The organism is Thioclava sp. SK-1, from assembly GCF_001705665.1.
Lineage (GTDB): Bacteria > Pseudomonadota > Alphaproteobacteria > Rhodobacterales > Rhodobacteraceae > Thioclava.
Window position 1 is genome coordinate 1 of the sequence record NZ_MDHA01000079.1, and the last position, 56,440, is coordinate 56,440.

The window sequence follows — 56,440 nt, forward strand, 5'->3', positions numbered from 1 at the left end:
CGCTGTCACAAGTGACGATGCGGACGGTGAGATGGTAATTTCGCAAGAAGAATCCTTGCCCGCCACTTCTGAGGCTGCTGAGGCTGCTGAGGCTGCTGAGGCTGCTGAGGCTGCTGAGGCTGCTGAGGCTGCTGAGGCTGCTGAGGCTGCTGAGGCTGCTGAGGCTGCTGAGGCTGCTGAGGCTGCTGAGGCTGCTGAGGCTGCTGAGGCTGCTGAGGCTGCTGAGGCTGCTGAGGCTGCTCCTAATGAAACCGCAACGCCCGTCAACAAAGAAACCGTAGAAACCGACGCTGATATTGCGCCTCAAGGCAGCCATCCTCTCGGCTTGGACCCTGACGAAGAAGCCGTCCTGCGCGCCCTTGCAGAACGCCGCGCCACGCGCCGCGAAGCCCGACGCACCGCGCGACTAGCACGGCTGGAAGAAGCCCGCATACGCCTGCATTCCGCCGAAACTGAGACACCAGACCAAGACCAAGACCAAGACCAAGACGCATCCACCGCAGCACAGGCAGTTGCACAAGAAAGCGAAGCGCAGCTAGAGGCCGAGGGCGTGGCCCCCCACGCCCCAACACCCGAAACCGAAGCCGCGGAAGACAGCGCACTGTTTGACTCGATTTCAGCCGCCCTCCAAGACGCGCCGACACCCGCAGACCCAAGCGAAGAGAATGACGCACTGACTGCGACAGAGACCGCGCAGGACGATGCGCCATCCCAAGCCGAGTCGCAGCCCGCCGCCGACCCCGCACAGGAACTGCCTGCTGCCCGCCCACGCATTCGCGCGCGCGTAATCAAAGTGCGCCGCGCGGAACCGCCAGTTTTGCCAGAAGCGACAGCAACCGCAGCCGCCGCCGCGATTTTACAACCCGCAGAAACTCAACATCAAACTTCAAAGACGTTGCTCAGCGATGAGGATGAGGCCGATTTGATGGCCGAACTCGCCTTGCTTAACGACGATGGTGCAACGCTCGCTGAAGCAAATCCCGATGTTTCGGATATTGCGGAAACATCGGCGCCGGCTGATCAGACGGTCGAAGATGATTTTGATATCGACCTGTCCGGCCTCGATTTAGACAGCGACGAAGAGGCCCCTTCCGCCGTTCAACAAGATCTTACCGCCGCTGCGCAAGGTGATGAGTTTGATCTATCGAATCTGGATCTGGAGGATGTCCCTGAAGCACCCGAAGAAGACACCGCGTCCGAAAGCGAGGCACAAGACGCCGCAGCATTGACACCGCCCCCAGCACCGGCATCGGCATCACGCCAGCAGGCCGAGGCCAACACCGACATCTCGCGGTTGATGCGCCAGGCGGATGAAAAGCTTGCCGGTCAGGACAACAAGCGCCGTCTTTCTGCGATCGCACATCTGAAGGCCGCCGTTGCTGCAACCGTCGCAGATCGCCGCGCCAAAGGCGGTGCGGGCGAATCTAAGGATGACACAAAGCCCTATCGGGAAGATTTGACCAATGTGGTCCGCCCGCGGCGCCCGGCCGGCGCCCAAACCCGCGCGATCCGGTCAGAGGAACCAGAAGAAGCCGCGAAAGCGGGCCGGCCGGCCCCGTTGGTATTGGTATCCGAACAGCGTGTCGCCACCACTGAAGACGAGGCCCCGGCAGCACCGCTCGCCGTTGCAATCCGCCCACGTCGGATCACCACCGCACAGATCGCACAAACCGAGGCCGAGGCCGAAGCCGCGGCGCCACCGCTGTCTGCCGAAGAAGCCACAAGCTTTAGCGAATTCGCAGATGCGCTTGGCACACAAGGCCTGTCAGAACTGTTGGAGGCGGCTGCGGCTTATACCTCGCAGGTTGAAGGTCGCCCGCATTTCTCACCTCCTCAGATCATGAAAAAGGTGGCGGCGATGGATGACGGCACTGCATTTTCACGCGAAGACCGGATGCGCAGCTTTGGCAAATTGCTACGCCAGGGCAAGATCACCAAGATCAAGCGTGGCCAATATGCGATCACCGAACAGTCGCGGTTCTACGGATCCAAAAGCGCCTGATCGCAGCCGAACGTCAGATCATACCGCCGTGCCCCTTGGGTGCGGCGGTTTTTTCATGCGACCTCTTGCCGATTGACCCCGTCTGTTTGCAAAGATAATTTCACATTTGCAAACATGGGGCGACGGGATGGCAACACAAAAACTCTATGCCGGGATGAAACTGCGTGAAACCAGAACGCGCCTTGGCCTGACGCAAAAACGGTTTGCCGACCGCCTTGGCGTGTCCTTGCCCTATCTCAATCAAATGGAAAACAATCACCGTCCCGTTTCGGCACAGGTTGTTTTGGCCCTCGCCTCGGAATTCGGGCTGGATGTGACCGAACTGTCGGCGGGGGATGCCGAACGTATCGTGTCCGACATGCGCGAGGCTTTGGCCGATCCGGTGTTTTCAGACACCACACCCCCTTTGGCCGATTTACGGCTGGCGGCCTCCAATGCGCCTGCGCTGGCCCGGGCATTTTTGGAATTGCACAGCGCTTATCGCCAATCACATGAACGTCTTGCATCGCTGGATGAGGCATTGGGCCGCGAGGGGGCACAAGCCGCCGTCAGCCCCTGGGATGAGGTTCGGGATTTCTTCCATTACTGCGACAATTACATTGATGCGGTGGACCGAGCAGCAGAACGGTTTTCCTGCCCGGATGGCATTCGCCTGGACCCGGTCAGCCATGCGACGCAGGCGCTGACCGCGCGCGGCATCCAGGTGGCGATTACCAACACGGACACCCTGCGCCAGCGCATTGGGGACACGATCACCTTATCCGCACATGCCAGTAAATCCACGCAGGCGTTTCAACTGATGCATCAGGTCGCGCTGATTGCGCATAATGAATTACTGGAGGCCACTTTGGATCTGGCCCGGTTTCAATCCGATACCGCCCGCAAGATCGCCAAAATCGGATTGGCCAATTATTTCGCTGGCGCCGCGGTTATGCCCTATCGCGCATTTTTAGAGGCTGCGCAGACAACCCGCCATGATCTGGAGCGCCTGGCAGAGCAATTCGGCGCGTCGATTGAACAGATCGGACATCGGCTATCGACGCTGCAGCGCCCTGGCGCAAAGGGTATTCCGTTTTTCTTTGTGCGGGTTGATCAGGCCGGCACGATCACCAAACGCCACTCTGCCACCCGGTTGCAATTTGCCCGGTTTGGCGGTGCCTGTCCGCTGTGGAACGTGCATCAGGCTTTTGAAACGCCGACGCGATTTTTGCGGCAATTGGCCGAAACGCCAGATGGGGCGCGTTATCTGTGCATCGCGCGTGACGTGTCCAAGCCCGGCGGCAGTTTTACCGCCCCGGTGCGCAGATATGCGGTCTGTCTGGGCTGCGAGGTCAGCCATGCCAAGGGGCTGATCTATGCGGATGGGATGGATCTGAACACACCACGCGCCTATCAACCGATTGGAATTTCATGCCGGATTTGTGAACGCAAAGACTGCCATCAACGCTCGGTTCCGCCGTTGGAGCGGCGCTTGAAAATCGATCCCGATCGACGCGGGCTATTGCCCTATGACATTGCATGATCAGTTACGTACACGCCAACCGGCAGCACGGGCCTGTGCCTCAGTGCAAAACCAGCGCTCTCCTTTATCTGGCGAGATTTTAGTGACACCGTAAGACCGCGTGCCGGGCATGTGGTAGATTTTTCCCTTGCCCGAGATATTGCCCTTGATCACGCAACCGCTGGCCTGGGCTGCCGCAGGCACCGCACCTGTGCGCCGCCAATCCGCCGGGTTTTGCACATCGCCTGCCCAAATCCCACGGCCCGCCACCAATGCCTGTTTTTCCTGTGCGACATAATCCAACGCATAAGCCCGATAAGCAAAGGCAAACCCATCGCTGACCATTTGCGCCCCCAGATCGGTTTGACCGCGAAAACATTTCGCAACCAACCGGCCATAGCGGTCATGCTGATCCCCGTTGCAGCGGATATCACCCGCTGTTAGGCGGCGTAAATGGGCGGTGGCGGCGTGCCCGCAATCCCATTGCGCCCCTGCCGCAGTCCGGCAAGTCTGCGTGGTTTCGGGCGCATCAATCCCGTGCAACCGCACCATCTGACCGCGCAGTTCCAACGTATCGCCATCGACAATACGCGCCCGCCCCTGCACCACCTGCGCCCCCGCAGAAGACGCCAGCAGCACGAACATTAAGAAAAAAGAACGGAAAGTAAACATACCCCACATATCGTGGGGCATGCGCGATTGGTCAAGATATATTGCGGTTAACCGCGATTATCTTTGCTGCGCCTGCCACTGCGGGTGGATCCAAGGCTGTGCGTTTTCCGCCGGCAGGCTGCGGCCCAGAATGTGATCGGCAATTTTTTCACCGACCATGATCGACGGGCCATTGAGGTTGCCATTGGTCACACGCGGGAAAATCGAGCTATCAGCAACCCGAAGCCCATTAACGCCGATCACACGTCCATCAGGATCAACCACCGCATCGGGATCATCCGCACGCCCCATCCGCGCGGTGCCGCATGGGTGATAGGCGCTTTCGGCATGTTCGCGCACAAAGGCATCAATCTGCGCATCCGATTGACACGCCGCGCCGGGCTGAATTTCATGTTTCACATGGGCATCCATCGCAGGCTGCGCAAAGACCTCACGCGTCAGGCGGATCACTTTGCGCCATTCGGTCCAATCATCGGGGTGGTTCATGTAATTGAAAAAGATCTTGGGCTTGTCCATCGGGTCGGCGCTGTTCAGGCTGACACGTCCGCGAGATTTGGATCGCATCGGCCCACAATGCACCTGAAAACCATGCCCTTCAGCCGAGGCCTTGCCATCATAACGCACCGCAATCGGCAAGAAATGATACTGAATATCAGGGTATTCGATCCCTTTATCAGAACGAATAAACCCGCAGGCCTCAAATTGGTTCGACCCGCCCAAGCCTGATTTCGTTAACAGCCACTGCGCGCCGATCATCCCCTTCCCCAGAAGGTTCCAGTGCTTGTACAACGTGATCGGCTCTTTGGCTGCGAATTGCAGATAGACCTCTAGGTGATCTTGCAAATTGCCACCCACGCCAGGGCGATCCGCCAAGATATCAATGCCATGTTGGGCCAAATGATCCGCCGGGCCAATTCCCGAAAGCATCAATAATTTCGGTGTGTTGATAGAGCTGGCGGCCAGGACAACTTCGGATGAGGCACGAAGAACCTCGATCTTTCCGCCGCGCGAAACCTCCACGCCCACCGCGCGGCCATCTTCAAACACCACCTTACGGGCCATTGCGCGAATAACCTCAATCCGGTCCGGCCAGGCTTTCAACGCAGGCCGCAAATAGGCATTGGCCACAGACCAGCGCCGTCCCTTATAGATCGTCGCCTCCATCGGGCCGAAACCCTCTTGGCGTTCGCCGTTGTAATCTGCGGTATAGCCATAGCCCGCCTGTTGACCGGCCTGAATGAACGCATCAAACAGCGGATTCTTGCGCGGGCCCCGGCTGATATGCAGCGGGCCATCATGTCCACGCCAATCGGCGTCACCGCCGTCGGCGCCACCGTGCCAATGCTCCGCCCGTTTGAAATAGGGCAGCACATCGGCATAGGACCAGCCGTCCGCGCCCTGATCGGCCCAATGATCATAGTCACAGGCGTGACCACGCACATAGACCATCCCGTTAATCGAGGACGATCCGCCAATCACCTTGCCGCGCGGCGTCGCAAGGGACCGCCCGTTCAGGCCCGGCTCTGGCTCGGATGCAAATCCCCAATCATACATTGGCATATTCATCGGGTAGCTCAGCGCGGCAGGCATCTGTATGAACGGCCCAATATCAGAGCCACCAAATTCAATGACCTGAACGCGCTTGCCCGCCTGTGCCAGACGATAGGCCAGTGCTGCACCACCAGATCCGGCGCCGACCACAATATATTCCGCTTTCATACTCATTTTGATACTGGCTCCAAATCATTCGCACAGGCTGTATTACCTGCGGACAGGGGCACGGCCGCGCCCCTGCCTTCGCCTTCGCTTAGTAAGGGCTGTCGACCGGCTGCATGCCGACATAAACCGACTTCATCTGCGTGTAATGCTCCACAGCGTGGCGCGAGTTTTCTCGCCCAAAACCAGAGGCTTTGACCGCGCCGAACGGCATTTCGACCGGCGTCAGATTATAGGCGTTGATCCATGTGGTCCCGGCCTGCAACGCTGCCACAACCCGGTGCGCGCGGGTCAAATCGGCCGTAAACACACCAGCAGCCAAACCAAATTGCGTATCATTCGCACGGGTCAATGCCTCGTCTTCGGCATCAAAGGGCAGAACCGACATCACCGGGCCAAAGATTTCTTCGCGCGCAATGGTCATGTCATCGGTCACATCGGCAAAGACTGTCGGCGCCACAAACAGCCCCTTACCGCTGCCGCCGCAGATCAGTCTTGCACCTTCGTCCTTCGCGGTTTGGACATAGCCCATGACCTTATCGAACTGCGCCTTCGAGATCAGCGGACCAAATTGTGTCTCCTCCGCCAGTGGATCGCCGGAGATAATTGCCCCCGTGCGTTCGGCCAGACGGGTCAAGAATGCCTCATAGATCCCACGCTGCACGAAAACACGCGTTCCGTTTGAGCAGATCTGACCGGAAGAGTAGAAATTCCCCAGCATCGCCGCTCCGATCGCATCCTCAAGCGACGCGTCATCAAACACGATCAGCGGAGATTTCCCGCCCAACTCCATCGTAACATGTTTCATCGACGGCGCGGCGGCCGCATTCACCTTCGATCCGGTCGGAACCGAACCTGTCAAAGACACTTTGGCAATTCGCGGATCAATCGACAGCGCGGCGCCCACAGGGCCATATCCCTGCACCACGTTGAAAATTCCCGGCGGCATTCCTGCTTCGATGAAGATCTCTGCCAGTTTCAGCGCGCCAAGCGGCGTGACCTCAGACGGTTTGAACACCATTGCATTACCGGTCGACAGCGCAGGCGCAGATTTCCAGCAGGCGATCTGGCTTGGATAGTTCCACGCACCGATCCCCGCGCATACGCCCAAAGGTTCGCGAAGCGTATAGGCAAAATCCCCCCCAAGCGGCATGGTTTCACCGGTCAATGTCGGCGCCAGCCCGGCAAAATATTCCAGCGCATCCGCCCCCGAAGGCCAATCAGCGGCACGAGTTTCCTGAATCGGCTTGCCGGTGTCCAATGTCTCAAGCTGCGCGAGCTCTTCTGCGCGCTCGCGGATGATGGCAACAGCGCGGGTCAATATGCGTGCGCGTTCAATCGGCGCCATCGCAGCCCATGATTTTTGCGCCGCAACCGCCGAAGAAATTGCCGTATCAATCACCGCATCCGTGGCCGCATGAAGCATCGCGATCACCTCTCCCGTTCCGGGATAGGTCACTTCGATCACATCACCTGCGGTGTCTTCCAGATAGGCGCCATTGACGAAATGGCTTGCTTTTGGCTGTGCCTTCATGCTGTGCCCCTTAGCTCTCTGTTCAGATATTCCATAACAATTTCAGTAGCATATTTCGCATCCGCCGGACCATCTGTCAGGGCGGCGCGAATATAGACACCGTCGATTATCGCGCCCAAACCTTCGGCCACGGCCAGCGCCCGCGACCCAACCAAGGGGCGTAATTCATACAGCAGGTTTGACCGCAGCCGGCGCTGATACACCGATAGCAAGCGCCGCGCAGGCGCGCTTTTCTGCGCCAAAACATAAAAGTTCAGCCATGCCGATATCGCTTCGCGTTTGAAACTGGCAGGGGCGAAATTGGCAATGGTGATCGCGCGCAGCCGCGCCTCTGGCCCATCCGTAGCAACCTGCGCCAAAGCCACGCGCACCTCTGCACCATATTGACTAAGGATCGCGCGCATCGCGGCCAGGAAGATCTGCTCTTTGGACCCGAAATAATGATGCGCCAAGGCCGAAGACATCCCCGCCCGACGTGCGATTTGCGCCACCGTCACCTCAAGGGTTCCGGCCTCACCAATGGTTTCGATCGTCGCCTTTACCAAAGCTGCCCGCCGAATAGGCTCTGCCCCAATTTTTGGCATGACTTGCCCCTTTTCTTGGGAAACTGCTTGCATTCTTGGGCTATACTGTTTTTTATTGACTCGTCAATCAAGAAAAAACGCGCCTTGCTGGAGACGAAATTGCCATATCCTTCCTTCGGGATGACATATGCTGGCCCAAGCGCCGGACGGACCCATTGGTCTGCCGCCTTCGGCACCGTTTTCGCACCTGCGCCGTTAAGAAATCACTGCATGCGTGCGAAACCTTGCACGGTGCATAAGACCACATGCCCAAACGGAACGTCGGACTGATCTGCCGCGATCGGACCGGCCCTCCTATACATACGAGGGAACTGTACGAATGGAATGGCTTACCGCCTATAAACTACCCATCGGCGACAGCGCTGAAGCAATCGTCGACTGGCTGAAAACCAATGGCGCCGGCTTTTTCGATTCGCTCGCCAGCGCATTGGATACGCTGATTGATGCTGTCCTTTGGTTGCTGCAATCGCCGCCCCCCATTGTGCTGATCGTAATTTTCGTTGCGCTGACATGGGCGCTGCAAAAAAGTTGGAAGAAATGCCTGATCGTAGCGTTGGGAATGCTGTTCATCCTGAATCAGGATTATTGGGAAGATACGACCGAAACGCTATCGTTGATATTGGTTTCTTGTATCGTCTGCATGGGCATTGGCGTGCCGCTGGGAATCTTGGCCGCCCGCAAACGCTGGGTTTATTCCGGGCTGGAACCGGTGTTGGATCTGATGCAGACCTTACCGACATTTGTCTATCTGATCCCCGCTGTGATCTTCTTTGGTCTGGGTGCTGTGCCGGGCCTGATTGCAACGGTGATTTTCGCACTGCCAGCATCGATCCGCCTGACCTATCTGGGGATTGCCTCCACCCCGACCGCACTGTCAGAGGCGGCAACCGCCTTCGGCGCAACCCCGATGCAGCGGTTGTGGAAGGTTGAATTGCCGTCGGCCTTTCCGCAAATCATGGTCGGGCTGAACCAAACGATCATGCTGTCGCTGTCTATGGTGGTCATCGCAACATTGGTCGGCGCCGGCGGTCTGGGCACCCCGGTTTTGAATGGGTTGAACCGCATGAAACCGGATCTGGGCTTTGAATCCGGGTTTGTGATTGTAGCATTGGCGACTGTGCTGCGCGTCATGCTTGAAGTGCGCAAGGAGTCAACACAATGAGCCAGCCAGCGATTGAATTTGAAAACGTCTCGATTGTGTTCGGGGATGACCCTACATCGGCCCTGCCGATCATGGATCAGGGTCAGTCACGCGCGCAGGTAAAGGCCCAAACAGATCAGGTCTTGGGCGTTCACGACTGTTCTTTGTCCGTTGATGAGGGCGAAATCCTGGTGCTGATGGGCCTGTCCGGCTCTGGCAAATCTACGCTTTTGCGCGGTGTGAATGCGTTGAACCCGGTGTGCCGCGGTGCCGTGTGGGTGAATACGCCCGAGGGCCGCGTCGATGTTACCCATGCTTCAAAGGCGGATCTTTTGCGGGTGCGTCGTCATCATATCGCGATGGTGTTTCAGCAATTTGGCCTGCTGCCTTGGCGCACCGTGCGTGAAAACGTCGGGCTTGGGCTGGAATTGGCTGGAATGTCGAAGCAAGAGCGCCGCGAAAAGGTCGAAGAACAGCTTGCTCTGGTCAGCCTGTCGCAATGGGCCGATGTCCGCGTCGGAGAGCTGTCCGGCGGGATGCAACAGCGCGTTGGTCTGGCCCGCGCCTTTGCCACCGAAGCCCCGATCCTGCTGATGGATGAACCATTTTCAGCGCTTGACCCGCTGATCCGCGCCAAGCTGCAAGATGAGCTTCTGGAACTTCAGCAAAAGCTGAAACGGACGATTATCTTCGTAAGCCACGACCTGGACGAGGCCTTCAAGCTGGGCAACCGTATTGCGCTGATGGAAGGCGGGCGGATCATTCAGGTCGGCAGTGCGCGCGATATTATCGCCAATCCGGTAAATGATTATGTGGCCGATTTCGTCGCGCATATGAACCCGCTGGGCGTGCTGACCGCAACCGATCTGGCCGAACCGGGCAGCGCCGACGGCACGCCACTGCCGCCTAACACACCCGTGCGCGCCGTGATGGAGCAGCTTAAACATGTCCCGGCGGTTGCTCTGACAGACGGGCGCAAGATCACCCGCGAAGGGGTGATTGCCAAGCTGATCGACCCGCGCGGCGAAGCCTGAGACAGATGGCCCACAGCCTTTGAAATACAGGGGCTGTGGGCCATCTTCGGCTTACAGGCCGCCGAAGTGGAACGCTTTGGTTTCCAGATATTCTTCAATACCTTCTTGGGCGCCTTCGCGCCCAAGACCGGAAGATTTCACACCGCCAAACGGGGCCTCGGCATGGCTGACCGCACCGGTGTTCAGCCCGACCAGACCGACCTCCAGTGCCTCGCCAAAGCGGAACGCCCGCGCCATATCCGTGGTGAAGAAATAGGCCGCCAATCCGAACGGTGTGCCATTGGCAATCGACAGCGCCTGTGCCTCGGTTTCAAATTTGAAAATTGGTGCAACCGGGCCAAAGGTTTCCTCGGATGCCAGACGCATCTGCGGCGTCGCCCCGGTTAATACGACCGGATCAGCATAACCATCGGGAAGGTCACGCGGTGCCGTTGCCCTGACGGCGCCTTTGGCCAATGCGTCCTCAACATGCGCGGTAATCTTGGCGATCGCCGCTGCGTTGATCATCGGCCCGATCGCAGCATTTGGATCCAGCCCTGGACCAACATGCAGCGCGTTCACCCTATCCGCCAGCGCAGCAACAAAGGCATCATGAATGCCCGATTGCACCAAAATCCGATTGGCACAGACACATGTCTGCCCGCCATTGCGAAATTTTGACGCCATCGCCCCTTCGACCGCCGCATCCAGATCGGCATCATCAAAGACAATAAACGGGGCATTGCCGCCCAATTCCAACGACATCTTCTTCAACGTCGGCGCGCATTGCTCTGCCAAAAGCGCACCCACACGCGTAGAGCCGGTAAAGGACAGTTTGCGCACCACCGGGCTGGAGGTCAGCGCAGACCCAATCTTTTCTGGGCGCCCGGTCAATATGTTCAACACCCCTTTGGGAATACCCGCGCGTTCGGCCAGAACACCCAGCGCCAAGGCAGAATAGGGCGTAAAATCCGAGGGTTTGATAACCATCGTGCAGCCCGCTGCCAAACCCGGCGCGACCTTTCGCGTGATCATCGCATTGGGAAAATTCCACGGCGTGATAATCGCGCAAACGCCCACCGGCTCTTTCATTGCAAAGATCTTTTTGCCCGGCACCGGGCTTGGAATGATCGCGCCATTAACCCGGCGGGCCTCTTCTGCGAACCAGCGCACGAAAGAGGCACCATATAGGATCTCGCCGCGCGCTTCGGCCAGCGGCTTGCCTTGCTCGGCGGTCAAAATCAGAGCCAGATCGTCCGCGTGATCAAGCATCAGCTGATACCACACCAACAAAATATCCGCCCGCTGCGCATGGGTCAGCGCCTTCCATTCAACCATTGCAACAGCGGCAGCGGTGATCGCGGCCTGCGCCTCATCTGCCGTGCAGTCTGGCATATGGCCCAATGGCGCATTGGTGGCCGGGTTAATTACGGCCATATCGGCGCGCGTAACCCATGTGCCATCGATCAGCGCAGCTTCGCGGAACAGATCGGGATCTTGCAACCGGGTGCGGATATCACCCGGGAATGTGATGTGTTCTGTCATGTCAGGCCTCCAATGCCGCAAGAATGGCTGCAGTAATCTGTGATGTGGAATGGCTGCCCGGGCGGCATCCGATCCCCTGCGCCGTTACACCCTCAATCGCGGTAAGGATGCGCGCCGCGGTCTCGCGTTCGCCCAGATGATCCAACATCATCGCCCCCGACCAAATCGCGGCAATCGGATTGGCCAGCCCCTGGCCCGCAATATCGGGCGCAGATCCGTGCACAGGTTCAAACATCGACGGACCAGAGCAGTCGGGGCAGATATTGGCCGAAGCCGCAAAGCCAAGCCCACCTTGGATGGCCGCGCCAAGGTCGGTCAAAATGTCCCCGAACAAATTAGATGCCACGATCACATCCAGATCCTGCGGTGCCATCACCATCTTTGCGGCCATCGCATCAATATGCATGTGGCTGACCGTCACATCGGGATAGTCCTGTGCGACCAGATCGGTAATCTCATCCCAAAACACCATAGAGTATTTCTGCGCATTGGATTTGGTAACCGAGGTCAGATGCCTACGCCGCGCGCGGGCTTGATCAAAGGCAAAGCGCAAGATCCGCTCAACGCCTTTGCGGGTGAAAATGGCGGTTTCGGTGGCGACCTCATTGTCCTGACCCTGATGCACGCGCCCGCCCGCGCCGGAATATTCGCCCTCGGTATTCTCACGGATACAAAGGATGTCAAAGGCGCCCGCCCGCAGGGGCCCCTCCACCCCCGGCAACAATCGGTGCGGGCGGATATTGGCATATTGGGTAAAGGCCTTGCGGATCGGCAATAACAATCCGTGCAAGGACACGGAATCGGGCACAGTGTTGGGCCAACCCACCGCACCCAGATAAATCGCATCAAAGCCGCGCAACGTTTCGATCCCATCCTGGGGCATCATTGCGCCGTGTTTCAGGTAATAGGCGCAAGACCACGGGAAGGTCGTCGCTTCTAATGAAAACACCCCTTTGGCGGCGGCAGTCAGAACCTCCATTGTGGCGTCGGTCACATCAACGCCAATTCCATCGCCCGGGATCAAGGCAAGCTTATAACAGGTCATCGGTCTCTCCTTGGCGATGCAGCGCCAAAATGATGGGTGAATTACAGGTCGATCAGAACGGATTTCATCCGACGGTTGGCAAGATAGGCTTCACGGCCCAGATCCTTACCCAGACCAGAGGCTTTCCACCCTCCGGTTGGCAAAATATGATCACGCGAACGGCCATAGCGGTTGACCCAAACGGTGCCCGCCTGCAGCCGCTGTGTCAGCCTAAGCGCACGCGACAGATCGCGGGTGAACAACCCGGCCGCCAGCCCATATGTCGCGTGATCGGCAAGCGCCATCGCCTCCTCTTCGGTATCGAAGCTTTGGAAAGTAGCAACGGGTCCAAAGATTTCTTCCGTTACGGCTGGGTTGCCCTGATCCACATCGCCAATCAACGTGGGTCGGTAAAAACTTCCAGGATGGTCAAAGGCTTGCCCGCCACAAAGGATCTGCCCCCCCGCCTTCACACTGGCCTGCACAATGGCATCAATCCGCCCCATCTGCCCCGTCGAAATAATCGGAGAAAACCCAGCCTGCGCCGCCAGCGTATCTGCCGGTTGATAGGTGGCAAATCGCTGCATCAGCTTCTGACACAGCGGTTGTGCAATCTCTTTGGCGACCAAAATCCGCGAACCGGCAACACAAAACTGTCCGGCATTTGGCATAATGCCACGCTCCAGACACTGTGCTGCCAGATCCAGATCCGCATCTGCAAACACGATCATCGGGCTTTTGCCGCCCAATTCCAGCGTCATCGGCTTGATCCCGGTTGCGGCGATATTTTGCATGATGGCAGCCCCGGCCCGGGTAGAACCGGTAAAGGACAGTTTGTCGATGCCCGGATGTCCCGTGATCGCCGTTCCTGTCACAGGGCCGTCCCCAAGCACGACATTGATCAACCCGGCGGGCACGCCGGCCTGCACCGACAATTCTGCCAGATACAGCGTGGACCACGGCGTCATCTCTGACGGTTTCAGCACCACGGCATTTCCTGCAGCCAAGGCCGGGCCCAGCTTCCACCCCGCCATTGAAATTGGAAAATTCCATGGGGTAATCGCCCCCACAACCCCATAGGGTGCATCTGCGATATAGCCAAATTGCTGATCCGCCACCGGGATCAGCGCACCGCCTTCTTTATCCGCGAATTCTGCAAAAAAACGGATCTGCTCCGCGGTGACCATAACATCCCCGGTCAATGCGTGCGACACCGGGCGCGACGAACACACCGCCTCTAATGCAGCAAGGGCCGGGGCCTGCTGTTCGATCAGGTCGGCCCATTTGTGAAGCGCCTTTAGCCGCTCTCGCGGGGCCAACCCGCCCCAGTTTGATGTAGCCAATGCCTTGCGCGCTGCCTGAACCGCCTGGTCCACGATCTGCGCATCTGCCCGCGGAATCGCCCCAATCCGCTGTCCGGTTGACGGTGAGATCACATCGATCGCCGCCGTATCCGTGACATAGCGCCCACCAATAAAATGCCCTTCGGGCAGGGCGGGACATATCGTCGTCATATCAGACATTCACAGGGCCTTTCATTCATGGGGCCTTTCACTCACGGCGTTCGGTTTCGCGGGCGCATGCGCCTCTTGCACAAGCCTAATGCAGATCGCCAAAGCAATCCGCCTTATCCGCTTGGGGCCACAGCACAATCGACTGAGTGCACCCCAAACCCGGCGCAGAAGATTGCGTGCAGCCAATGCGCGTTGCACAACCAGGATCAGAATTTCGATACTTTGCCCCATTGGCTGTCCTTGAACCGCGACAACCGGTATTGCTCGGCAGAGGTGATCGGCGGACGCCCTAAAACAAAATCTGCCATCAGATGCCCAACACCGGGGCCAATCCCAAACCCATGCCCAGACAAGCCCGCCGCCAGGGCCAATCCCGGAAGACCAATATCCGCATCAATCACCGGCACACCATCGGGTGTGCTGTCAATATATCCCGCCCATTGCGCCTGAACCGGGCGATCACGCAAACCGGGCAAAAGGGCACGCGCACGCTCCAGCGTCTGCGCAATCAGCTTGGCACTGGGCCGTGGGTCCAACACGCGCATGCGCTCCATAGGTGTGATCTGATCCAAGGCCCAATGACCGCGGCTGTCAAAGCCCGCACGCCAGGCTTGCGCCCCCCCGACCGATAGCGCCCGCCAGCGTTTCAAAAACATCGGCAGGAATTTCCCAGCCCCGTGCAACATTCCCGGCGTAAGATCCACATGAGAGCGCCCCGAAATCGCCAAAGTATAGGACCCGTCCAACCTGCGCGTGACCGAGACATCCTTGGTATGCAGCGCCGCCGGCACCTGCTCGGCGCCCGGCGCGACCGACAAGATGGAACTGCGCACGCTGGATTGCGGGAAGGAAATTCCAAGCTGATGAAGGAAACTGGCCGCCCATGCCCCACCTGACAGCACAACCTGCCGCGTGCGGATCACACCCGCCTCGGTGACAACGGCACTGACCGTCCCTGCCTCGGTTTCAATGCCCCGCGCGGCGCAATGCTGCACCACGGTGCCACCATGTTTGACAACACCGCGCGCGATCAAAGGCGCGGCCCGCGATGGATCGGCAGTGCCGTCGCTGGGCGACCACACACCGCCGCGCCATGATTGCCCCGTGGCCGAACCGCGTATCGCGGCCTCTTGCGCGGTCAACATGCGGGTATCGACGCCCTCCCCCCGTGCATACCGTCCCCATGTGGCCCAGCCCTCAATCTCTGCTTCGGAATTGGAAAGATATAACAAACCGCAACGACGAAACCCCATATCCGCACCGATATCGCGTGTCATCTCCTCCCACAGGGACAAGCTGCGGGTGGACAGAGGCAATTCTCGTGCATCGCGATTTTGCTGCCGGCACCAGCCCCAGTTTCGGCTGGATTGCTCAGCCCCAACCACGCCTTTTTCCAACAGCACCACGTTCATCCCGGCCCTCGCCAGCCAATAGGCCGCACTGACCCCAACAATCCCCGCCCCGATGATAACGCAATCCGCAGATTGCGGCGGTGTTTTCGCAAATTCAAATTTCAGTAGCGGGGCGGTCATGGCACTCTCCAGTCGTTTCGATCACGCTACCGCCAGCGCGGCAGCCACATCTGCCAAATCACCGCCCATCGCAGCATATCGTGTCGAATGCGGTTGACTTGTCAGCCACGCTGCCTTTGACAGAAGACACCACCCGCGATGGACCCAAAGGACCGCGTCATGACTGCCCGCTATAAGCTCGACCGGATCGACATCAAAATTCTTGTTGAATTGCAACGCAATGGGCGGATCACCAATGTCGAACTGGCTGATCTGGTTGCGCTTTCGCCCTCACCGTGCCTGATGCGGGTAAAAAAGCTACAGCAAGCAGGGTATATCACCGGATATACCGCGCAAATTGATGTCGCGAAACTGGGCGAGACATTGACCGTCTTCACGGAATTCACCCTAAAAAACCATCGCCAGATCGATTTTGCGCGCTTCCAAGAGGCCTTGGAAAAAATTGACAGCTGTGTGGAATGTCATTTGGTGTCGGGCGGCTATGATTATCTGGTCAAATTCGTGACCGCCTCCATCGCCGATTATCAAAACATCCTTGAGGCTTTAATTGACCGAGACGACGTCGGCATCGACAAATATTTCAGCTTTGTCGTAATGAAAACACCCTTCATGAAGACCCAAGTCCCCCTGACACGCTTATTCGCGGATCGGGTCTAGGCACGAACGGGGCAGGCGCAGCCGAACAAAAACAACAAAGCCCCGGGGCAACCCGGGGCTTTTCCGTTAGATCACTTCGTCTTACCGATTGGCAAACCGGGCCACCAATTCGGGATCTTGTTCCAACCCGCTTAACCAGCCGGTATCCAGTTTCGGCACCGAAGACACCAGCAACCGGGAATAGGGATGCGTCGCATCACGGCTCATTTGATGCGCTGGCAGGGCTTCGACCACTTCGCCTTTATACATCACCAAGACATCGTCACAGATGGCTTCTACGGTCGATAAATCATGGCTGATGAACAGATAGCTCAGCTGCAATTCACGCTGTAATTCTTTAAGCAGGTCAATAATCGCGGCCGCCACCACCGTATCCAAAGCTGAAGTGATTTCATCGCATAAAATCAGCACCGGGTCGGCAGCCAGCGCCCGGGCCAGGTTGATCCGCTGTTTTTGCCCCCCTGACAGCTCTGAAGGCAAGCGATGTCGAATCGCCGCTGGCAGACGCACCATATCCAGCAGCTCAATCACCCGTGCCTCACGCGCCCGTCCGGTCATCCCGTGGTAAAATGTCAGAGGCCTCCCAAGGATCGCACCGACCGATTGCGCCGGGTTCAGCGCGGTATCTGCCAACTGAAACACAATCTGCGCCCGTCGCAGCTGCTCCTTTGTACGCTGCGCCAAGGCACCGGGCTGCTCATACCCATCGACCATTACATGGCCCCGATAGGGCGGCAAAATCCCAGAGATCGCGCGTGCCAGTGTCGATTTTCCCGACCCAGACTCCCCGATCACCCCAAGGTTTTTCCCACGCTCCAATGTAAAATTCACATTTTTCAGAATTTTCGCTGCGGGCGCGCTATTCTTCACCGGCCCATAGCCCGCGCATAGATCACTGACCTGCAAAATCGGCGGGAACCGTTCAGATTTGGCAAAGCTGACCGGGACATGCGGGACCGGATCAAACGCCTGCAGCAATTGTTGCGTATAGGGATGACTGGGAGATTTCAGGATCTGTTCTGCCGTGCCGACCTCTTGGATTTCTCCACCTTTCAGCACTACGATCCGGTCAGCAATCTGCGCCACAACAGCCAAATCATGGCTGACATAAACGCCCGCAATCGCACCTTTTTGCATGACCGAGCGAAAGGCGCGCAGAACCTCAATTTGTGTCGTCACATCCAATGCCGTCGTAGGTTCGTCAAAGATAACCAATTTTGGATCCCCAATCAGCGCCATCGCCGCCGAAAGCCGTTGCAGCTGTCCGCCCGACACCTGATGCGGGTAGCGCGATCCAATCGTCTGTGCATCAGGTAGGGCCAGAGCGCGGAACAGCTCAATGGCTTTGTCTTCGGCCTGCGCACGCGGCATCAATTGGTGAATCGCCGCAATCTCAATCACCTGATCCATAATTTTTTGGCTGGGATTGAACGCGGCAGCAGCCGATTGCGGCACATAAGAGACTTCGGTGCCGCGGATTTGCGCACGCTGCCCCTCGGACATCGCGGTCACATCATGATCGCCCAGACGGATCGTGCCGCCATTGATCGCACAGCCTGTCCGCGTGTGCCCCATCAGGGACAGCGCAATCGTGGTTTTTCCCGACCCGCTTTCACCAATCAGGGCCACGATCTCTCCGGGCGCGATATCAAAGCTGACGCCTTTGATGATCTCAATTTTACGACCCGCATCCGAGACAGCGCCGATCTTCAGATCACACACCGATACCAATGGCTTTGTCATAGCTCAGCTCCTGTCACGGATTTTGGTTGGAAGATTGTCGATGAACATATTCACCGAAATTGTCAGCGATGCGATAGCCAGCGATGGAAATACAACCGCAGGCGCACCCAGGCTTAGCCCTTCGATATTCTCACGCACCAGGGCGCCCCAATCGGCATAGGGCGGCTGCACGCCCAACCCCAGAAAGGACAGGCCAGACAATACCAACACGATGAAAACAAACCGCAATCCCAGATCGGCCAAAACCGGCCCAAGGATATTCGGAAAGATTTCACGGGCAATCAGATAGGGCGTGCCCTCGCCGCGTGCGCGGGCCACGGTAACGAAATCCATCGTGTTCACATTCACGGCAAGCGCACGCGCAAACCGATAAGACCCCGGCAGGTAAATCGCAGCCAATGTCATGATCAACACCGGGATAGAGGACCCGATCGCGGCCACGACAACCAAACCAAACAGTAATGAAGGAATACCGTTAAACGCATCCAACAGGCGCGACAAAATCGTATCGAACCATCCGCCGATCACGGCGGCAACCATCCCCAAGATCACACCGGCCGCACAGGCCAAGAACACCGACGCCAGCGCGATGCCCAGTGTATAGCGCGCGCCCATCAAGATCCGCGATAAGATGTCACGCCCCAGATAATCCGTTCCCAGCCAGAATTGATCCGACATCGGCCCGAAATAATCCCAGTCAACGATTTCACCTGGCGGATAGGGCTGCAATGCCGGCCCAAAGATTGCCAAACCCGCCCAAAGCAAGATCACGCCAAGACCAATCCGACCGACCCAGCTAAAACGATACCCGTAGGTTTTTGGCGACACGATCCGCAGCGGGAATGAGAGCGTTTTCAACATCAGCGCAACCTCGGGTTTGATAGAATGGCGACCAGATCCGCCAAGGTGATCAACAACAGATAGCTGACACAGAAAATCATTGCACAAGATTGGATCAATGGCAGATCGCGTGTGGACACGGCATCCAACATCAACTTGGCCACGCCGGGATAATTGAAGATCGTCTCGACGATGATCACGCCGCCCACCAGATAGGACAACGACAAGGCCACCGCATTGGCAATCGGTCCCAGCGCATTGGGCAATGCATGGCGCAGTACCATACGCGACCGCGATGCGCCCTTTAACAAAGCCATCTCCACATAGGGGGTGTTGATCGTTTCGATCACAGCAGCGCGGGTCATGCGGATCATCTGCGCCGACACAACAAAGCCCAAAGTGATCACTGGCATCGCATAGGCGCGTAAAATTGCGGACCAAGAGTCCACATTCACCCCAAAGCTCAGCGCGGGCAACCAATCCAGCCACACGGCAAAAATCAGCACGGATAGGGTGGCCACCATGAATTCTGGCACGGAAATCACCGAAATGGTCAGCATCGATATGATCCGGTCGAAAATGGAATTGCGCCACATCGCGGCACTGATCCCAAGCGTCAGCGCGACCGGCACTGCCAATAGCGTCGTCAACCCCGCAAGCTTTAACGAATTGACCAAACGCCCGCCTATCAGCTCTGCCACAGGCATATTATTGACATACGAGGTGCCAAAATCGCCGCCCAGCAACCCTATCAGCCAGCCGATAAACCGACTAAGCGCGGGTTGATCCAACCCCATCGCATCGCGTAACCCCGCCACCGCCTCGGGTGTGGCCGCCTGACCCAACAGGATTTCGGCAACGTCACCGGGCAGCAATTCGGTCGCGAAAAATACTGCGAAGGACACAACAATCAGCGTAAGCAGGGCAATGCCCAGACGCTGCGCGATAAGGAACCATGGCATGCGCGATAGGATCAATGAACACCTCTGACAGGGTTAGAAAACAGGACTGTGGGCGGGTCCGAACGACCCGCCCAAACCGATATATCAGGCGTTCAACCAGACATATTCTGCAAAGGCATAGCCCATCATGCCGCCCAATGGGTTTGGCCGCAGCCCGCCCAATTTGGCACTGACCGCATCAACATTCGAAATATAGGCCGGGATAATCGTGCCCGCCTCATTCGCGATCATCTCTTGCATATCCCAATACATTGCTGTGCGCTTGTCTTCGTCCAGCGCACCACGGGCTTCGAGCATCATCTTGTCGAACTTGTCGGATTTATAGTGGCTTTCATTCCACGGCGCATCGGAAGAATACAGCAATGAGAACAAGATATCGGGCGTTGGTCGTGGGTTGATATTACCGAAATGCACCGGCGCTTTCAGCCAGTAATTCGACCAATAACCGTCCGATGGCACACGATCCACTGACAGGTTCATCCCAATGTCACGGCCCGCCTGTTGCATCACCGTTGCCATATCAATCGAACTGCCGGCTGCATCCGATGCCACCATCGGGATCTCAGCCCCCAACAGCCCTGCCTTTTCAAAATGGTATTTCGCTTTCTCAGGATCAAAGGCACGTGGCGCAAGGTTTGGGTTGTGATAGCGGTTGGCCGAAGACACCGGTTGATCATTCCCAATTTCAGCAAACCCACGCAGAACGGATTTCTGGATCATCTCACGGTTGATCAGTGATTTCATCCCCTCGACAAAATCAAATTTCGCGCCCGGCTCCATATCCAAACGGATGTTTAAATTGGTGTAATTACCGGAGGTGGAAACCGAGGTGCGCACATGGTCTTGGCCGTCCAACATCCGAACCGAGCGCGGGTTGACCGCCGCCGCCAATTGAATGTCATTGGACAAAAGTGCGTTCACACGGGCATTGTTATCGGTGATAGCGATGAATTCAAAACTGTCCAGATAGGCGCCTTGATCTTTGAAATAGTTCGGATTTTTCACCGCGATTGACCGCACACCGGGTTCAAACACTTCGCAGATGAACGCACCGGTGCCATTGGCCTTGGAGAAATCTGTCGTGCCATCAACAAGGATCATAAAATGATGCAGCGCCAAGATGGTTGGCAAATCCGCATTCGGTGTCTCCAAAACGATTTTCACCGTCAGATCGTCCAGCTTGGAAATCTCGGTCATTTGTTTGGCGATGGAATTGGCCTTTGACCCGACAGACTCATCCAGGTGGCGCTTAAGCGAATAAACAACATCATCTGCATTCAGCGTATGACCGTCATGGAACAGCACGCCCGGCTTCAACGCCACTTCCCACGTCTGCGCATCATCCGAGCTGACACTTTGCGCCAGCTCCATCTGCACCTGCCCATGTTCATCCAGGAATGTCAGGCGGTTATAGAATGCACAGCAGCGGACGTAGTCGGTTGACAGTGATGCCTTGGCCGGGTCCAGCGTATCTGCGGTGGACGAAGACCACCCTGCCGCACGCAGGCTGCCGCCGCTGACCGGCGTGGCTGCCACAGCCGCACCCGCGCGCATAAAGACAGAGCCCCCCGCCACCGCACCCACGCCAGAGGCCATCAGCATTTTCAAAAGATCCCGGCGCGATGCACCGCCGCGGATCATGGTCTCGACCATCGCGTCATCGCGACCTGTCCAATTATTCGGTGTTTTGGTCATTGTCTGTCTCCCGTGTTGGTGAAAAATGCGCCTGGCGGTCTTAAGCCGCCTAAGCGCATGGCATTATTTGGTAAATTCAGCGTCGGCGGCCTCTGCCAGCTCAATCAACGCGTGGAAATGATAGTCGGGCTGGGTGAATTCCTTCGGGGCAATCGTGCCACCGTAACCCGCCTGAGCATGGCGGCGTTGGATCCAGGCATTGGTCATACCCAGGGCGCGCGAAATCCCGATGTCGTGATATTGGCTTTGGGCGGTGTGCAATATATCCGCCTTCGTACCGCCATTGGCCTCGACATAGGCAAAGACCTGTTGGAAATAGTCCGGATTAGGCTTTTCGCATTTCGTATCATCTGTGGTGAACCCCGCCCAAAACGGATTGCCCAGCTTGGCGGCGAATTTGTCGAAGGCCCAGCGCTGCGCATTGGTCATTGCGATCAGCTTGTAATGGGTTTTCAGGCGCGCCATTGCCTCCACACTGTCGGGGAATGGCTTGGCCTCGCCCACGGTTGTGATCATGAACTGCCGATTGTCTTCGGTGTCAGGCAAGCCCAACGCCGCCGCAATGCGCCCATAACAGCGCCCCAAATCATCGGGAAACAGCCCGGCGTCAGGTTCATACCGCGCGTCACGATACACGGCCAATGCGGCCTCACCATCCAGTGCCACCCCGGCTTGGGCTGCAATCGTGGCCAGCCCCTCTTTGATTGCACCTTCAAAATCAATCAACGTGCCGACCACATCAAAACTGACATAGGTAAATGCGGTCAGGGGTTTCACAGCAGTCTTCGTCGCCATTGCGACCGTCCTTTCATCCGGGCCACACCCATGTGCAGCGAAATATTTGGCGGTACTTGGGACCTTGGGGATTGCTCCCTTAGCGCGCCATATCGCCCTTATGTCTGTCAGCTTGACGCCAAAAACGGCTTGCGAAACGCCAAATCTGGCACTGCTACGGCAGATTATTCTTAATTTCAGCCGGCTTTGCGGCATATCTAACCGTGCCCAAAACCCGCCGCGTTTCAGTAGCCGCGCTGTTGGTCGACTTCGCCAGGGATTGGCAGGCCAGATCGGCTTGCAGCCAATACAGCAAGGGCGTGGCGTGCCCCTTCCTCATGATCGGTGGAGGATCCGACATGCGGCGTAATCACCACGCGCGGGTCTGACCACGCCCAATGATCGTTGGGCAAAGGCTCTGGTTCGGTCACATCCAGCATCGCCGCGCCGATCTGCCCGGCATCTAATGCTGTGCGCAATGCCGCCATATCCAGCTGCTTACCCCGGCCCGCGTGGACCAAAAGCGCGCCTTGCGGCAATTGCGCAAAAAATGCCGCATCCATCATCCCCTCGGTTTGGGGGGTCAGTGGCAGCAGGCACACCAGAAGATCGCTTTGGGCCAGAAAGTCGCCAAGTTGATCGGCGCCAAAAACGTTCAACCCATCCACCGGCGTCCCAGAGCGGCTGTATCCCACAACATTGAAACCCATTGCCGACAGGCTGGCTGCCGCCAAACGCCCGATCCGGCCCATACCCATGATCCCAACCCGGCGTTTGCGTGCCAAGGTCACGCCCTTGGCCGACCATTCGCCGCGCCCGGCCTGTTCCAGATATTGCGGCATATCGCGGTGCAACATCAGGCTGGCCATCACGACCCAATCACGCACCATTTCCTCAATTCCTGGTGCGATGGTGCGCGACAGGGTAACACCGGGTGGCATGGCGGGCATCTGATCGACCCCCGCGCCGACGCTGATCACCGCCTGCAAATTCGGATAGACCGTCAGATCGGCCGGTGGCTGCCAACAGGCCAGATGTGTCACCTCGGCAGGATCAGTCACGGCGTCCTCGCCCAGAATGAAACGTTCATTGGCCTGTTCAAAAACACGCGCCCAAACCGCGCCGCGTTCCGCCAAAGACATGAATAATAACGCCATTATGCCAACACCTTGCGCACATCCGCATCTTCCAATGTTAGGTCCAGCACCTTGCGCGTGCGCGCGACGATCTGGTCAATCTCGGCCTGCGTGCAACACAGTGGCGGTGCATAGCCAAAGATCCCCTGCGCAAAGGATCGGATGATCAACCCCTGCTCCCAGGCGCGGTCAAACAGCCGCGTCGCCGGCTGAACCGAGGCCGGAAGCGGGGTCTTTTTCTCCTTATCCGTCACCAATTCAACCGCAGCCAACATACCACGCCCGCGCACATCACCCACCAACGGATGATCGCGCAGTTCATTCAGCCCGTCCATCAACCGCTTGCCCGCCTTCACGCCGTTTTCAAACAATCCGCCCTCATATAGCGACAGCACCTCTATCGCGACGGCCGCCGAAACCGGATGCGCCGAATAGGTAAACCCATGACCCACCGCCTTGGCCCCTGCCCCTTCGGCAATGGTTTCATAGACATGGTCGCGCATGAACACCGCCCCCATCGGCACATAGCCCGAGGTCAGGCCCTTCGCCGTAGTCATCAGGTCAGGCACGATCCCTTCGTCTTCGCAGGCGAAGATCGGGCCCGTGCGGCCAAACCCGGTGATCACCTCATCGGCCACAAATAGGATGTCAAATTCCGCGCAAGTGTCACGCATCGCTTTGATCCAGCCTTTCGGCGGCACCAATACGCCGCCTGAGCCCTGGATCGGCTCCACATAGAAGGCGGCAACACGGTCCTCGCCAATTTGGGCGATCTTGGCGCGCAGCTCAGCGACCGAGGCATCAATGATCGCCTGATCTCCCTGCACGGGGTTGCGATAGGTATAATGCGACGAAATTTTATGCTGCCAATCATAGGGCACGCCGAAACCTTCGTGAAAGCCCGGTAATGCGGTCAGCCCCGCGCCCATTGTGGTCGAGCCATGATACCCCTGCGCGACCGAGATGAACTGATCCCGACCCGGCTGCCCTTTGGAATGCCAATAGTAGCGGATAAAACGGATCGTGCTGTCGACCGCATCCGACCCCCCTAATGAGAAATAGATATGGTTCAGATCCCCCGGCGACCGCTCTGCCAGCGCGGCAGCCAGCTTGATCGGCGCTTCTGCGCCCAGATCGAAATAGCCCGTGGCATAGGGAAGGGTCCGCATTTGCGCGGCCGCGGCTTGCACCACGCTTTCATGACCATATCCGGCATTCACACACCAAAGCCCGGCAAAACCATCCAACAGCTGGCGACCTTCGGCATCTGTCACCGTCGCGCCCTTGGCCGAGGTCAAAACCCGCACGCCGCGCGCCTCGTGCCCTTGGAACGAGGATACCGGATGAATTAAGTGCTGGCGATCCAGCTCAATAAGGGAATTTTGCATCGTCTTCTCCGTCATTCAGCCCAACGCCTGCGCGGCAATGGCATAGGTTGTAAAGGCGCTGACCGGGCGCGGCCTGGCCGAATGGACCATCGTTGTGCCACCGCCCACATAGTCCAGACCCAGCCCCACGGCCTGTTGTTCCATTGCGGCATTGGGTGCCATATCCACGCGCAAAAACTGCCCCGCGCACAGCGTGCCGGCCTGCGCCAACAGCGACAGCGCCACAGTGCAATCGGACGCGACGATTGGCCCGACCACATAGCCCCGGCCAAAGGGGCGCACCAAAGCGAACCCGTTCTGGGCCAGCAAGATCCGGGCATCTTGCGCGATTTGCATCAACAGCCCGTGGCGGTCCATACCGTTGCTGTCGTGATCCATCTGGGCCAGTTTTGCGATATCCGCAGCGGTACCAAGTTCTATGCGATGCGCGGGCGTGCCCGCCTTGGCTATGCCTTGAAACTGCATAACCGTCCCTGTCTTAACGAAGCCAAGCTTTTGATATAACGGCAGCCCGTCGGTGGTTGCACATAGCCGCATCTCACGCGATTGCGCCAAAGCAATCACCTCAGTCATCAGGCGCCGCCCCAAACCGCGCCCGCGCATCTGCTCATCGACAATGATCATGTTCAACGCCGCCACATCCCCAAACAGAGAACAAAGGGCGGTGCCCACCACCTGACCCCGCGATAAGGCGACCACCCCGACAGAGGTGCCCAGCAACAGCTCCCAATCCTGCGGACGGTGCGGCCAGCCCGCAGCCTGGCTCAGCCTGTGCGCCCCCGAAATATGATCAGCGGTAAACGCCACCAGTGACAGCGTCTCGGGGGAGGTCTGTGTGGACGGGGACGGAGGGCGGGAAACATCAGCAGTCATTATTATATCCATTCCGGTTGTGCCCCACGTTAGGCATGACAGCACAGCAGGATCATTTTGTTCGCCTCACCGCGCAGCAGTTTGCGTTGCATCTACGGCAGGTCGAAGCAGGATCTGCCGCGTTAATTCTGCAAATGCGCGCCCAGCGCCAATACCATTTGCGCGGCAGCCTCCAGCTCGGCTAGGGTCAGATATTCCTCGGGCCGATGGGCACGGGCAATATCCCCGGGGCCGCAGATGATCGCAGGCACGCCCGCCTGCTGGAACAACCCCGCCTCGGTGCCATAGCTGACCGCCCCCAAAGGCGCGTTGCACGACAATCGCGCGGTCAGATCAGCCAAAGGATGCGTCGGATCCAGCGCCAGGGCCGGATAGGTCGACAGCCACTGCGCCTGCACTGTCACGCCACATGCCCCCAAAATCGGTGCCATCAGGTCGCGCGGATCCACGCCTGCAATCGCGCGGGCTTCCAGCTGCGCGCAGACCCGGTCGGGGATAATATTGACCGCCTGTCCCCCGCTGACCGTTCCAATCTGCACCGAGGACCATGGCGGCGCAAAACGGTCATCATTTGGCCCGGACATCAGGTCTTGCGCCTGTGCCGCCGCCGCCGACAGGGCCGGCAAAAGCGCATGAATCGCATTCGCCCCCAGATCAGGTCGAGAGCTGTGGCCGGACTGACCGCGCGCCACCAATTGCAGCGCAGCTTTGCCCTTATGCGCCAAGACCGGGACCATGCCCGAGGGCTCTCCGATAATGGCCCCCAATGGCGGGGCGCATAGATCAGGCAGGGCCGATAGCAGATGCGGCACGCCGATACATCCGGCCTCTTCGTCATACGACAGCGCAATATGGATCGGGGCGCGCAGATCCAATGCCGCAAGCCGGGGCGCCATCGCCAGAACTGCGGCCACGAATCCTTTCATATCACATGCGCCGCGCCCGATCAGCCGATCACCGGACTGGCGCAGCACGAACGGATCGGCCTGCCATTCGGGCTCGCCCGCCGGGACCACATCCAAATGGCCGGACAGCACATATCCCGAACGCGCCCCATCCCCAATCGTTGCAAATAGATTAGATCGGTCACCCTCAGGACCTGCAATCACATGACAGGTTATGTCATGACCGGTCAGATATTCGCGGATGAAGTCGACGATATGGCCATTAGGCTGGCCGACCACACTGGCAAACCCTACCAGACGATCTAACATTTGCGCTGCTGTATATGTCTGGGTCATGATCCCCCCCTTTCAGGACGCGATGACAAAGATTTTGCGCAAGGTCTGCAGCGTTTTCCATTGTCCGACAAAGCCCGGCTTCATCACAAAACTATCGCCTGAGACAAAACGATGGGTGGCGCCGCCCTCTTCCGATATCTCGCAAACACCGGACAAGATATGGCAAAATTCAAAGGTATCGCCTTTGATTGACCGTGTGGTGCCTGGTGTTGCCTCCCATATCCCGGTACGAATTTTGCCCCATTGCGCGGCCTGTGCAAGCGCTGTGTCCAGCTCCCATGTTTGAAATTCAGGCGCGCCCGCAATCAGGCGATCTGGCGCGGCAACCGCCGTCACAGGGGGAAAACTGGGCGCGGTATCAACAGGTTTCAGGCAGGTCATCAGGGCGGTTCCTTTGCAATCAAATGATCTGCACCAATCCTTCCCCACCCGGCGCAGTCATCGGCACCGAAGATACTGCCACCACGGCATGCCCTGCTGCCCACCGCGCAGCTTTCGCAATTTCCTGCGCCAAAATCCCCAGATGCGGCAAGCTGTGTCGCCGCTTCGGCGCGACGATGTCCCTGTAACAGACCCACCGGAGACGCAGATGACATTCCGTCCGAAATTTATCACCTTTGACTGCCATGGCACGATGATCCTATTTGATATGGCGGGCGCCGCGCGTCACCATTACGCCGGCCAACTGTCGCCCGCTCAAATGGATAGCTTTATCAAGGATTTTTCGGCCTATCGCCTGGATGAGGTCCTTGGTGCGTGGAAACCCTATGCGCAGATCGTCCATAATGCGCTGGAACGCACCTGCAAACGCAACGGCGTGGCCTTCGATCCTGATGTTGCCATGGATATTTACAACCGTGTCCCAACATGGGGACCACATGCCGATGTGCCAGCCGGTTTGGCCAAGGTCGCGTCTGACATTCCACTGGTCGCCCTGACCAATTCGATGAATGACCAGATCAAACATAATATCGCCAAACTCGGCGCGCCAATCGCCCATGTGCTAACAGCAGAAAGTGCTGGCGCCTACAAACCCCAGATGCGCGCATTTGAGTATATGTTTGATACGCTGGGCTGCGGCCCTGAAGACGTTCTGCATGTCTCATCAAGCTTCCGCTATGACCTGATGACGGCGCATGATCTGGGAATCAAAAATAAGGTCTGGGTCAACCGCGGTCATGAACCTGCCAACCCCTATTACGGCTATACCGAAATTGCCGATATATCTGGTTTGGCAGGCGTGGTCGGGCTGTAACGAACGGAAACTGCGATGCAATATCTTTCCTACTGGCATGACACCGCCCCCGTATTCGACCTTGCGCAAACGCAGCCTGTGTCGGGCACATTTGATGTGGTTGTCATTGGCGCGGGGTTCACCGGTCTGAACGCTGCGCGTAAACTGGCCCGTGACGGCGTGCGCGTCGCAGTCCTAGAGGCGGCGCATATCGGCGCGGGCGGATCGGGGCGCAATGGCGGGCATCTGAACAATGGGATCGCGCATGGCTATGCCGATGCCAAAGCCCATCTGGGCGCCCAGCGCGCATATCAGCTGTATAAAGCCTATGACCGATCAATCGATATGATCGAAGATGTCATCGCCGAAGAAGGGATTGCATGCGATTTCCGCCGCTCTGGCAAGCTCAAGCTGGCGATGAAGCCCGGCCATGTTGCCGGGCTTCGCGCCAATTTTGAACTCATCCACGCAGAGGTTGACTCCGATACGCAGTTCCTAAAGGCCGATGAACTGTCAGGCGAAATCGGGTCCGATACGTTCTACGGCGGCATGTTGTATCGCAAATCCGCGATGATGCATATGGGCCGATATGTGCATGGGCTGGCCTGCGCTGCGGTGCGCCACGGCGCGACCATTTGGGAACAAGCGCCTGTAACGGGGCGCAGCCGCAATGGTATGGGTTGGCGCATCGACACCCCCCGTGGCACCGTGCAAGCGGACCGCGTTATCGTGGCTACCGGCGCCTATTCCTCACAGGTGAAATCGGCCCCCTTGGGGTATTTTCGCCGCCGCATCATCTCGGTCGGGTCATTTATCATTGCCACCCGCCCGTTGACCGATGCCGAAATCGCGGCCGCGGTGCCGGGCAATCGCACCTATGTCACCTCAATGAATATCGGGAATTATTTCCGGCTGTCGCCAGATCGGCGGTTGATTTTCGGCGGGCGGGCGCGGTTTTCTGCAACATCTGATCAACGCTCGGATGCGAAATCCGGTGAGATCCTACGCGCCTCTTTGATACAGATGTTCCCACATCTGGCGAAGGTAGAAATCGACTATTGCTGGGGCGGATTGGTAGGGATGACCAAAGACCGTTTCCCCCGCGCGGGCGAGGCAGATGGCATGATCCATGGCATGGGCTATTCCGGCCATGGGGCACAAATGTCGACCTTGATCGGGCAGGTGCTTGCCGATCTGGCGATGGGTCGCACGGATACAAACCCACTTGCCGATATGGACTGGCCCGCCGTGCCCTTATTCAGCGGCAAGCCCTGGTTCTTGCCGATGGTGGGTCTGTGGTTCGGGCTAAAGGATCGGATTTCCTGACGCAGACGCGAAAAAGATACCAATACCCAAGCCGATGACAGGGGGGATAAACCCCTGTCATCCAACGGCCCATCCCGGCAACCACCTATCCCAAGGATTGTGACGCCAAACCATAAGTTTGCGCCCCCGACATGGCGCGGCGCAACCGGCCAAAGCGCATTTCCGTGACGGTGTCATAGCTGCCCAAACCCGCTGCTGCGAGAAAGGCTGCGAAACGCTCGCTTTGCACCGCAAGGTCAAAGCGCACAAAGCGCCCCTCGCTTTGCTGCAAGAACGGCGCGCACAGCTGCATCGCCAAAGCGTCATCATCGGCCACCAGCGGCCCGATCACCTGCCCTTTGCCAAATTGCCGCAGCATTGCAAAGCCACAGATCACCCCGTCACGTTCGGCCACCACACATTCAGAAAGCGCGATCAACCGGTCCAGCAGACCCGTGCGTGCGGCACCATAGGCCCCCAGATCCAACCCATGTATCGCAGCGCGATCTGCCGCTTGCATGGGGCGCACGACCACATTTTCAGCCGCGGTTGGCGGGCGTATCGGTCGCACAAGTCCCTGATGCTGCCACACCCGGCCAACCGGCACGAAACCCGCGCTTTCATACAGACGATAGCCAGAGCGCGTCGCGCTCAGCCGCATGTCTTTGCCCAGATTGTCTTGCATCACGCGGCGCAGCAACCGGCTACCCGAGCCATAGCTTTGCAATCGCGGCGTCGTGACCATCATTCCCAGCATGGCAAAATCATCACCATGGGGGAATTGCATCACGGAACTCAGCGGGCGATTAATCTCATCCAGCGCCACAAACCCTCGTCCCTGTTCGACGATCAGCTCCAGATCATGCACCCGATGCGGCCAGAACACGCTGACGGTCAGCTCGTGCAACAAGGCGACCTTGGACGCGTCGACCGGTTCGATCCGCGCCTTGTAGCTATCCACCTGCAACCAATCGCTATGGGTGGCAGGGGCTTCGCGGTTCATAAAGGCATCGTGGCGGGCCAGCGCCTCTGACGGCATCGTCTGTTCATAATGGCTTGCGCCGCCCGCGCTGCTGTGCGCCTTACCGCCCTGCATATTCGACATCATTTCATTGCCTTTGTCATCCGTCACCGCAGGTCGCACCTGGGCCTTGCCTGCCCCCACTATGCATCACCGGCCAAGGTTATTTCTACCGTATCTGCCCCTGATGCAGTGGTTTGTGCCGTTCCCAGTCCCCGGGCTATAGCACTAAAGTCCCCCAATACGCGACCAAGCGCCGCAATTTTTGATGCAATCTTGGCTTGCCCCACATAAGGCGCGCCCCTAAACGGGAAGAGAATTCCAAAGGGGGACCTATGGCCCGCAGACCGCAATCGCAGTTGGAAGACCGACCCACGACGAAAAAAATCGGGGCGCTACGAGGGTTGGCGCCTTTTGTGGCCCCCTATAAAGGGCTGGCCATTGCCGCGATCATGGCGCTTGTGCTGACCGCGTCCATCTCATTGATCTTGCCGCTGGCAGTGCGCCGTGTGGTCGATGGGTTCCAACAAGGGGCCGAATTGCTGGACCAATATTTTGGCGCAGCTTTGGTGATTACCGCGCTTTTGGCGGTTGGAACGGGCGCGCGCTATGCGCTGGTGACACGCTTCGGAGAACGTGTGGTGGCCGATATCCGCAAGGCAGTTTTTGACCGTGTCATCGCGATGTCCCCTGCCTTTTACGAGAAAATCCTGACCGGCGAAATCATCTCACGCATCACCACGGACACAACCTTGATCCTATCGGTGATCGGGTCATCCGTATCGGTGGCACTGCGCAATATGCTGATCTTCCTAGGCGGATTGGCGATGTTGCTGTTCACCTCTGCCAAATTGACGGGGCTGGTGCTACTGATCGTGCCTGCGGTTATCGTCCCGATTGTTGTTTTGGGGCGGCGCTTGCGGGGGCTGTCGCGCGAAAACCAGGATTGGATTGCCTCTTCCTCTGGCTCTGCCTCCGAAGCATTGCTTTCGGCGCAGACCATTCAGGCCTTCACCCATGAACACCCCACACAGGCGCGCTTCTCTGACGTGACCGAGAAAAGCTTTGACGCGGCGCGCCGCCGGATCACAACCCGCGCGATCATGACCGTGATCGTGATCTTTTTGATCTTTTCTGGTGTGGTTGGCGTGTTGTGGGTAGGCGCGCGCGATGTTCGCATGGGTATGATGTCCGTCGGAGAGCTGGTGCAATTCGTCATCTACGCGGTAATGGTTGCGGGCTCTGTCGGGGCGCTGTCAGAAATCTGGGGGGAACTGCAACGGGCCGCAGGCGCCACCGAACGTCTGGTGGAACTTCTACAAACCGAAGATACGGTGACAGACCCCGCGCATCCGATGCCACTGCCAAATCCTGCCCTTGGCGCGATCACATTTGAGGATGTGACATTCCACTATCCGTCGCGGCCGCAGACCTCGGCATTGAACCATGTGTCATTGGATATTGCCGCCGGCGAAACCGTGGCGATTGTTGGCCCGTCAGGCTCTGGCAAAACCACGATCATCCAGATGATTCAGCGGTTTTGGGATCCTGAAACCGGCCGCGTGTTGATTGACGGTCTGGATCTGAAGGCAATGGCCCGTGCCGATTTCCGCAAGGCCGTCGCGTTGGTGCCACAAGATCCGGTGATTTTCGCAGCCTCAGCCCGCGACAACATCCGCTTTGGCCGTCCCGGCGCCACAGATGCCGACGTCGAGGCCGCGGCCCGCGCCGCCCATGCGTGGGATTTCTTGAATGCCCTGCCCGATGGTATGGACAGCTATGTCGGGGAACGCGGTGTGATGTTATCTGGCGGGCAAAAGCAACGTGTGGCAATCGCGCGCGCGATTTTGCGCGACGCTCCGATCCTGTTGCTGGATGAGGCGACCTCGGCGCTTGATGCGGCCTCGGAACAGGCGGTGCAGGCGGCGGTAGATCAACTGTCGCGCAACCGCACAACGATCATCGTCGCGCATCGTCTGGCAACGGTGAAAAAAGCAGACCGGATCATTGTATTAGAAGATGGGCGCATTGCCGCACAGGGCAGCCATGACCAATTGGTGGCCCAAGGCGGACTTTATGCCGAATTGGCCAAGCTGCAATTCACCGATGGCAGCATTTGATATCTGATCTGGGCTGTCACCTGCCATAGCGGGTGACAGCCTGTTTCATCGTCCAAGCCTTCCTTCCGGACCACCGCGACGTTACAATGAGATCCGATATAGGGCGAACCCGTCTTCGGCATCACCTGCATCGCTGATCTGCACCCCCGCAACATCGCCGATAAAATCCCGCCCCGCCGGGCCAGACGCAAATGTGACGCTGGTATCTGGCAATGGCCGGAACCGCCAATTGCCATCTGCCGATGGGTTGATCGTGCCTTGATCTTGGATAAATCGCACGATGATGTCGCGATTGGTGTCAGGTCCTTCAAAGACAATCTTGGAACTGTCGATACCGGGGAAGTGACCACCGCCCCCCGCCCGGTAATTATTTGATGCCACGATGAACTCCTGATCGGGGTTAATCGGTTTGCCCTGATACATCAAATCCACGATCCGGGCGCCGTCGCTGATGATCTGGCCGTCATTATCATATTTCGCGCTCTGGCTAAGATCGATCTGATAGGTCACGCCATCAATCACATCAAAATTATACGATGGAAAATCCGGATTTAGTAGCGGCGCATCCTGTGCGCCTGGCGTGATCTGATTGAACGCCCCTGCCGAGCGCTCCAACCATTCACGCACCGTCGCCCCGGTAACTTTTACCGCGCGGAATGTATTTGGGTACAGATACAGATCCGCGACGTTTTTGATGGCAACCGGGCCGGTGTCCACATTGGTGTAATAGTCCGGACCACCGCGGCCACCGCATTTAAAAGGTGCGGCAGCCGACAGGATTGGCAGATCTGCAAAGGCGGTTTCCTTCAACATCTGAGCGGCATACCACGATTGCGCCTGTGACACGATTTGCACCGAAGGATCATCCGCAACCAATGCGAAATAGCTGTAAAGTGGGGCCGAAGTTTCGCCCACCGCCTCGCGCACATAGGCCAAGGTTGCGGCGTGATCGGCGGCAATCGCATCCACCACGGCAGCTGTGCTATCGACGATAGGAACTGCCTTACGGTCAATGCGGTCATAAATCGGGCGCGCTTCGCTGGTGTGGCGCGTAATTGTCCAGCCCTGAGCGCGCTTTTCCAGCATCAGGTCGATCAACCCCATATGCGACCCCCAGAACCCGGCCATAACGGCAGGCTTACCCATCAGCGTGCCGGCCTTGGCGTCCACGCCTTCGATATCAGCATAGTCGGGGCCGGGCAGAACCCGGTGATGATGCCCGGTCAGCACCACGTCGATCCCGTCAACCCCGGCGACATGCAGCGCCGCGTTCTCCATGCCCGGTGTATATTCAGCGCCATCAATCCCGGTATGGGCCAGGGCAATGATCAGATCCGCCCCTTCGGATTTCATCTTCGGAACATAGGCCTGCGCGGCTTCCACGATGTCGCGGGTGACGACCTTACCGGCCAGATGCGCCTCGTCCCATTGCACAATCTGCGGCGGCACAAAGCCAATATAGCCGATCTTGAGCAAATGCTCTGTGCCAGCGCCATCCAGCAGCGTCTTTTCCACAATCAAATAGGGCGCGATCAACGTGTCATCGTCCAACGGATCCGCGCCCAGCGCGTTGCCTTTCACCACATTGGCATTGACGAATGGGAAATTCGCCCCTTTCAACGAGGCCTGAAGAAAGTCCAAACCATAGTTGAATTCGTGATTGCCCAATGTCGCGCAATCATAGCCTAACAGGTTCATCGCCCGAAACATCGGATGCGCGTCGCTTTCAACACCCTTTTGCAGCGCGATGTAATCGCCCAGCGGATTGCCCTGTAGCAGGTCACCATTGTCCAACAGGATGGCGTTTCCAGCTTGGGCGCGAATATCTGCGATCAAGGTCGCCGTGCGCGCAAGGCCTTGCGTGTCATCCGGGCGGTCGCCGTAATAATCATAGGGATCAATCGCAACATGCAGATCCGTGGTTTCAATCAGTCGCAGATGAATCTGCCCGGCGCTGGCATGCGCTTTGAACGGATGTGCCGCCACCAACCCGACAGCCGCCGACGCATTCAAAAAGAAACGCCGTGACATTTTCATGCCCTGATCTGATCGCCCCATCATATTTTCTTCCTTTGCTCTTGATGCCTGATGCATCGCCTGTCACGCCATAGCCCGTCACGCATGGAACTGTTTCGCACAATGGCGACAGCCGCATGGCGCAGCGCAAGGCAACGCGGCGTCAGCGCCATCACGAAACCGCGACCTGCCATTTTACCGGGCAGTCAGATTTTCTGCGCCACCTGAAAACCAACACCCCACACCATGCCAGTTTGTTGATTTCTCGTGCAGACACAGATCCCCACTGCCAAGACGCCCAAAATACAGGCAATCAAACATTCCAGATAGAATTCGGTGATTAATCGTTTAATTCGTCATTGACGGCATAAAAATGCGCAGGTTAATCGTTTCACCATCAAGGAGTGTCACATGGCCAGTTTGCAAAAAATCGCCAATGACATGGGTGTGTCCATTGCCACCGTGTCAAATGCGCTGACGGGAAAGGGCCGCGTCTCGCAAGAGCTGGTGACACGTATCCGCGCGCATGCGGCTGCCCTTGGCTACCGTCCCAGCACGGCCGCGCGTGCCTTGAAATCCGGTCAAAGCGGTATTTTGGGGTTGGTAATGCCTGATCTGACCAATCCGCTGTTTCCGCGCATCGCGCAAAACCTGTCCATCGCCGCCGAGGCAAGGGGCTTGGGCATTTTGATCGGGGATTCTCGCGGGGATGCCGATAGGCAAGATGAAGCGATCTCTCGTTTGGTGGATCGCGGTGTGGATGGCGTGATGATCGTGCCGCAAAAAGGCACATCCCCGGCTGCGCCAAGCATACCAACCATTATTATCAACACCGCCTCTGACCCGCGCACCACGGTTTCGGCCGATCATATCGGCGGCGGGCGCCAGCTGGGCGCGCATATCGCAGCCCTTGGCCACCGTCAGGCGATTTTGCTGGGCGGGGATGCCGTATCAGATGTGCAGCGTGATCGTATTCGTGGCATGATTGATGGGCTGGGCAATACGATCTGTCCACATATCGCATGGGGCGAGGCAGGCATCGCCACCCTGCCCGCGCTTGTGGCCAAAGGCGCGACGGCTGTTTTGGCCACCTCTGATCTTCTCGCGCTGAGCGCGCATTCGTGCCTGACACGCGCGGGGCTGTCTGTGCCGGGCGATGTCAGCCTATCTGGTTTTGACGATTTGCCCCTGGGCCTGGCGATGTATCCGGCACTGACCACCGTCGCCCAAGATGTCGCAACCATTGCCGAACATGCGCTGAATGTGCTGACCAAGATGATCGCCCAACACGAGCTGCCGCCGCATGGTCTCTCTGTGCCCATGCAATTGATCGAGCGCCAGTCCACGGCGCCTCCGGGCAATTCACTCTTACGCTGACTGATAAAAAACGACCCAACAAGGAGCTGAACGATGAAATCCACCCTTTCCATTCTGGCCGTAAGCTGCGCTATGGGCTCTGCCGCGATGGCAGCGGATAGAACGCTGACCATCTCGGTTTATTCCTTTGCACAAGATGAATATAAAGAAGCGCTGTATGACCCGTTTGAGGCAATCTGCGGCTGCGATGTCGTCGTTGAAACCGGCAATAGCGTTGAAAGAATGGCAAAGATTGAAGCCAATGCCGCTGATCCGGTGATCGACATGGCCGTGATTTCAACGCAAGACGCGCTGACATTGGCCCGTAAGGATCTGATCGCGCCGTTGGACCCGGCCAAGCTGACAAATTTTGACAAGCTGTATGACACAGCCAAAGACCCGATCGGCGATCACATGGCGGTTGGCTACACCTATTACGCGAGCTCGATCGTCTATCGCTCCGACTTGGTGGAAATTGACAGCTGGGGCGATCTGCTGGGTGAGGAACTGGCTGGTCAGGTTGCGCTGCCCAATATCACCGGGACCCAAGGCCCGCTGACCGTGATGATGCTGGGCAAAGCCCTCGACGCGGGCACCGATCTTGCCCCCGTCATCACCGAAATCGGCGCACATGCCGATGATATCGTTACATTCTACTCTCGCTCATCCGAGCTGGTGCAGCTGATGAACCAAGAAGAAGTCATCGCCGCACCCGTTGGCCGGTTCGCTTGGGGCAGTTTTGAAAAATCATCGCTGCCCTTCGCATGGGCCACCCCCAAAGAGGGCCAGGCCGGCGGTATGAATGTCATGGTGATGACCAAGAACAACGGCAATGAAGATCTGGCCTATCAGTTCATGGATTACTGGCTGTCCACCGAGGTTCAGACCAAGGTTGCACAGATGCTGGTCGACAGCCCCGCCAATAAGGACGTGGTTGTCAGCGATGAGATTGCAAAAAACCTGACATACGGCGCCGATGTCATCAACGCGCTCAATATCATGCCCGCAGCCGAGATTGTCGATAACCGCGCCGCATGGGTCGAACAATGGAACACCGAGGTGATCCAGTAACAGCGACAACCTTTGGCGCGTTCGGGGGCTGGTGTCCCGCCCCCCCAGAACGCGCCAGATGTGCCTTTTATCCGATCCCAAACGGGGGCTTTCACTATGTTCCGCAATAGGCGCGAAGGGCTAGCGCTGGCGCTGCCCGCTGCGATTTTCTCAACGCTTTTGTTCCTTGTCCCTGTCGCAATCCTACTGTCAGAAGCCTTCCGCTCTGACACCGGGTTTTCGCTGCAAGGCTATGTTGATTTCTTCGCCTCTCCGCTCAATCGCAGTGTCTTTTTGCGCACGTTGAAACTGGGCGTCCTGGTTGCAGGCTCGGCCGCGATCATTGGCTATGCAGCTGCTTTTTGCATTGTGAACCTGCCAGGAAAAGCACGCGGCACGGTGTTTGGTATGGTGGTCTTACCATTGATGATTTCACCCGTGGCGCGCACCTATGCGTGGATCGTAATTCTGGGCCGCACTGGGATCGTCAATGATGCCATCGTGGGGCTTGGGCTATCTGCCTCTCCGATCCGGTTGCTTTTCACCGAAACCGCCGTGTTCCTTGGTCTGTTGCAACTGTTTCTGCCGTTGATGATCATCAGCCTTGTCTCTGCGATGGAAAACATCCCCCGCGATGTCATCCCTGCGGCGCGGGTTTTGGGCGCAAGCTGGCTGAACGTGTTTTTCAAAGTGATCTTACCGCTGACCAAAGAGGGGCTGGTGATTGGCGGCACCCTTGTCTTCACAGGCGCGTTGACCGCCTATATCACCCCGGCGATCCTTGGCGGGTCCAAAGTGCTGATGCTGGAAACCTTGCTGTATCAGAAGGTAAATGTTTCCAATGATTTCGTCTCGGCCAGTGTCATCGCTATGATCCTGATCGCAATGTCATTCGCCGCCAATCTGGTGTTGAAACGCATCGCCACGGCCCGGAGCTAACATCATGCGACATTTTGCAAATTGGGGCATCCTGGGCCTGACCTTGATCTTCTTGATCGGCCCGTTTGTCATCATCATTCTGGCCGGGGCCTCTGCCGGGCCGAACCTGGCCTTCCCGCCCGAAGGCCTGTCGTTGAAATGGTATGCCAAGGTCTTCACCATCGAAAGCTTCCGCGCCAGTTTTGTGCTGTCGATGGCGCTGGCGGTCTTTGGCACAATCACCGCGCTGGTGTTGGGTATTCCCGCCGCCTATGCACTTAATCGGTATGACCTGCCCGGGGCAGAAACGATCCGCACCATCGTGGCCGCCCCGATCATCGTGCCCGGCATCATCGTCGGCCTAGCCCTGCTGCGCTATGTCGTGGTGCCGATGAATGTGACCGTAACCGTGGCGCTGTTCATGGCACATACCGCGCTGGTGCTGCCCTATGCAGTGCGTGTTGTGTCCTCCTCTATGCATAACCTGCGGGCCGATATGGAAGAGGCGGCGGTGTTGCTGGGCTGTAGCCGAATGCAGGCCTTTACCAAGGTCGTGCTGCCCAATATCCGCGGCGGAGTTCTGGCCGCCTTTATCCTTGGGTTTGTAACCTCGTTCAATCAGGTGCCTGTGTCGCTGTTCCTATCGGGGCCAGGCGTGCGCACCCTGCCAATTGATATGCTGGCCTATATGGAGATCACCTTCGATCCCTCTATTGCCGCGCTTTCGGCGCTTCTGGCCTTTATGTCGCTCGCTATTGTTTTTGTCGCTGAACGCCTGTTGGGATTTTCTCGTTATGTCTGACACCTTTGTGCAACTTACTGATCTGACGCTGACATATGGCAAAAACATCGCGGTGCCTGCGTTGAACCTGTCGATCCGGGAAGGGGAGCTAATCGCGCTTTTGGGTCCGTCGGGCTGCGGCAAAACCACCACGATGCGCGCCATTGCCGGGCTGTTGGCACCCGCCTCTGGCAGCATTCATATCGATGGGCGCGATGTCACTCGCCTTGCCGCCAATAAACGCGGCATCGGGCTGGTGTTCCAATCCTATGCATTGTTTCCGCATCTGAACGCGTTTGAAAATGTGGCTTTTGGGCTGCGGTTGCAAAAATTGCCCGAAGCGGAGATCAAATCGCGCACGGAACAGGGCATGGCAACCGTCGGACTGTCCGGGTTTGAGGGCCGCAAACCTGCCGAGATGTCGGGCGGACAACAACAGCGTCTGGCCTTAGCCAGATCCCTGGTGATGCGCCCCAAAGTGCTGTTGCTTGATGAGCCATTGTCGAACCTTGATGCGCGGCTGCGGTTGGAAATGCGCACCGAATTGCAGCGCGTTCAAAAAGAAACCGGCGTGACGATGGTCTTTGTCACCCATGATCAGGCCGAAGCCCTGGCGCTCGCGGATCGGATTGTTTTGATGCAGCAAGGAAAAATCGAGCAGCTTGGCACACCCGCGCAGCTATATGCTCAGCCTGAAACCGCCTTCGCCGCCGAATTCATGGGGTTTGAGAATATCTTCAAAGTGGCCGGCGATAGCGTACAAAATGATCATGGCAGCCTGCCGCTGGGCTATCGCCCGGACAGTGCGATACTGGCGTGGCGCCCAGATGGCGTGAGAGTGGGCCAAGGGCCGCATCAAGGCCGGGTGACCGCATGCAGTTTCGCCGGTGGACATCGGGAATATGTCATCGACAGCGCGCTTGGTCCGGTGAAAGCCAATGCTGATATCGCCCTGCCCGAAGCGCAGATCGGCGACAGCCTTTCATTTGATTTGCCCCAGGCAACTGCACGGCCGCTGCGCGCATGAGCCTGTGGGTCGATACAGACTACGGGTTTGACGATCTGTGGGCGCTGCTGTTGCTGCGCCATGCAAAATGCGCGGTTGCTGGAATTTCTTTGGTGGCGGGCAATGCGACGTTGGATCGGGTGATTGCCAATGCACAGGGCGCGGCGTTGGCCTATGGCATTGACGCGCCGCTTTATGCGGGTGCGGCCACACCACTTCGCCGGGATCAAGAGACCGCAGAACGGATCCTTGGGCCACAAGGGATGACCAGCCGTGGCCGTTTTTTGCCCCGGTCCAACGACGCGCCCCCCCCCCGTGATGGGGTGGCGGCATTGGCGCAATGGTTGATGGCCCCGACCGCCACACGTCAGGTGCTTGCGTTAGGCCCCCTGACGAATATCGCGCTTTTGGTGCAACGCTTTCCACAAGCCGCTGCCCGGATCACACGTCTGGTATGGATGGGGGGCAGTAACGGGCCGGGCAATCACTCGGCCATGGCGGAGTTCAACGCGCTGGCCGACCCAGAGGCGCTGGATCAGGTCGTGCGCGCGGCGGTGCCCTTGGATATCGTAGACCTCAGCTTTTGCAGGCAGGTGCGCTTTGGACCGGCCGATATGCCCATATGCGATCCGCTGACCGCCGATCTTCTGGGGGGGTATTTGGATATTGGTCTGTCACGCGGGCGCGATGGCATGGCGATCTATGATCCGCTTGCCGCGCTGGCGATCACCGCGCCGCAGCTGATGCGGTTTGAACGTTACCGGATGAAGGTTTCGCTGCGCGTCGATGACAGCTACGGCGCGACAACATTCCTCGCCGATCCTGCAGGCCCTGTGCGGCTTGCAACCCTGCCCTCGCCCATATGCGCGCGCAGCTGTCTGGACGCCCTAAGAACGGAAAAACACCATGGCCTTTCCCACTGACATGAACGATCCGGCCCTGCGCGCACATGCGGTCAAAGCCGCCCGAGGCCAGGCCGAATTCGACCTGTTGGTACGAAATGCGCAGATAATGGATATGGTAACGGGCCGGCTGCGTGCCGTGGATATCGGCGTGGTTGGTCCGCTGATTGCCAGCGTTCACCCGCATGACCCCATGCGCAAAGCCGCACAAGAGGTTGATGCATTGGGGGAAACCGTCGTTCCAGGGCTGATCGACACCCATATGCATGTCGAAAGTTCAATGGTCACAGCGGCGCAATATGCTGCCGCCGTTGTGCCGCGTGGCGTGACCACGGCCATGTGGGATCCACATGAACTGGCCAATGTCGCAGGTGAAGCCGGCATGGCCTATGCCTGTGATGTTGCTCAGGATCTGCCGCTACGGTTGCTGCCATTGGTGCCAACCTGTGTGCCCTCTGCCCCCGGATATGAGGCCAGCGGGGGTAATTTCACTGCCCAAACCGTGGCCAAATGGCTGGCCCGCGATGATACCTATGGCGCAGCCGAGCTGATGACCATGCAACCGCTTCTGGATGGCAATCCCCGTGTAACCGGAATTGTCACCGCAGGGCTGACGAGCGGCAAGCGCGTCTGCGGCCATGGTCGGGGTCTTACAGGCGGCGATCTTGCCGCGTTCGCAGCCGCCGGGGTCGAAACTGATCATGAACTGACCAGCGCAGACGATCTTCTGGCTAAGCTGGAAGCCGGATTTACGATTGAGCTTCGCGGATCCCACGCGCATTTGCTGCCTGAATTTTGCCGCGCAATATCGGATCTGGGCGCGCTGCCGCAGACTGTGACGCTTTGCACCGATGATGTATTCCCCGATGATTTGCTAAACGATGGCGGGCTGGATGCGGTGGTGCGCAAGCTGATCACCTGTGGCCTCCCCCCCCTTTGGGCCTATCGCGCGGCAACGTTCAACGCAGCCAACCGGATCGGGCGGCCTGATCTGGGACTGATCGCGCCGGGGCGGCGTGCAGATATGGTTATCTTGTCGGATCTGGAGAATGTGCAAGCCCGCGTTGTAATCACGAACGGCCAAATCACCGCCACAGATGGCACGCTGTGCCAAACGCCTGTCGCCAAACCCGTCCCGCTTGCGTTGTGCGATACGATGCGTCTTGCGCTCCTGTCCCCGCATGATTTTCAGGTGCCGGCCACCGGCGCATCGGCGCGTATCGCCACCTTGTCGAAACCCCGCTTCCCCGAATGGGGACAGCGCGACGTCGCGGTGCACAATGGCGTGCTATGCCTACCCAACGATATGATCCGCATGGCGGTGATCAATCGGCACGGTGCCAACACGCCTGCACGCGTTGCCTTTTTGGAAAATTGGGGCCAATGGCGCGGCGCATTTGCCAGTAGCATTTCACATGATAGCCACAACCTGACGGTTTTCGGCCGAGATCCCTCTGACATGGCCGCCGCAGCCAATGCCGTGCGCCAGGCAGGCGGCGGCGTGGCCGTGGCGACCCAAGGACAGGTTATCGCCTGCCTGCCATTGCCCCTTGCCGGGTTGATCAGTGATGCACCACTGGATCAAATTGCCGGTGACTTCGCAGCCCTGCGCAGCGCCTTGGATGCGTTGGTCGACTGGCAACCGCCCTATCTGGTGTTCAAGGCGCTGTTTGGGGCGTCATTGGTATGCAATGCCGGGCCGCGGCTCAGCGATGTCGGGTTGGTCGATGTGTTTGGTCAGACTGTTCTGGACAGCTGCATTATCGCGCCATAGCATCCTATAACCGGCACCACTGACCCTACCAAAACGAAAAACCCCGCTCCGTTTCCGGCGCGGGGTTCTTGATAGTCTTACGTCAAGGACGATTATGCTGCAGCTTTCGCCTGTGCAACAATCGCGTTGAACGCTTCGGGCTCATGCACGGCCAGATCTGCAAGAACCTTACGGTCCACTTCGATACCGGCTTTGGTGAGCAGGTTGATGAACTTCGAATAGCTCAATTCGGCATCGACATTGCGCACTGCAGCGTTGATACGCTGGATCCACAGCGAGCGGAAATTACGCTTACGCTGTTTACGGTCGCGGGTCGCATATTGGTTCGCTTTGTCGACAGCCTGAGTGGCTGTGCGGAAGTTGCGCGAACGCGAGCTGTAGTAACCTTTGGCGGCCTTAAGAATTTTCTTATGGCGGGCGTGGGTGACTTTACCTGATTTAACGCGTGACATAGTTCAGTCTCCCCGATCAGCGGTTATACGGCATGTATTTTTTGACGATCTTCTCGTCGGCATCGCACAGCACCATGGTGCCAGCAGTGTCGCGAATGAATTTCGTCGAACGTTTGATCATGCCGTGGCGTTTGCCAGCGTGACCGACTTTGACCTTGCCACTCGCGGTAAATTTGAACCGCTTTTTGGCTGCGGATTTTGTCTTCATCTTGGGCATTTCCGTCTCCTTTGCAGGGGGTTTACGCGCGACTCGGCATGCCACTGAGGCCGGCCGCACGGGCTTAGAGCGCGGCTTCTAGGAAGGATTGCGCCTTATGGCAAGGGAAAAACGCGCGGTCATGGCAGAATTGATGTCCACCGTGGTCAATTCAGAAAATTCGCCAGCACACGCGCAAAGACTTCGGGCACCTGCTGTGCCGAATAGCCGCCGGGTTTGGACATCACGGCCATCAAGATCATGCCACCGCCGACCATCACCGCAATTGCCGCTGCGCGCGGAGGGCGGCTGTCCGAAAACGCCGAAATGACAGCTGGAATCGCGAAAGCCGCGACGATCAGGCCAAATACCAGAAACAGGTCACTATCCATCTTCACGTCCGAAATATGATCCTATGAACAAAGAATACTACGATTAACCTTTGAGTTACCACTGCAATCCGTTGGCAGATCCGCGCAAATTGCCCAAGGGTGCGCAACACCGGAACATTGCGGCGATTTTGGCAAAACATTAACCCAACCATGGTTGGATGCCCAAAATTTAAGGAGCATAATACCATGGCCGCCACCCTGCATCGAAATGAGCCCGTCTTGCCTAACTGGGTGGTCTGGGGGCTTGGCCCGGGGGCAATCGTAACGGTCATCGGCCTTTTCTATCTGGTATGGAACAATCAATTCGCCGCCCCGGCCGCCTATCTGTTCAACACCCCAACACAAGAGGTCGAAGCAGGCTACTGCCTTGCCGCGTTTCAGCAGGTGCAAACCGGTGTGTCCGGCGCAGGTAATTTTATCTCGGAGGGGCAACAATTTTGGATCAAACGATTGGGCAGCTTTGACAGCGACTTTTCTAAATCCGCTGTTTCTGGCCGTGCCGCACTTGGCCGTGATTTGCAAAAAATCCAGGGGCGAGAGCGCGAGTGGATCCGCGAGGTCGTGGTGCAATGCGGCGATAAATCACTAAATTACGGTGCGAAATATTCCAGCTTCGACTAGGCCACTCCCACTTTCACGGCGGCACCCATCGGCGTAAATGCGTCGCCTGCCCGCCTGCGGCACGCACACGCATTGCGCATGCATGGCACATATTAATCACCCTAAAGTTTTATTTCCTTGCGCCACCATAGGCTTAGCAATGAATTGCCTTAAAAATATCATTCTCTGCTATATTTAGAATTTTACACGTCAAATTCCTGCCCAAATCCGCCCGGATAACCGTGAACGAAATAGGTATCTTGGGAAGAGTTGGCACATGTCGAATACATCCGCGCTCAATATCATCAATCTGCAGGTTGTCGCTGAAGATCAGATGACGGCGGATAAAGCCGATGGCAGCTATGCCGCCAATGTCGCCTCTGACGCGAAATACTATTTCTGGCAAAGCAGCCTGCAGACGATTCCGATTGGGATGGATGGCAATCCCGAACAATTCGCAGCCAAGATCAGCGAAGCGTTGCCCGGCGTGAATACCCTGCGCCTGCCCTTTAATGAATTCAGCTTTAATGCCGATGGCACCCTGCATGAGCAATATGAGCGCTTTCTGACCGCCGCTGCGGCCGAAGGATTTCAGATTATCTTCACCTATGCCGGTGGCGATGCACAACGCTTTGACGATGGTGGCTCGGGGGATGCGGATGCGATTTATACTGCGCTCGATGGGCATATTTATGACGGTATGGAGCAGGGTTGGTCCAATTTAACCGCCTGGCTGGAAGCCCATACCGATGTCGCCAGCGCGGTCTATGGTTTTGAACTGGCAAATGAACCCGCCACCTATGCGCGTGGGGCAGGCCTGGATGATCTTGCAACGTCACACCGTTTCGTGGAACTTTATGCGACCCATATGGCGGAATTGTCCGACCTGATCGGCGCCTCACTTGGGGGGAAATTTCTGGTCGGAGGCTGGAGCTACTCTGCCGGGTTTGACGATCTGGCCAAGGGCGATCTGGGCGGGCTTAGCGCGCTGGAATATTTGCGTGTCTCACTGGGGGAGGATCTGGTGTGGGCGTCGCATCTTTATCCGGGCTGGGGTGACACGGACCAGGCCACAACCACGGCCGAATTGGACGCGATGCTGGAAGCGCATTACGCCATCTTGGGTGATGATGACATCATCTTGACCGAAACAAACGCGAATGGCGCATTCGCAGATAATGTTGCGGAAATCGACAGCGCCATCTTCCTGTTCTCCCGCAGCCACGAATGGTTCGCCGAGGCAGGTATTGGCGCCGCATGGTTCCCCGGTGTGGAAACAGGTGGATCGAATTTTGTCGTCATCGACGCGAATGGAAGCCTGCGCTATCTGCATGCAAATTCCCTTGGCCACGGCTTGAACCTGTTTTCGCTGGGCGAGGCCCCGGCGGACCACGAGAATGACGAGGCGATCACGACGGATATCGTCGCCGCGCGACTGCGCAACGAGGCCTATCAGGAAAATCCATTGGGCTTTGACGATGTGGATGGCGTCGGCTTTGGTTATGGCTACGGCGGCAATGACACTATTACAGGCCATGACCGGATTGCCGATTTCGCCTATGGCGGCACAGGCGATGATGTGATTGCCGGGCTTGGCGCCGATGACCATCTTTATGGCCAATATGGTGCAGACAGTTTGTCCGGCGGTGACGGTCATGACCATCTGTTTGGCGGCGATGGTGATGACGTGCTGGCCGGCGGCCTGGACAATGACCAGCTGAACGGCGGCGATGGCGCTGATCTATTTGTGCATACAGGCGGGTCCGATGACATCACCGATTACCGTCACGCCGAGGGTGATCGACTGGATCTGGGCCAGGGCGCGCTGGAATTTGCAACCCTTTTGTCGTTGGGCACCGTGACGGATGCGAACGGGAACGGATCACAGACCGACCTTGTGATCACGACCGACAGCGGACAGGTGACGCTGTATAATTTCACCGTGTTGAATGCCGCAGATATTGCGGCAGCAGGCAGTGCGGTACATGGAACGGGCGCGGCAGACACCTTGTCAGGCACCGCAGAAGACGACGTGATCATTGCGGGCGCCGGCGATGACACGCTTTTGGCCGGAGCGGGCAATGATACATTGCAAGGCGGGGCCGGTGACGACTATTTGCATTCGGGCAAATACGGCGCGCAGCTCGAAGGTGGCGCCGGCAATGATGAGCTGTTGTTGATCGCATCAAAAGGCGGCACCCATATCGCCAGCGGCGGCGAAGGCGCAGATGTGTTTCGCATCCTTGGCACCTCTGGCAGTAAAATCGCTAAAACGACGATTACCGATTTTACCGCAGCCGAAGATAGCATCATGATTGACGGTGTGGATTTGGCCACGCGCTTGGCCACCGGGCTTGCCGATGGCTCCGCTAGCCTGCTGCAAGACGGGACCGATGTGGTGATCACATTCAGCCCCACCCAAAGCCTGACATTAAGTGACATGCAGGCCGATGCACTGATGAGCACCTTAGGATTGGGCCCGACACAGGTGACGACGCTTTCCGTTGAAGACACCCTGATCGACGGTTGGGTCGATGCCAAGGGGATCGCCGCCACACAGGGTGCGGATTTGCTGACGGGCACCGATGTGCAGGATATCATTGTCGCAGGCAGCGGCGATGATGTGATCCATGCCGGACGCGGGGATGATCAGGTGTTCGGCGGCAGCGGCAACGATTTGCTGACGGGCAGTGCTGGCGATGACACGCTGGCCGGGGGCACCGGGAATGACACCCTGACAGGCAATAAAGGCGCAAATGTTCTTATCGGGGATCATGGCGATGACCTGATCCAAAGCGGGCTTCACGGGTCCAGCCTGGACGGCGGCACCGGATCAGATGTCTTGGTTTTTGATTTGGCACGCGGCGCAGACCATATTGGCACAGGCGGCGCAGATGCAGATATGTTCCAATTTGACAATACGGCAGGGGCCCGTACCGGATCGGTCACAATCACTGACTTTGAGCTGGGCGTAGACCAGTTCCGCATTGATGGCACCATGGGTGGCGAGTGGCTTAACGACGCTGTCGCCGCTGGCACGGCCACGATCACCCAGGTCAATGGCGACACGGTCGTGGATGACCTGATCGGCGGCGATCGCTTTGTGTTTCAAGGCATCACGGCAAGCGATTTTGAAGAAAGCCTATTGTGATATAAAGCCGGGCCGCATCTGTTTCGGTACGACCCGGCTTAGAGCTCCGTTGGGAACGACCCGCCTGAATTACCTGCGAAAGGCGGATTACCCCTGTGCAAGCGGCAGGATGAACCCATAGATTGGATAAGTGCTGCCATATGATTGCGCGTTGCTTTTGACACGGACGGCAGACCAGTCGTTGTTTTCCGACACATCCATGACTTCCATGCCAAGCGACACCTTGTTGCGCTTCCAATTGGCATGGTCAATTTGGATGATCCGCTCTGACACCACTTTGGACACAACGGCCACATGCCCCATCGGCATTTTCCGCGTTCCTTGGAAGACCATCACGGCCCCTTCGGCGGGCGTGTTGCGCTGCGGGTAAACCCCTTGTGCGCTGCGCCACCAGGTGCGCGCATTGCCACGGATTTCAACGCCACTGGCATTGCGGGCAAAAGGCACGCACCACACACGCTGGCCCCGGGCATCCATTTCTAGCGCGGTGCGGATGGCGTATTGTTTACGCTCATTGTCCAGACCTGCAGGCCGCGCATGTTCGGGCGCAAAGCTCATAGAACCCATACGTCCATCGGGCGCCTTGGAACAGGCCGTCAGGGTCAACATAGTGGCGCATGCAAGCAGCAGCCCACGAAAAGAGGTCATCGCGAATTTCACGCTCATCTGTCCCGAATAGTTTTTGCTATGCCCATGTGCTCCGGGCTGTTGACGAGCGTTTGAAGGATTTTGTGGTTAAAACAAAGAGGGCGTATTTTTCACCGGCGGAAACTTGCCAAATTTTTGCAAATGGTCGGGAACAAATTCCCTTGTCCTACGTTTCTTCCTGTTGAAAACATGATGTTTTACGGCAGGTATACGGCCGGTGCCGGACGGCATGAGCCGCACTCACTCACCGCGGCCTGACCTCACGCGGGACGGAGCGGCGTTTACCAAAGCGCGCGAAAAGCACTGCTTCACAGAATCACGCACCCCGTTTTCGCGGTGTTTTGGCGGCTTACAAAAACCTGTCTGGGTCGCAACGATGCAAGTCCGCATCCAAAATCAGCACCTCCTCCAGCGGGGTGCCTGGCGCGATCTGTGGATGGTCCAATCCCATCACATCGCGCGGGGTGATGGCCGCCATCTGATAGGCGTCGTGCAAGTCCAATCCAACGTTCACCACCGCATTGCGCAGACATGTCACCAGATCAACATGCGCCCCGGCCAGCGCCCCCTGCGCATTGACCAAAGCACCGTCCCGGACCAAAATCTGCTCGCCATAAAGTTCAAATTGATCAGGGCCGCCAATCGTCGCCATCGCATCTGATACCATGAACATCCGATCCTTTGGCCGGGCCCGGCAGGCCAGCGCCACCATATCCCAGGCGACATGATGCCCGTCGATGATAATGCCACTGTAAGCGTCTGACAAAATCGCCGCCGCCAGCAGGCCCGGCGCACGTGAGCCCATCTGCGGCATTGCATTATACAGATGCGTCACGCAGCCAATCCCCAATGCAAACCCGGTCCGGGCCTGCTCGGCACTCGCCGCACTATGGCCAGCGGACACGACCGCCCCCAGCTTCACAAGCGTGCGAATATCGTCCCCGGCAACGCATTCCGGCGCAAGCGTGACCTTTACCGGCAAATCCCGCGCCCGCAGTTTTGCCACGATATCCAATGTATCGCGGTCAAAGGCCCGGATATGGTCCGCGCTATGCGTGCCGCGCCGTGACGGGTTCAGATGTGGCCCTTCCAGATGCAGTCCGACAAATCCTGGCAGCCCCTGCGCCGCCAACGCGGCATCGGCAGCCCGGTGCATTTTCGCGGCCTCGCAGGTGATCAATGTCGGCATCACCCAACCTGTGCCCCGCGCCCGCTGTGTCGCCACGATATGGCGGATCGCGCTGATATCCGGATTGGAGTTCAACATAACCCCGCCGCTGCCATTCACCTGCAAATCTGTCAGCGCGGGCGCGACCAGTGCCACCTCCTGATCATAGGGCTGTTTCCGAAAGGGCTGGATTGCGCGGATCGAAGTCGCATCCATATGCACAAGCTGATCGGCGCACATAGCGCCGTCCCGCCACAGCTGGCGTGCCAATATCGCCACCATGTCATCCCCCTCGCAGCTGTTGTGTTGCAAAGATCGCTGCGCCCCTTGCGCCAGAGCTGTCGCCATGTTCCGCCAAAGCGATCTGCGGCAAAGGGCTGGTGCCAAGGCGGCACCGTTCCAATCCGCTTTGCAGCCGATTCAGCACCCCCGGAATCTTGGAAAGCCCGCCGCCTAGGACAATCACGCCCGGATCATGGTTAAGATGAAGGTCCAAAAGCAGCTCTCCAGCCAGATCTGACCAGGTGTTCAAAACCTGCTTTGCCACGAAATCTGTTTCTGCCAAAACCACCAGATCGGGCACCGCGATGTCCCTCGACAAGGCCTGCGCAGCCATCCATGACAGCCCGGGACCGGCCAAATAGGCCTCATAGCATCCCAGCTTTTTGCAGCCGCATTGGCGCAAGGGCAGGCCCGATTGCGCCAGCCACCTGGCCGGCACGCCCAGATGCCCCACCTCCAGCGCGAGCCCCGTACAGCGGGGTATCAGACGCCCGTCAATTGCCAGCCCTGCCCCAACACCGGTGCCAATAATCAGCCCCAGAACGCTGTCATATCCCTGCCCGGCACCCAGCGTCGCCTCAGATAAAGCGAAGGCCAGACTGTCGTTGACCAACGCCAAAGAGCACCCTGTCAAGGTTTTAATATCATTGACTAAATTAGAGCCAGAAAGCGGCAGATTTGCGGCATATATTTGCTGCGTTTGCGGCGCCATAATCCCAGGGAAACCAATCCCAATCGGCAGCGTGCCACCCGCCTGTTCATGCAACCATCCGATCTGCTCTGCCAGCGCAGCACACAGCCTGTCGTAACCCTCAGATGGGGTCGCAATTCGCCGTGTCACACAGGTATTGAACCCGGCATCAAACAGCCGCGCCTCGATCTTTGTGCCGCCCAGATCAATTCCGCCCGATTGCATTCAACCACGCCCCCGCCACCCTGCTTGCGCTTGATCTAGTCGCAAGCGCACACAGCACGCAAGCCATTCGGCCAAGGTCGCATGAAATTAAAATATGTTAAATTCCTAACATATTTTAACCAGTTAACCCGAATGCGCCCCGGAAAACCCTGCAATTATGCGAGTATATTTCGTGAACAATGATGATTCGAGGATCCCATGCGCGCCATTCTTGTCTGCCTAACATTGGCCATCGCACTCCCTTTCGTAAGCGCGCGACCCTCAGTCGCGGGTGAAACGATATTGACGCTTGAAGGCGAGTTCGCGTCAGGCCATCAAACCCATGAATTCGACCTGGATGCGCTATCCGCGCTGCCTGGGAATAATTTCACGACAACGACAATCTGGACCGACGGACCGCAAGATTTTCGCGGCATCCCACTGCGTGACCTGCTGGAGCAGTTTGGCATTGATAGTGGCACATTGGTTGTAACCGCGATCAATGATTACGCGGTCTCGATCCCCGTATCAGAGATCCTCAATAGCGAAGCGCTATTGGCCTATGAACGCAACGGCAAACCAATGTCTGTACGCGACAAAGGCCCGTTATGGGTCGTCTATCCGTATGATTCCAGCGAGGAGCTTCGGACAGAGGTCATTTATACACGCAGCGTTTGGCAGGTCGCCAAGCTGACCGTCGACGAGTAAGCGACATTCAGATGCGGCTGTTCGGCGCGCCCTCCTTCAGATCCTCAATTTTGAAGCAGGTTTCTGCTGCCGTAGCCCTATGCCTATTGATCTTTGCCCTGAATGCAATCTATCGGCACGGCGTTCAGGTCAAACATCAAATTGACGCCCTCTCCTACGCCAATGCGGACAGTCAACAATGGTCGCTCGTACAGCTGGATGTGGAATTCGGTCAGATGGAGCGCGCTTTGCTGCGGCTGGACCCACAGCAACCCGACACGATTGACGCGTTCCTGAAACGGTTCGATATCTTCTACAGCCGTGTGGCAATCGTCGGAGAGGGGCAAAGCTTTCAGCCCATATTTGTAGATGCAGGGGCGCGCGAAGATTTGAAGAACGTACAAGCGTTCCTTGCGCAAACTGCGAATTTAATTGACGAAAACCGGGCTGATCTGCCGCGCGAACGCAGCAATCTTCTGGCGCAAATGGGCAGCTTGGAACAAGATGTGCGCGCGATGACCCTGATGGGCCTGAAAGTGTTTTCCGATCAGGTCAAGCTGCAGCGGGAACAGGTGTTCCACTCTTTGGTAAAGCTGGCTCTGCTGACAGCCGCACTTATTCTTGCCATCAGTGCGGGCCTTGTCGCGCTTTGGTTCCTGTGGCGCTTTGGCAGCCGCGCCGCACAGTCACTCGGCCGGGCAAAGAACCGGTTGGAGGCGATGATCGGCACGTCTCTAGACGCCGTCATTGTAACCGATGACACGTTGCATATCACCGAATTTAACGGCGCCGCCGAAAAGATTTTCGGCTATGCCCGTGACGAGGCGATCGGCTTGCAATTGTCACGCCTTATCACCCCTGACCCCGATGACAGCACGAACCCTTATCCGTTTGGCCAAGGTCTTGTGAAACTCCTTGCCAAGCGTGACGATGGCACCGTTTTTCCAGCCGAGCTGTCCATCGCGGCCACGGAAATCAGCGCCGCACGAAGCTATGTGACATTCCTACGCGATATCTCGGCGCGCGAAGCTGCAAGGCGCGAACTTATCGCCGCGCGCGATACCGCGATGGCGGGCGAACGCGCTAAGGCACATTTTGTTGCGGTGATGAGCCATGAGCTGCGCACGCCGCTAAACGGGTTGCTGGGTACGCTTGAACTGATCCGCGACACCGATCTAGACGCGCGACAGGCCCGCTATATTGAAGCGATGGACCAATCCGGTCAAATTTTGTTGCATCATGTCAATGACGTGCTGGATGTCGAGCGACTGGATGCCGGAAAGCTGAAGTTTGAAAATGTCGCCTATGCGCCTACGGATATTGTGCATAAGATTTTCGTCGCGCAAGAAAACGCTGCCACGGCACAGCGGAACAAGCTGGAACTGGAGGTCGTCGGCCCAGAAATCGGCCTGTTGATGGGCGACCCAACGCGCGTCCGACAACTGATGGTCAACTTGATCGGCAATGCGATTAAATTCACCAAAGATGGCCTAGTCCGTGTAGAGCTGCAGCACGACCGGGTTCAAAATTCTTTGGAAATTCGGGTGATCGATACCGGAATCGGGATCGCTCGCGATGATCTAAACCGTATTTTCGACGACTTTTTCGCTGCCAATGCCACTGTTTCAGATGAGATTGCCGGCACCGGTCTGGGGCTGGGCATTGTACGCCGCCTGATTGAGGCGATGGGCGGCACATATGGCGCCGAAAGCGAATTGGGGGAGGGATCTGTTTTCTGGGTTACCCTGCCCGCGAAACCCGCGCGCAAACTGCAGGGTGCCGCATCTTCCGTTGTGCAACTGCGCCAACCGCCGAAAGATATCCCCAGCCATGATATTTTGGTAGTGGAAGACAATCCGCTGAATCGCGTGGTGATGCGCGAAATGCTTATTCGGGCCGGGCATTCTGTTTGGGAGGCAAAGGACGGACAAGCCGGCGTCGATATGGCGCAGGAACGCGTTTATGACGTGATCTTAATGGACCTGAATATGCCCGTTATGAATGGCCTAGAAGCCACAAGGCATATCCGCGGAAATCCCGGCGCCAATCAATACACCAAGATCATTGCCGTTACCGCAAATGTGCTGCCAGAGGCGGTTGAAAATCTGCTGCAAGCGGGCTGTGACAAGGTCATTTCAAAACCCATCACGCGCGCGGCGCTCTCCACCGTTTTTGATGGCACACGAATGCCCGGATCAACCGCCCCCGACCCGAATACAGTCCAGCTTTTGGACAGTGCCGTGCGTGCGGATTTACAAAGCACTTTTGGTGAGAAAGCCTTTAGTGAGTTGCAACAAGACTTCCTGACCGAAGGTCGGATGCGTCTGGCCTTGTTGCGCCAATTGGTCGATGCCGAAGACATGACGCAATATGCCCAGCTGGCGCATCGCTTTGCCGGGTCCTCTGCAATTATTGGGATCTGCGGATTACACCGCATCTTGAAACAACATGAGACGCTGGCGACCGAAGGCAAGACTGAAAAAATTCGTGAAGGTTTGGAACAGCTTGCTGCGATTTGGGCAGATACTGAAAAAGTGCTGAGCCTGAAGGCGGGCTAACTTAGCTTAGCACACGGATCGGCTGGCCCGCGAGGTAGGCGCGCACCGCCTCCAAGGTCTGGTTGTAAAACAGGTGCCATGTCCCCTGGCTGACATACCCCAGATGCGGCGTCATCAAAAGTCGGGCACCAAATTTTGCCTGCGCCGCGCGCCAGGGATCATCCGCAGGCAGCGGCTCCACCTCAAAGACATCAATCGCGGCTTGGGCCTTAGGATTGTTCGCCAGCCAATCGCACAGCGCATCCCGCTCCAACAGGCCTGCGCGCGATGTATTCACAACCAGCGCATCCTTGGGCAATGCCGACAAAACATGCGCGTCAATCAAGCCAGCACTGCGCGGCGACAACACCATATGCAATGACAGCACATCCGCGCCCGCCGCCAGATCCCGCAACGAAGGGGCACGTTGCACGCCAATCTCTTGCGCGCGTTCTTGCGTCAAATTCGGTGACCACGCGCTAACCTGCGATCCAAATGCCTGACACAGGGTCGCGACTTGCCCACCGACATTTCCAAGCCCGACCAGCCCAATCCGCAACCCTGCCATGTCCCGCCCAATACCCGTCTGGAACCCGCCAGCCGCCAGCCCCTGCGCCGACGCGATCAACCCACGCCCCTGCGCCAATATCATCGCCAGGGTCAGCTCGGATGTGGTGGTTTTGCGCGATTGCGTGCCACAGACAGTCACACCGCAGGCCCGTGCCGCGTCCAGATCAATCGACAGGTTGCGCGGCCCGGAGGTCACGATCAACTGCAAACGCGGCAAGGCCCGGATCAGCGCGGCGGTCATCGGCATCCGCTCTCGCATGACGCAGATGGCCTCAAACTCTTGCAACATCGCGGCCTGTTGCGCGGTGGGAATGGGGTCGTTGAACACCACGACCTCGGCGGCCAGACTGTCCCAATCGGCCAGATCCGCCGCCACTCCTGCCCAATCATCCAAGACCGCAATGCGCATCGGTTACAGCCCCAAAAGGGCGCGCGCCTGCGCCGGGGTAGCCACGGGGCGTTCATATTTCTCGCATAGATCGGTCGCCCGTTTGACCAGCGCCGCATTTGACGGGGCCAGGTGGTCGCGATCCAGCCGGATATTGTCTTCCAGGCCAGTGCGCGCATGCCCACCGCTGGAAATCGACCATTCATTGATCGTCAGCTGATGCGGACCAATCCCGGCCGCACACCATTCCGCATCGGGCACCAACCGCTTGACCGTTTGAATATAGAAGTCGAATACCTCGCGGTCGACGGGCATCGCATTTTTCACCCCCATAACAAACTGCACATACAGCTTGCCGGGAATGCGGCCATCGCGATTCATCTCCGCCGCTTTAAAAATATGCGACAGATCAAAGGCTTCGATTTCGGGCTTCACGCCATAGGTTTTCATTTCCGACGCCAGCCAATCCACCAGCTGCGGCGGGTTTTCATAAACCCGCGTCGGGAAATTATTCGATCCCACCGACAAAGACGCCATATCGGGCTTTAGGCTTAACATGCCGCCACGCGTTTCGCCTGCGCCCGAACGCCCCCCGGTTGAGGCCTGAAAAATCATATCCGGGCAATGTTTGCGCACTCCCTCAATTAGCTGCGCAAACAGCTCGGGGTCGGAACTGGGTGTCTCATCCGGGTTGCGCACATGCGCGTGGCAAATGACCGCGCCCGCTTCATAGGCCTCATGCGTGCTTTCAATTTGCTGCGCAACCGTGACCGGCACGGCCGGATTGTCGCTTGTCTTCGGCAGCGATCCGGTGATCGCAACGCAAATCATGCAAGGTTTGGTCATTCTTGGGCTTCCCTAAACAGACAGGCGCATTCAGCGCCCATCCAGTTGTTGCATGCCACGCGGAAATCTCCAAGCACTTCACCGCAAAACCAGCAGGTTACAGCGTGAAGGCGGCAACAAACGCATCCAGCGCCAGATCGGCATCGCCCTTGGCAAAGGCCTCCATTGCAACGGGGCCATCATATCCCATATCGCGCAGCGCCCGCGCCACAGCGGGGTAATTGATTTCACCCGTGCCCGGCTCGCACCGGCCCGGCACATCCGCCACCTGAATTTCACCGATCCACGGCTGACAGGCCTGACACAGTTCAATCAGGTTCCCCTCACCGATTTGCGCGTGATACAGGTCAAGGTTCAGCCGCACACGCGGATGGTCCACCGCACGCACTAAGGCCAGCGTCTCTTCTGCACGTGCGAAGGGCACTCCAGGATGATCCACCGGCAGATTCAGGTTTTCCAATGTAAAGACGACCTCTTCTTGATCCGCTAGATCCGCGATCCGGCACAGCGTATCGCGCGCTTTCAGCCACATCGCCCCGGTCGTCACCTCGCTCGGCAGCACCGGCAACCCGCCGTCACCCAACCCCGTGCCATGCAAATTCAGCCGCGCCACGCCCAACTGTTTTCCAACCTGCGCCGTCTCCCGCGCAGAGGCAAGCAGCAGATCCGCCCCGTCATCATCCGCCAAACGGCCCTGTAGATAGCCGTTCATAATCGAAAATTCAGCGCCACTGGCCTGCAACTTCTGCAGATCATGCGCGGGCCAATCCCACAGCCCAACCTGCAAGCCACGTTCCGCCAAACGCGCACAACGCCATTCAATCGGCTTATCGGGCCATAACATCTCAGCACAGGCGGCAAGGGTAAATCTATGTGTCATCATTCGGTCTCCGGACCTCTTTTCACATGAGGTGTTTGACTTCTGGTGCGGGTTGGAATTTCCAGTTTCTGCGTGGTCCTGCCATGACGTTTAGGTAATACATCTCAAAGCCATGTGGTGCACCGCAGGGGTGGTGTCCGCGCGGGACGCAGACGACATCGCCATCGGCGACGGCCAT

At 57.9% G+C, this 56,440-nt stretch carries 49 protein-coding genes; 19 read left to right on the forward strand and 30 right to left on the reverse strand.

The features are described 5' to 3' along the window. Both BFP70_RS21150 and BFP70_RS18130 read left to right on the forward strand, forming a co-directional pair. Positions 1-2,002 (forward strand): hypothetical protein (locus BFP70_RS21150; protein WP_066013174.1); only part of this gene is annotated, 2,002 nt, incomplete at its 5' end. Between the two features lie 127 nt (positions 2,003-2,129). Next, entirely contained in the window at positions 2,130-3,524 is a 1,395-nt protein-coding gene (locus tag BFP70_RS18130; protein ID WP_066013176.1) for a short-chain fatty acyl-CoA regulator family protein, read from the forward strand. Here the strand turns inward: BFP70_RS18130 and BFP70_RS18135 are convergent, their stop codons facing one another. The 4 genes from BFP70_RS18135 to betI form a co-directional block, all read right to left on the reverse strand. Further along, a complete protein-coding gene (locus BFP70_RS18135) occupies positions 3,525-4,196 on the reverse strand; it encodes a thermonuclease family protein (protein ID WP_255356777.1) in 672 nt (223 codons plus the stop codon). A gap of 36 nt (positions 4,197-4,232) precedes the next feature. After that, a complete protein-coding gene (gene betA, locus BFP70_RS18140) occupies positions 4,233-5,894 on the reverse strand; it encodes a choline dehydrogenase (RefSeq protein ID WP_066013178.1) in 1,662 nt (553 codons plus the stop codon). Between the two features lie 88 nt (positions 5,895-5,982). Continuing rightward, positions 5,983-7,425: a betaine-aldehyde dehydrogenase gene (gene betB, locus BFP70_RS18145; protein ID WP_066013180.1), complete on the reverse strand. Its 1,443-nt coding sequence runs from the start codon at positions 7,423-7,425 to the stop codon at positions 5,983-5,985. Next, entirely contained in the window at positions 7,422-8,009 is a 588-nt protein-coding gene (gene betI, locus BFP70_RS18150) for a transcriptional regulator BetI (protein WP_066013184.1), read from the reverse strand. The genes betB and betI overlap by 4 nt, the downstream gene beginning before the upstream one ends. A gap of 319 nt (positions 8,010-8,328) precedes the next feature. Between betI and choW the strand changes: the two genes are divergently transcribed. Both choW and choV read left to right on the forward strand, forming a co-directional pair. After that, positions 8,329-9,171: a choline ABC transporter permease subunit gene (choW, locus tag BFP70_RS18155; protein ID WP_066013186.1), complete on the forward strand. Its 843-nt coding sequence runs from the start codon at positions 8,329-8,331 to the stop codon at positions 9,169-9,171. Next, complete coding sequence (choV, locus tag BFP70_RS18160) at positions 9,168-10,184, forward strand: choline ABC transporter ATP-binding protein (RefSeq protein WP_066013189.1); 1,017 nt, start codon at positions 9,168-9,170, stop codon at positions 10,182-10,184. Before choW ends, choV begins: the two co-directional genes overlap by 4 nt. 51 nt (positions 10,185-10,235) lie before the next feature. Here the strand turns inward: choV and BFP70_RS18165 are convergent, their stop codons facing one another. From BFP70_RS18165 to BFP70_RS18180, 4 genes are all read right to left on the reverse strand, one after another. Next, a complete protein-coding gene (locus BFP70_RS18165; protein ID WP_066013192.1) occupies positions 10,236-11,708 on the reverse strand; it encodes an NAD-dependent succinate-semialdehyde dehydrogenase in 1,473 nt (490 codons plus the stop codon). Position 11,709: 1 nt separating this feature from the next. After that, entirely contained in the window at positions 11,710-12,753 is a 1,044-nt protein-coding gene (locus tag BFP70_RS18170; protein ID WP_066013194.1) for a tartrate dehydrogenase, read from the reverse strand. Positions 12,754-12,794: 41 nt separating this feature from the next. After that, positions 12,795-14,255: an aldehyde dehydrogenase gene (locus BFP70_RS18175; protein ID WP_141693268.1), complete on the reverse strand. Its 1,461-nt coding sequence runs from the start codon at positions 14,253-14,255 to the stop codon at positions 12,795-12,797. 197 nt (positions 14,256-14,452) lie between these two features. Beyond that, positions 14,453-15,778 carry an FAD-binding oxidoreductase gene (locus tag BFP70_RS18180; protein WP_066013195.1) on the reverse strand — a complete coding sequence of 442 codons (1,326 nt, stop codon included), beginning with the start codon at positions 15,776-15,778 and terminating at the stop codon, positions 14,453-14,455. A gap of 159 nt (positions 15,779-15,937) precedes the next feature. On the opposite strand from BFP70_RS18180, the gene BFP70_RS18185 reads away from it, so the two are divergent. Beyond that, positions 15,938-16,435, forward strand: a complete 498-nt coding sequence (locus BFP70_RS18185) for an Lrp/AsnC family transcriptional regulator (RefSeq protein ID WP_066013196.1) — start codon at positions 15,938-15,940, stop codon at positions 16,433-16,435. Between the two features lie 81 nt (positions 16,436-16,516). Here BFP70_RS18185 and BFP70_RS18190 read toward each other — a convergent pair whose 3' ends face one another. The 10 genes from BFP70_RS18190 to BFP70_RS18235 all read right to left on the reverse strand — a co-directional run bounded on the left by BFP70_RS18190 (position 16,517) and on the right by BFP70_RS18235 (position 27,468). Then, a complete protein-coding gene (locus BFP70_RS18190) occupies positions 16,517-18,178 on the reverse strand; it encodes an ABC transporter ATP-binding protein (RefSeq protein WP_066013198.1) in 1,662 nt (553 codons plus the stop codon). A 3-nt stretch (positions 18,179-18,181) separates the two neighbouring features. Beyond that, positions 18,182-19,039: an ABC transporter permease gene (locus tag BFP70_RS18195; RefSeq protein ID WP_066013201.1), complete on the reverse strand. Its 858-nt coding sequence runs from the start codon at positions 19,037-19,039 to the stop codon at positions 18,182-18,184. After that, positions 19,039-19,980 carry an ABC transporter permease gene (locus tag BFP70_RS18200; protein ID WP_066013203.1) on the reverse strand — a complete coding sequence of 314 codons (942 nt, stop codon included), beginning with the start codon at positions 19,978-19,980 and terminating at the stop codon, positions 19,039-19,041. The genes BFP70_RS18195 and BFP70_RS18200 overlap by 1 nt, the downstream gene beginning before the upstream one ends. Before the next feature lie 84 nt (positions 19,981-20,064). Continuing rightward, a complete protein-coding gene (locus tag BFP70_RS18205; RefSeq protein WP_066013205.1) occupies positions 20,065-21,675 on the reverse strand; it encodes an ABC transporter substrate-binding protein in 1,611 nt (536 codons plus the stop codon). A 63-nt stretch (positions 21,676-21,738) separates the two neighbouring features. Further along, positions 21,739-22,470 carry an HAD-IA family hydrolase gene (locus BFP70_RS18210; RefSeq protein ID WP_066013208.1) on the reverse strand — a complete coding sequence of 244 codons (732 nt, stop codon included), beginning with the start codon at positions 22,468-22,470 and terminating at the stop codon, positions 21,739-21,741. 224 nt (positions 22,471-22,694) lie between these two features. Beyond that, complete coding sequence (locus BFP70_RS18215; protein WP_066013210.1) at positions 22,695-23,606, reverse strand: glyoxylate/hydroxypyruvate reductase A; 912 nt, start codon at positions 23,604-23,606, stop codon at positions 22,695-22,697. Continuing rightward, positions 23,606-24,973: an aspartate aminotransferase family protein gene (locus BFP70_RS18220; protein ID WP_066013212.1), complete on the reverse strand. Its 1,368-nt coding sequence runs from the start codon at positions 24,971-24,973 to the stop codon at positions 23,606-23,608. Before BFP70_RS18220 ends, BFP70_RS18215 begins: the two co-directional genes overlap by 1 nt. 15 nt (positions 24,974-24,988) lie before the next feature. Further along, positions 24,989-25,846, reverse strand: a complete 858-nt coding sequence (locus BFP70_RS18225) for a GNAT family N-acetyltransferase (RefSeq protein ID WP_066013214.1) — start codon at positions 25,844-25,846, stop codon at positions 24,989-24,991. A 122-nt stretch (positions 25,847-25,968) separates the two neighbouring features. Further along, a complete protein-coding gene (argE, locus tag BFP70_RS18230; RefSeq protein ID WP_066013216.1) occupies positions 25,969-27,087 on the reverse strand; it encodes an acetylornithine deacetylase in 1,119 nt (372 codons plus the stop codon). A 12-nt stretch (positions 27,088-27,099) separates the two neighbouring features. Next, the gene (locus BFP70_RS18235; protein WP_066013218.1) at positions 27,100-27,468 is read right to left on the reverse strand and encodes a cupin domain-containing protein; all 369 of its coding nucleotides are present in this window, start codon (positions 27,466-27,468) and stop codon (positions 27,100-27,102) included. Positions 27,469-27,676: 208 nt separating this feature from the next. On the opposite strand from BFP70_RS18235, the gene BFP70_RS18240 reads away from it, so the two are divergent. Then, positions 27,677-28,342, forward strand: a complete 666-nt coding sequence (locus tag BFP70_RS18240; protein WP_066013220.1) for a haloacid dehalogenase type II — start codon at positions 27,677-27,679, stop codon at positions 28,340-28,342. Positions 28,343-28,357: 15 nt separating this feature from the next. After that, the gene (locus BFP70_RS18245) at positions 28,358-29,647 is read left to right on the forward strand and encodes an FAD-binding oxidoreductase (RefSeq protein WP_066013222.1); all 1,290 of its coding nucleotides are present in this window, start codon (positions 28,358-28,360) and stop codon (positions 29,645-29,647) included. Between the two features lie 85 nt (positions 29,648-29,732). Here BFP70_RS18245 and BFP70_RS18250 read toward each other — a convergent pair whose 3' ends face one another. Next, positions 29,733-30,734: a GNAT family N-acetyltransferase gene (locus BFP70_RS18250; protein ID WP_176715603.1), complete on the reverse strand. Its 1,002-nt coding sequence runs from the start codon at positions 30,732-30,734 to the stop codon at positions 29,733-29,735. Between the two features lie 248 nt (positions 30,735-30,982). On the opposite strand from BFP70_RS18250, the gene BFP70_RS18255 reads away from it, so the two are divergent. Next, the gene (locus BFP70_RS18255) at positions 30,983-32,767 is read left to right on the forward strand and encodes an ABC transporter transmembrane domain-containing protein (RefSeq protein ID WP_066013224.1); all 1,785 of its coding nucleotides are present in this window, start codon (positions 30,983-30,985) and stop codon (positions 32,765-32,767) included. Positions 32,768-32,848: 81 nt separating this feature from the next. Here the strand turns inward: BFP70_RS18255 and BFP70_RS18260 are convergent, their stop codons facing one another. Continuing rightward, a complete protein-coding gene (locus BFP70_RS18260) occupies positions 32,849-34,828 on the reverse strand; it encodes a bifunctional 2',3'-cyclic-nucleotide 2'-phosphodiesterase/3'-nucleotidase (protein WP_369820224.1) in 1,980 nt (659 codons plus the stop codon). 366 nt (positions 34,829-35,194) lie between these two features. Here BFP70_RS18260 and BFP70_RS18270 point away from each other — a divergent pair, with 366 nt between their 5' ends. The 7 genes from BFP70_RS18270 to BFP70_RS18300 all read left to right on the forward strand — a co-directional run bounded on the left by BFP70_RS18270 (position 35,195) and on the right by BFP70_RS18300 (position 42,570). Next, positions 35,195-36,160, forward strand: a complete 966-nt coding sequence (locus BFP70_RS18270; RefSeq protein ID WP_066013227.1) for a LacI family DNA-binding transcriptional regulator — start codon at positions 35,195-35,197, stop codon at positions 36,158-36,160. Between the two features lie 33 nt (positions 36,161-36,193). Then, positions 36,194-37,210 carry a PotD/PotF family extracellular solute-binding protein gene (locus BFP70_RS18275; RefSeq protein ID WP_066013229.1) on the forward strand — a complete coding sequence of 339 codons (1,017 nt, stop codon included), beginning with the start codon at positions 36,194-36,196 and terminating at the stop codon, positions 37,208-37,210. A gap of 96 nt (positions 37,211-37,306) precedes the next feature. Next, positions 37,307-38,128 carry an ABC transporter permease gene (locus tag BFP70_RS18280; RefSeq protein ID WP_066013231.1) on the forward strand — a complete coding sequence of 274 codons (822 nt, stop codon included), beginning with the start codon at positions 37,307-37,309 and terminating at the stop codon, positions 38,126-38,128. Between the two features lie 4 nt (positions 38,129-38,132). After that, complete coding sequence (locus BFP70_RS18285; protein WP_066013234.1) at positions 38,133-38,909, forward strand: ABC transporter permease; 777 nt, start codon at positions 38,133-38,135, stop codon at positions 38,907-38,909. Further along, positions 38,902-39,915 (forward strand): ABC transporter ATP-binding protein, encoded by a 1,014-nt coding sequence (locus tag BFP70_RS18290; protein ID WP_066013237.1) that lies wholly within the window; start codon positions 38,902-38,904, stop codon positions 39,913-39,915. Before BFP70_RS18285 ends, BFP70_RS18290 begins: the two co-directional genes overlap by 8 nt. Next, a complete protein-coding gene (locus tag BFP70_RS18295) occupies positions 39,912-40,817 on the forward strand; it encodes a nucleoside hydrolase (RefSeq protein ID WP_066013238.1) in 906 nt (301 codons plus the stop codon). The genes BFP70_RS18290 and BFP70_RS18295 overlap by 4 nt, the downstream gene beginning before the upstream one ends. Position 40,818: 1 nt before the next feature. Next, positions 40,819-42,570 carry an adenine deaminase gene (locus BFP70_RS18300; RefSeq protein WP_255356778.1) on the forward strand — a complete coding sequence of 584 codons (1,752 nt, stop codon included), beginning with the start codon at positions 40,819-40,821 and terminating at the stop codon, positions 42,568-42,570. 92 nt (positions 42,571-42,662) lie between these two features. Here the strand turns inward: BFP70_RS18300 and rplT are convergent, their stop codons facing one another. The 3 genes from rplT to BFP70_RS18315 form a co-directional block, all read right to left on the reverse strand. Further along, entirely contained in the window at positions 42,663-43,022 is a 360-nt protein-coding gene (gene rplT, locus BFP70_RS18305) for a 50S ribosomal protein L20 (protein WP_066013242.1), read from the reverse strand. A gap of 16 nt (positions 43,023-43,038) precedes the next feature. Beyond that, positions 43,039-43,239 (reverse strand): 50S ribosomal protein L35, encoded by a 201-nt coding sequence (rpmI, locus tag BFP70_RS18310; RefSeq protein ID WP_066013244.1) that lies wholly within the window; start codon positions 43,237-43,239, stop codon positions 43,039-43,041. A 146-nt stretch (positions 43,240-43,385) separates the two neighbouring features. Beyond that, positions 43,386-43,610: a hypothetical protein gene (locus BFP70_RS18315; protein WP_066013245.1), complete on the reverse strand. Its 225-nt coding sequence runs from the start codon at positions 43,608-43,610 to the stop codon at positions 43,386-43,388. Between the two features lie 186 nt (positions 43,611-43,796). Here BFP70_RS18315 and BFP70_RS18320 point away from each other — a divergent pair, with 186 nt between their 5' ends. Beyond that, on the forward strand, positions 43,797-44,231 hold the full coding sequence (locus BFP70_RS18320; protein WP_066013247.1) for a hypothetical protein: 435 nt from the start codon (positions 43,797-43,799) through the stop codon (positions 44,229-44,231). A 256-nt stretch (positions 44,232-44,487) separates the two neighbouring features. Next, positions 44,488-47,361: a calcium-binding protein gene (locus BFP70_RS18325; RefSeq protein WP_066013249.1), complete on the forward strand. Its 2,874-nt coding sequence runs from the start codon at positions 44,488-44,490 to the stop codon at positions 47,359-47,361. An 87-nt stretch (positions 47,362-47,448) separates the two neighbouring features. On the opposite strand, the gene BFP70_RS18330 is transcribed toward BFP70_RS18325, so the two are convergent. The 3 genes from BFP70_RS18330 to BFP70_RS18340 all read right to left on the reverse strand — a co-directional run bounded on the left by BFP70_RS18330 (position 47,449) and on the right by BFP70_RS18340 (position 50,375). Further along, complete coding sequence (locus BFP70_RS18330) at positions 47,449-48,027, reverse strand: CHAP domain-containing protein (RefSeq protein ID WP_066013251.1); 579 nt, start codon at positions 48,025-48,027, stop codon at positions 47,449-47,451. A gap of 331 nt (positions 48,028-48,358) precedes the next feature. After that, entirely contained in the window at positions 48,359-49,525 is a 1,167-nt protein-coding gene (locus BFP70_RS18335) for an N-acetylglucosamine-6-phosphate deacetylase (protein ID WP_255356779.1), read from the reverse strand. Next, positions 49,461-50,375 (reverse strand): ROK family protein, encoded by a 915-nt coding sequence (locus BFP70_RS18340; RefSeq protein ID WP_066013255.1) that lies wholly within the window; start codon positions 50,373-50,375, stop codon positions 49,461-49,463. The genes BFP70_RS18335 and BFP70_RS18340 overlap by 65 nt, the downstream gene beginning before the upstream one ends. A gap of 198 nt (positions 50,376-50,573) precedes the next feature. On the opposite strand from BFP70_RS18340, the gene BFP70_RS18345 reads away from it, so the two are divergent. Both BFP70_RS18345 and BFP70_RS18350 read left to right on the forward strand, forming a co-directional pair. Further along, the gene (locus tag BFP70_RS18345) at positions 50,574-51,062 is read left to right on the forward strand and encodes a molybdopterin-dependent oxidoreductase (RefSeq protein WP_066013258.1); all 489 of its coding nucleotides are present in this window, start codon (positions 50,574-50,576) and stop codon (positions 51,060-51,062) included. 11 nt (positions 51,063-51,073) lie between these two features. Further along, positions 51,074-53,599, forward strand: coding sequence for an ATP-binding protein (locus tag BFP70_RS18350; protein ID WP_066013262.1), 2,526 nt, complete (start codon positions 51,074-51,076; stop codon positions 53,597-53,599). Between the two features lies 1 nt (position 53,600). Here the strand turns inward: BFP70_RS18350 and BFP70_RS18355 are convergent, their stop codons facing one another. The 4 genes from BFP70_RS18355 to BFP70_RS20525 form a co-directional block, all read right to left on the reverse strand. After that, positions 53,601-54,557: a D-2-hydroxyacid dehydrogenase family protein gene (locus tag BFP70_RS18355; RefSeq protein WP_066013264.1), complete on the reverse strand. Its 957-nt coding sequence runs from the start codon at positions 54,555-54,557 to the stop codon at positions 53,601-53,603. 3 nt (positions 54,558-54,560) lie between these two features. Next, positions 54,561-55,382: a 3-keto-5-aminohexanoate cleavage protein gene (locus tag BFP70_RS18360; RefSeq protein WP_066013266.1), complete on the reverse strand. Its 822-nt coding sequence runs from the start codon at positions 55,380-55,382 to the stop codon at positions 54,561-54,563. A 97-nt stretch (positions 55,383-55,479) separates the two neighbouring features. After that, complete coding sequence (locus BFP70_RS18365) at positions 55,480-56,262, reverse strand: TIM barrel protein (RefSeq protein ID WP_083217613.1); 783 nt, start codon at positions 56,260-56,262, stop codon at positions 55,480-55,482. 22 nt (positions 56,263-56,284) lie between these two features. Continuing rightward, a partial coding sequence (locus BFP70_RS20525; RefSeq protein ID WP_176715475.1) for a 5-deoxy-glucuronate isomerase occupies positions 56,285-56,440 on the reverse strand: 156 nt, incomplete at its 5' end.

Coding starts and splice junctions, on each gene's coding strand:
- BFP70_RS18130 (WP_066013176.1), top strand. CDS start 2,130: ATGGCAACACAAAAACTCTATGCCGGGATGAAACTGCGTGAAACCAGA.
- BFP70_RS18135 (WP_255356777.1), bottom strand. CDS start 4,196: ATGCCCCACGATATGTGGGGTATGTTTACTTTCCGTTCTTTTTTCTTA.
- betA (WP_066013178.1), bottom strand. CDS start 5,894: ATGAAAGCGGAATATATTGTGGTCGGCGCCGGATCTGGTGGTGCAGCA.
- betB (WP_066013180.1), bottom strand. CDS start 7,425: ATGAAGGCACAGCCAAAAGCAAGCCATTTCGTCAATGGCGCCTATCTG.
- betI (WP_066013184.1), bottom strand. CDS start 8,009: ATGCCAAAAATTGGGGCAGAGCCTATTCGGCGGGCAGCTTTGGTAAAG.
- choW (WP_066013186.1), top strand. CDS start 8,329: ATGGAATGGCTTACCGCCTATAAACTACCCATCGGCGACAGCGCTGAA.
- choV (WP_066013189.1), top strand. CDS start 9,168: ATGAGCCAGCCAGCGATTGAATTTGAAAACGTCTCGATTGTGTTCGGG.
- BFP70_RS18165 (WP_066013192.1), bottom strand. CDS start 11,708: ATGACAGAACACATCACATTCCCGGGTGATATCCGCACCCGGTTGCAA.
- BFP70_RS18170 (WP_066013194.1), bottom strand. CDS start 12,753: ATGACCTGTTATAAGCTTGCCTTGATCCCGGGCGATGGAATTGGCGTT.
- BFP70_RS18175 (WP_141693268.1), bottom strand. CDS start 14,255: ATGTCTGATATGACGACGATATGTCCCGCCCTGCCCGAAGGGCATTTT.
- BFP70_RS18180 (WP_066013195.1), bottom strand. CDS start 15,778: ATGACCGCCCCGCTACTGAAATTTGAATTTGCGAAAACACCGCCGCAA.
- BFP70_RS18185 (WP_066013196.1), top strand. CDS start 15,938: ATGACTGCCCGCTATAAGCTCGACCGGATCGACATCAAAATTCTTGTT.
- BFP70_RS18190 (WP_066013198.1), bottom strand. CDS start 18,178: ATGACAAAGCCATTGGTATCGGTGTGTGATCTGAAGATCGGCGCTGTC.
- BFP70_RS18195 (WP_066013201.1), bottom strand. CDS start 19,039: ATGTTGAAAACGCTCTCATTCCCGCTGCGGATCGTGTCGCCAAAAACC.
- BFP70_RS18200 (WP_066013203.1), bottom strand. CDS start 19,980: ATGCCATGGTTCCTTATCGCGCAGCGTCTGGGCATTGCCCTGCTTACG.
- BFP70_RS18205 (WP_066013205.1), bottom strand. CDS start 21,675: ATGACCAAAACACCGAATAATTGGACAGGTCGCGATGACGCGATGGTC.
- BFP70_RS18210 (WP_066013208.1), bottom strand. CDS start 22,470: ATGGCGACGAAGACTGCTGTGAAACCCCTGACCGCATTTACCTATGTC.
- BFP70_RS18215 (WP_066013210.1), bottom strand. CDS start 23,606: ATGGCGTTATTATTCATGTCTTTGGCGGAACGCGGCGCGGTTTGGGCG.
- BFP70_RS18220 (WP_066013212.1), bottom strand. CDS start 24,973: ATGCAAAATTCCCTTATTGAGCTGGATCGCCAGCACTTAATTCATCCG.
- BFP70_RS18225 (WP_066013214.1), bottom strand. CDS start 25,846: ATGACTGCTGATGTTTCCCGCCCTCCGTCCCCGTCCACACAGACCTCC.
- argE (WP_066013216.1), bottom strand. CDS start 27,087: ATGACCCAGACATATACAGCAGCGCAAATGTTAGATCGTCTGGTAGGG.
- BFP70_RS18235 (WP_066013218.1), bottom strand. CDS start 27,468: ATGACCTGCCTGAAACCTGTTGATACCGCGCCCAGTTTTCCCCCTGTG.
- BFP70_RS18240 (WP_066013220.1), top strand. CDS start 27,677: ATGACATTCCGTCCGAAATTTATCACCTTTGACTGCCATGGCACGATG.
- BFP70_RS18245 (WP_066013222.1), top strand. CDS start 28,358: ATGCAATATCTTTCCTACTGGCATGACACCGCCCCCGTATTCGACCTT.
- BFP70_RS18250 (WP_176715603.1), bottom strand. CDS start 30,734: ATGATGTCGAATATGCAGGGCGGTAAGGCGCACAGCAGCGCGGGCGGC.
- BFP70_RS18255 (WP_066013224.1), top strand. CDS start 30,983: ATGGCCCGCAGACCGCAATCGCAGTTGGAAGACCGACCCACGACGAAA.
- BFP70_RS18260 (WP_369820224.1), bottom strand. CDS start 34,828: ATGATGGGGCGATCAGATCAGGGCATGAAAATGTCACGGCGTTTCTTT.
- BFP70_RS18270 (WP_066013227.1), top strand. CDS start 35,195: ATGGCCAGTTTGCAAAAAATCGCCAATGACATGGGTGTGTCCATTGCC.
- BFP70_RS18275 (WP_066013229.1), top strand. CDS start 36,194: ATGAAATCCACCCTTTCCATTCTGGCCGTAAGCTGCGCTATGGGCTCT.
- BFP70_RS18280 (WP_066013231.1), top strand. CDS start 37,307: ATGTTCCGCAATAGGCGCGAAGGGCTAGCGCTGGCGCTGCCCGCTGCG.
- BFP70_RS18285 (WP_066013234.1), top strand. CDS start 38,133: ATGCGACATTTTGCAAATTGGGGCATCCTGGGCCTGACCTTGATCTTC.
- BFP70_RS18290 (WP_066013237.1), top strand. CDS start 38,902: ATGTCTGACACCTTTGTGCAACTTACTGATCTGACGCTGACATATGGC.
- BFP70_RS18295 (WP_066013238.1), top strand. CDS start 39,912: ATGAGCCTGTGGGTCGATACAGACTACGGGTTTGACGATCTGTGGGCG.
- BFP70_RS18300 (WP_255356778.1), top strand. CDS start 40,819: ATGAACGATCCGGCCCTGCGCGCACATGCGGTCAAAGCCGCCCGAGGC.
- rplT (WP_066013242.1), bottom strand. CDS start 43,022: ATGTCACGCGTTAAATCAGGTAAAGTCACCCACGCCCGCCATAAGAAA.
- rpmI (WP_066013244.1), bottom strand. CDS start 43,239: ATGCCCAAGATGAAGACAAAATCCGCAGCCAAAAAGCGGTTCAAATTT.
- BFP70_RS18315 (WP_066013245.1), bottom strand. CDS start 43,610: ATGGATAGTGACCTGTTTCTGGTATTTGGCCTGATCGTCGCGGCTTTC.
- BFP70_RS18320 (WP_066013247.1), top strand. CDS start 43,797: ATGGCCGCCACCCTGCATCGAAATGAGCCCGTCTTGCCTAACTGGGTG.
- BFP70_RS18325 (WP_066013249.1), top strand. CDS start 44,488: ATGTCGAATACATCCGCGCTCAATATCATCAATCTGCAGGTTGTCGCT.
- BFP70_RS18330 (WP_066013251.1), bottom strand. CDS start 48,027: ATGAGCGTGAAATTCGCGATGACCTCTTTTCGTGGGCTGCTGCTTGCA.
- BFP70_RS18335 (WP_255356779.1), bottom strand. CDS start 49,525: ATGGCGACAGCTCTGGCGCAAGGGGCGCAGCGATCTTTGCAACACAAC.
- BFP70_RS18340 (WP_066013255.1), bottom strand. CDS start 50,375: ATGCAATCGGGCGGAATTGATCTGGGCGGCACAAAGATCGAGGCGCGG.
- BFP70_RS18345 (WP_066013258.1), top strand. CDS start 50,574: ATGCGCGCCATTCTTGTCTGCCTAACATTGGCCATCGCACTCCCTTTC.
- BFP70_RS18350 (WP_066013262.1), top strand. CDS start 51,074: ATGCGGCTGTTCGGCGCGCCCTCCTTCAGATCCTCAATTTTGAAGCAG.
- BFP70_RS18355 (WP_066013264.1), bottom strand. CDS start 54,557: ATGCGCATTGCGGTCTTGGATGATTGGGCAGGAGTGGCGGCGGATCTG.
- BFP70_RS18360 (WP_066013266.1), bottom strand. CDS start 55,382: ATGACCAAACCTTGCATGATTTGCGTTGCGATCACCGGATCGCTGCCG.
- BFP70_RS18365 (WP_083217613.1), bottom strand. CDS start 56,262: ATGACACATAGATTTACCCTTGCCGCCTGTGCTGAGATGTTATGGCCC.